Below are 52,985 nucleotides of genomic sequence, written 5' to 3' on the forward strand. Positions count from 1 at the left end.
CAGCAGCGACAGGACATTTTCATCGCCGTGCAGCGGGATGTTTTCCTGCGCCATGCGCTGCACAAATGCAGGAATAAAGCGTTCAGCCTGATCGCGGTGAATCAGCAAGGTTTCCAGTGAATTGCAGGCGCTTGGACGCTGTTTTTTCGCATTAACAATCACCTCCAGCGCGGGTTCGATTTCCATGGTTTCATCAAGATAGAGATGACACACACCGATACCTCCGGTGATCACCGGAATCGTCGAGTTTTCACGACATAGCTTGTGCAACCCTGCACCGCCGCGTGGAATCAACATATCGACGTAGCGATCAAGTTTCAGCAGTTGGTTAACCAACTCGCGATCCGGGTTTTCAATCGCCTGCACCGCACCTTTTGGCAGGCCATGCTCGCTCAGCGCGTTTTGGATTACGCGAACGGTAGCCGCGTTAGTGCGATAGGTCTCTTTACCGCCGCGCAAAATCGCCGCATTGCCGGTTTTCAGACACAGAGAAGCCACATCCACGGTGACGTTAGGACGCGCTTCATAAATCACCCCAATCACGCCCAATGGCACGCGGCGACGTTCAATACGTAAACCGCTGTCCAGCACGCCGCCATCGATCAACTGTCCGACCGGATCGGCCAAACGGCACACCTGACGCACATCGTCAGCGATACCTTTCAGACGCTGTGGATTGAGCGTCAGGCGATCCAGCAATGCCGCGCTCATGCCATTCTGCCGCGCATCGGCCAAATCCAGCTCGTTAGCCGCCAGGATGTCGGCACTTTCCGCTTCCAGGCGATCGGCAATCGTCAGCAGCACCTGATTTTTTTGTTCAGTGGAGAGTTCTGCCAGCTTGTACGACGCTGCACGCGCCGCTTTTCCCATTTCTTCTAACATCATCTGCTCCTTAACTGACGATCATGTCGTCACGATGCACCGCAACCGGGCCATATTCGTAACCGAGGATGTCGCTGATTTCCTGGCTGTGATGACCGGCAATCATGCGCATGGCGTCGCTGTTGTAGCGCGTCACGCCGTGGGCGATATCGCGGCCTTGCAGGTTACGAATGCGGATCACTTCGCCACGCGAGAAGTTGCCCTGCACTTCACGCACGCCTTTCGGCAGCAGTGAGCTGCCGCGCTCTAATACCGCAGCCAGCGCACCGTCATCAATGACAATTTCGCCAGCCGGCGGTGCGCCGAAGATCCAGCGCTTGCGGTTCTCCAGCGGTGATTGCTGTGCGTGGAAACGGGTGCCCACCGGTTTGCCATACAGCACGTCGCTGATCACATCCGGGCGGCTGCCCGCCGCAATGATCACGTCGATACCGGCGCGGCAGGCCACATCGGCCGCCTGCAGTTTGGTCGCCATGCCACCCGTGCCGAGGCCGGAAACACTGCCTCCGGCCAGGGTGCGCAACGCATCATCAATCTGGTGCACATCGCTGATCAGTTCCGCTTCCGGATTGGTGCGAGGATCGGCGGTGAACAGGCCCTGTTGATCGGTCAGCAGCAGCAGTTTATCCGCGCCGCCGAGCATCGCCGCCAGCGCAGACAGGTTGTCGTTATCGCCCACTTTGATTTCAGCGGTAGCAACAGCATCGTTCTCGTTAATCACCGGCACGATGTGGTTATCGAGCAGCGCACGCAGCATGTCACGTGCGTAGAGGAAGCGTTCACGATCTTCCATATCCGCACGCGTCAGCAGCATCTGACCGATATGAATCCCGTAAATTGAGAACAGCTGCTCCCACAGCTGAATCAAACGGCTCTGCCCCACCGCAGCCAGCAGCTGCTTTGAGGCGATGGTGGGCGGCAGTTCGGGGTAACCCAGGTGTTCGCGTCCGGCGGCAATCGCACCTGATGTGACGATAACGATACGATGACCCGCCGCGTGCAGTTGTGCACACTGACGAACCAACTCCACCATGTGCGCACGATTCAGCCGACGCGAACCGCCGGTGAGGACGCTGGTACCCAATTTGACCACAAGGGTCTGACTGCCACTCATGTTTTTCCTGCCATATAAGAAAAAAATTCTGCGAAGGGACGTTTTATCAGGAGTGAGCGAGGAAGCCAATAACAGCAAGGGGAAAAGCACAAAAATCCCCTGACAATGCAGTAGACCAAAAGTTCGCGATTAACAAGAAATCAGAAAAACTGTCATAAAACTTTCATCACCAGTCGGTAAAAAGTCCCCTGTTTTACAAACCCTTTCAAGGGTACAACAAATTTTACTCATTGGGATTGATAGCAAATGAAGAAGAGCACACTGGCATTAGTCGTATCAGCGCTGGCACTGGCTTCCACCGCACACGCCGCAGAAGTTTATAATAAAGACGGTAACAAACTGGACTTCTACGGCCGCGTTAAAGCTGAGCATTATTTTAGTGATGCCGCTTCAAACGATGGTGACAAATCTTACGTTCGTATCGGCTTCAAGGGTCAGACCCAGATCAACGATCTGATGACCGGCTACGGCCAGTGGGAATACCAGTACAACGTTAACAACTCTGAAGGTTCTGACGCTAACTCAGGTAACAAAACCCGTCTGGGCTTTGCGGGTCTGAAATTCGGTCAGTACGGTTCATTCGACTACGGTCGTAACTACGGCGTGCTGTACGACGTTGAGGCATGGACTGACGTATTCCCAGAATTCGGTGGTGACGGTACTGCGCGTACTGATAACTTCATGACTGCGCGTGCGACGGGTGTTGCGACTTATCGTAACAGCAACTTCTTCGGTCTGGTTGATGGCCTGCGCTTCGCGCTGCAATACCAGGGTAAAAACGACTCTACCAGCGCTAACGCACGTGGTAGCGCCACTGATACCTCTCGCCAGAACGGCGACGGTTACGGTGCGTCACTGGGCTACACCATCGGCAGCACCGGCATCAGCCTGATGTCTGCTATCACCTCTTCTGACCGTACTAATCAGCAGCAAGCGCGTGCTTACGGTTCTGGTGACAAAGCGGATTCATGGGGCGCGGGCATCAAGTATGACGCTAACAGCGTTTACCTGGCCGCAATCTACACCGAAACCCGCAACATGACCCCAATCAGCGGCACCAACTCAGTGACCGGTGCTTCCGTGTCAGGTGCAGCGAACAAAGCGCAGAACATTGAATTGGTTGCACAGTACCAGTTCGACTTCGGCCTGCGTCCGTCTATCGGCTATGTGCAGACCAAAGGTAAAGACATCGAAGGTATCGGCGATGCGGACCTGGTTAAATACATCGACGTTGGCGCGACTTACTACTTCAACAAGAACATGTCTACCTTCGTTGATTACAAAATCAACCAGCTGAACGACGACAACCGTCTGTCACTGAACAACGACGACATCGTTGCTGTTGGTCTGACTTACCAGTTCTAAGTCGTCTGATTTACCCTCAATGTGTCTATAAAAAAAGAGCCGGCTCATCACCGGCTCTTTCTTCTTTTTGTCTGTTTAGCGGGCTTGAAAGCCGAGTCCGACGATGGCGTGATTAAGCGCTGAGCTTCACCGGCTCTTCTTTAAAACCCGATGCAGGTTTAAGATCCAATTTAAGATCCTTCAACACCGCTTTTAGACGCTCGTGGAAATTACGCAGCGTACTCTCCACTTTCTCGTTGTTCTCTTTGCCTTTAATGGTTGCCACACCCCAATCACCCTCTTTATCAAACAAACCAAAGTGGTATTCATAGGTGAAATGGTCTTCGTGCGCTTCCAGCGTCATCCACCAGCCCCAGAACTCGCGGAGTTCAGGTGCAGGTTTGACGTTGACACACGCTGCCAGGCAATCGAAGAAGAAACGCTGCTCTTCACATTTTCCTTCACGGATGTACGGCCCCAATTCGGTGAAGCGCTTCAGCAGGCGACTACGGGGATGACCACTCGGTAACGTCATGCTAATTCTCCCTCAAATAACCGTAAAATTGTTTCTCGTTACGCGAATCACGCGCGCAACGCAAAATATCCCGGATATAAGTAGTAGCAGAACGTTGGTTTTTTGCCAGTCATACACCCAATTGTTTTGCCAGCCAGTCGCAAATTTGATTTAACGCCTTCTCAAAACTCGAGAACACCGGCGTGGCGGGAATAGCCAACACTTTGCCCTGTGCGGAGGAATTGGCAATCAGCTGCGCCTCTTCTTCCGGACTAAACAAATCACCCGGCCAGTAAGCCGCCAGCATCGGCGTCGGCGTGCGGCGCCCCAGCAGGCCCTGCACCTTCAGCGAGTAACGATTGAGCTCAATGCGCAGGTTACTGTCTGACGCGGAAGGCATCCCCAGGCGACTGGCCAGCATATCCATGTACATGTCCGGCAGTTGTTGCTGGCGTTGCTCATCGACAAACACGTTATGCACCATCGCGCCGAGCGTCGCGACCGCACGCAGGCGTGGCACTTCCAGATAAGCCAGTCGGGTGGCGACATTGGCGCCAAAGCGATAGCCAAACAGCGCAACGCGCGTGTGATCAATCCACGGCACATTGCTCAGATCACGCAGCACCTGCTGGTGAAGCTGGCTGGTGTCCTGGTTCAGCTTCCATTTGCTGCTGAAGCCCACCGAGGGCATATCCAGCGTCAACATGGCGATGCCACGCGGAGCCAGATAATCGTGGAACAGGCGATAATGATCGCTCTGCAGCGAATCCAGGCCACCGCACAGCAGTACCGTTGGGTATGGGGCTTTGGCCTCAGCAGGCATATGCAGGAAACCGGTGACCGGGCTGCCACCGCTGATCTGGAAGGTCAGCGCTTTCAGCTCACCAGGCAGACGCTGCGTGGCCTCTTCGTATGCCCGGTTTGCCAGCACCTGTGCCTGATCGGCCAGATCATCGCCTTTGATATAGGGATAGGCGGCAATACTGTAGAGATTAGATGCGCGCATCCACTGATGCCCGGCTTCCTCGTGATCTTCATTCTCCATCGCGCGCTGTTGCCATAAGGCGGCCTGCTTCGACCACTCATAGTTCCAGTTACCCCCGCGATAGCCAATCACCGTGTCGAGTTGGGTGTGATCAGTGTGCTCATACTCACTGATAGCGATGCGCGCCAGCACTTCGCTGATCTCCTGCGGAGACAGGCCGCGCCACGTCCACAGCAGCTTGTTGAGCATGCGATACCAGCAAGGTTGGGTATCCCCTTCGAGGGTGTTGTGCACCTGAACCGGATGATGGTGCTGACGATGCACCAGAGAGGAGGTTTCCGGGTGTTTAAAGCGGGGCTTAAAAAGCTCTTCGCTGAGGTTTTTATCCGACATCTTAGACGTTCTCCCGCGATAGTCGCATAGATGCCTAAGAGTGTACTGCACCCACATGTTAGGTGCGAGGCGTAGAATGCACAACGCCCGGCATAACCGGGCGTTGTTTGCGTTGCATCAATCAGCTTTTGACGATTGGCGGGATGTAAACCACGCCCATGTCCCAGGGCTGTTCGATCCAGGTGTTCTGCGGAATATCGACAATGTAGTCGTCCACCAGCGAACGACCAGCTGGCTTAGCGAAGATGGTGCAGAAACGCGCTTTTGGATACATATCGCGGATCGCTTGCGCGGTGCCACCGGTATCCACCAGGTCATCAATCACGATGAAACCTTCACCGTCGCCTTCCGCACGCTTCAGCACTTTCATTTCGCGCTGATGATCGTGGTCATAGCTTGAGATGCAGACGGTATCGACATAGCGAATACCCAATTCACGCGCCAGCAGCGATGCCGGAACCAGACCACCGCGGCTGACCGCAATGATACCTTTCCACTGTTCCACAGGAAGCAGGCGCTGGGCCAGTTTGCGGGCATGGATCTGCAACATGTCCCAGGTGACGACGTATTTTTCGCTCATAAAAGAAATCCCGACCAACAATGTTGGTTTAAAAATAGGCAAGGGGGAAAAGGTTGCGCGAGATTATAAGGATCTGACGCGTTAAAAACCAGCATCTGTCGCATTGGATGCAGGATTTTAGCGCGCCTGAGTACGCACCCGGTGAAAAACAGTGATATTCTCAGCCACATCACGTCAGATGTGCTGACGGCGATCTTTCACTGGAACCCGGCGTGCGAGCGGTATGTCCGCCGCGCTGACACAGGAGATGCATTGTGTCTGAATTGTCGCAACTTTCCCCCCAACCGCTGTGGGATATTTTCGCTAAAATCTGCTCCATTCCACACCCTTCTTACCATGAAGAAGCGCTGGCCGAACACGTGGTCAACTGGGCCAAAGAGCAAGGCTTTTGGGTTGAGCGCGATCAGGTCGGCAATATCCTGATTCGTAAACCGGCCACTGCGGGCATGGAAAAACGTACCCCTGTCGCGCTGCAGGCGCACCTCGATATGGTGCCGCAGAAGAACAACGATACGGTGCACGACTTCACTAAAGACCCGATTCAACCTTATGTTGATGGCGAGTGGGTTAAAGCGCGTGGCACCACGCTGGGTGCCGACAACGGTATTGGCATGGCTTCTGCGCTGGCGGTGCTGGCTGATAACAGCCTGACCCACGGCCCACTGGAAGTGCTGCTGACCATGACCGAAGAATCGGGCATGGATGGCGCTTTTGGTCTCCAGCCAAACTGGCTACAAGCCGATATCCTGATCAACACCGACTCTGAAGAAGAGGGTGAGATCTACATGGGTTGCGCGGGGGGTATTGATTTCATCACCACCCTGCCATTAAACCGTGAAGCCGTACCTGCGGGCTTTGAAACCCTGAAGCTAACGCTGAAAGGCCTGAAAGGCGGCCACTCCGGTGCCGATATTCATCATGGTCTGGGCAACGCCAACAAGCTGCTGGCGCGTTTCTTTGCGATCTACGCGCAGGAACTGGATGTGCGTCTGATTGAGTTCACTGGCGGCACGCTGCGTAATGCGATTCCGCGCGAAGCTTTTGCCACGCTGGCAATCGACAGCCATAAAGTGGATGCACTCAAATCGGCTGCGGCTCATTTCCAGGCCACGCTGCTGAACGAGCTGGGCATTAAAGAGAAGAACATTGCGTTAACCACCGAGCCGCTGGCACATCAGGGCCAGGCGCTGACCACCGACAGCCGCGATCGCTTCATCAACCTGCTGAACAGCACCCCGAACGGTGTGATTCGCAACTCTGACGTGGCCAAAGGCGTGGTGGAAACCTCGCTGAACGTCGGCGTGGTGACCATGGATCAGGACAATGCCGAAATCATCTGCCTGATTCGTTCACTGATCGACACCGGCAAAGATTGGGTGGTGGAAACCCTGACTTCACTGGGCCAGTTGGCTGGCGCGAAAACCGCACCAAAAGGCGGTTATCCTGGCTGGCAGCCTGATGCTGATTCACCGGTGATGGCGCTGACGCGTAAAACCTATGAAGCCCTGTTTGGCAAAACGCCAAACATTCAGGTGATTCACGCGGGTCTGGAGTGTGGTCTGTTCAAGAAGCCGTATCCGAACATGGATATGGTGTCGATTGGGCCAACCATTACCGGTCCACACTCACCGGATGAGCAGGTGCACATTGAGAGCGTCGGTCTGTACTGGAAACTGCTGACTGCGCTGCTGAACGTGGTGCCAGAGAAGGCGTAAGTCTTTGCGATGCTGTAAGGAACCAGGCTAAGGCCTGGTTTTTTTATGCCTGCAATCCTGAGGTTAAGGATTCTCTTGCTAATAAGGTCGCAATATTTGCCGGAACCCATTTTGAGACCGACAGTAACATGCAGCATATTTCACTATAAATCCTGCTTATTACCCCAGCATTCTACCACTCCACACTCCCTCTCTAGTTTTAGACGCCGTTACGCCCAGATGTCTGGATGGCTAATAAGATTTCGTGCTAGCTTATGCGCTTTCGTTTGTTGCCCAGCGTTATGGGTTCAGAAAAAATGCCACCCACTCTCTTAATGAAAGGCCTGCCCCATGAGTGCGATTAACCGCCTGGAGATGCGTAATATCTCCATCGCTTTTGGCGGTTTTGCCGCACTGACCCAGGTCGATTTTCTGACCGAGGGCGGATCGGTGCATGCGTTGACCGGAGCCAATGGCGCGGGAAAATCCACCCTGATGGCAGTGCTATCCGGCGCGCACAGTGATTACAGCGGCGAGATTCTGCTGGACGATGCGCCGGTCTCCATTCGTTCACCGCGCGATGCCAAAAAACTCGGTATTCATTTGGTGCAGCAGGAAGTGGATGTGGCGCTGGTACCGCAGTTGAGCGTGGCGGAAAACATCCTGCTCGATCAATTGGCAGAACCCGGCCATGTCTATAGCTGGCGCGAGATCCGCCGTCAGGCGCGTGCCCTGCTCAATCAGCTGGAAGTGAACATCGATGTTAATCGTCTGGTGGAACGCTGCTCGCTGGCGGAGAAACAACAAATCCTGCTGGCGCGCGCCCTCTCCCATCACTGCCGTTTTCTCATTCTGGATGAACCGACCGCGCCGCTGGATCAGCATGAAAGCGAGCGTCTGTTTACCGTGGTGCGTCGTTTACAAAGCAACGGCATTGGCGTGGTGTTTATCTCCCACCGCATTCACGAACTAAAAGCCATCTGCGATCGCTTAACCGTGTTGCGTGATGGCCGCTTGATTGAAAGCAGCCCGATGGCGGCACTGAGTGGCGAGCAGATTGTTGAGAAAATGCTGGGGCACCAGTTGACCGATGTCTATCCACCTCGCCGTGAACAGAGTGAGCAACCGCTGCTGCTGTCGGTGGAAGGTCTGCACGATGATCAACTGCTGGCGGACATTTCACTGCATCTGCGCAAAGGCGAAATCCTCGGCATTGCCGGCTTAGCGGGTGCAGGGAAAACCGAGCTGTGTAAGGCGCTGTTTGGTGCAAACAAAAGCCGCGTAGAAAAAGGCGAGCTGCACGGCAAACCGTGGCGACCGCGTTCTCCACATGATTCGGTGGAAAACCGTATGGCGCTGGTGCCGGAAGAGCGTCGTAAAGAGGGTATTTTCATTGATGAACCGGTGAGCATGAACCTGAGCGTCAGCGCGGACAACAGTTTTTCCCGCTGGAGCCTGTTCGGTCATCGTCAGGCCTGGCGCTGGGCCGAAGAGGTGATTCAGCGCCTCAACGTGCGTACCACCGGCCCGGCGCAGATTCTGCGTCGTCTGTCGGGCGGGAATCAGCAAAAAGTGGCGATTGGAAAATGGCTGCGCAACAACGCCGATGTGCTGATTCTTGATGAGCCAACTAAAGGTGTCGATATCAAAGCCAAAACCGATCTGTTCAGCCTGATTGACGGCCTGGCACGTGAAGGCAAAGGCATCATCTACGCTTCGGGCGAGTTTTCCGAACTGGTCGGCTTATGTGACCGTATTTGTGTGCTCTGGGATGGGCGCATTGTGGCAGAGATGGAAGGTCGTCAGGCCACAGAAGAGATGCTATTGCTTTATTCCACCGGAGGAACCCCTGCGTGAGCAGCAAAGAACTATCCCTGAACCCGCAGGTTTCTCTGCGTCATAAACTATTCGATTTTCTCTATAAATGGGGCATGTTGCTGACCGTGGTGATTCTGATCACTGGGTTTGGTCTGGCATCGGACAGCTTCCTCGAGCCCACCAACATCATCAACATCCTGCGTTCGATTGCTATCGTCACGGTAATTGCGATTGGTGTGTCGATTTCGCTGACCATCGGCGGCTTCGATTTGTCGGTAGGCTCAACCGCCTCACTGGCCAATGCGCTGGTGATTTCGCTGTTTGTCTGGCACGGCTTTGGCACCACCGAAGCCATTATCATCACGCTGCTGCTGTGCACTCTGGTGGGGCTGCTAAACAGCTTCCTGATCGTGATTCTGCGCATTCCCGACATGCTGGCTACACTGGCCACCCTGTTTGTCATTCAGGGCGTGGCGATGACTTACAGCTTCGGCGGTTCGATTACCGAGAATATGGTGATGCCAAGCGGCGATATGGCGGAGGGCACTATCCCCGCAGCGTTCGGTCTGTTGGGTCAGGTGCCGACCATTGTGATCGTCATGCTGGTAGTGACGATTGTGGCACAACTGGCACTGTCATTGACCAAGCATGGCCGTCGCATGTACGCGCTGGGTGGCAATCCAGAAGCCGCACGCCTTTCCGGTATTCGCACCACGCGCTACCGCGTTTTGGCCTATGTACTCGCATCGCTGCTGGCCGGATTAGGCGGCATTCTGCTGGCATCGCGTATTGGCTCCTCGCAGGTGAACGCCGGCAGTGGATATTTGATGGATGCCGTTGCCGCGGCATGGATCGGCTTCTCGCTGGCCGGTTCCGGCAAACCTAACGCGCTCGGTACGCTGGTGGGCGCGGTGATTCTGGGTGTGTTGCAGAACGGGCTGGTGATGTTGTCCGTGCCTTATTACGCCATGGACATTATCAAAGGCCTGGTGCTGGCTCTGGCCCTGGCGATTACCTACATTCAGCGCCGCTAAGGCGCGTTTACTGAGAAAGAGATTCTAATGAAAAAAATTACCCTTTCGCTGCTGGCCTTAAGCCTGCTGAACGCCAGCGCTGCCTTTGCCGATACCGTTACCCCGGTTCCCGCAGCGATTGCGAATCACGAAGGTCCGGTGCGCATCGCCATCATCCGTAACCTGGGGTCTGACGATAACACCACGCAGTTTATTGCCGGTGCCATTCAGCAAGGTCGTCAACTGGGCTTTAAAGTCAGTACTTTCCTGAGTAACGGCGATGATGCGCGTTTCCAGGACTTTGTTAATCAGGCGATCAGCCAGAAATACGATGGCATCATTCTCTCTCACGGCAAAGAACCCTACTCCACCGCTCTGGTGCAACACATTGTCGATGCAGGTATCAAACTGTCCGTCTTTGATACCCCGGTAAATACGCCGGTCAATGGCGTGACCGTCACTGCGCAGGATGATGCCTCGCTGGCGCAGGCGTCACTGGGTCAGTTGATCAGTGATTTCCATGGTAAAGCCAACATCATCAAACTGTGGGTCGCAGGCTTCCCGCCGCAGGAACGCCGCCAGGTGGTGTATGAGAAACTGCTGAAAGAGAATCCAGGCATTCATCAGCTGGAATCCATTGGCGCAGTTTCTACCGATGTACAGGGCGACACCGCCAACAAAGTGGGTGCGATCCTGGCAAAATATCCTAAAGGTAAAATAGATGCGATTTGGGCGTCGTGGGATGCGTTCAGTCAGGGTGCTTATAAAGCGCTACAAGAGAATGGTCGTACTGAAATCAAAATCTACAGTATTGACGTGTCCAACCAGGACTTGCAGTTGATGCATGAGAAGAACAGCCCATGGGTGCAGACGGTCGCGGTCGATCCAAAAACCATCGGTGCGGTCAATATGCGCTTAGTGGCCAATAAAATCGCGGGTGAAGCCACTCCGGCAAGCTACGAGTTTAAAGCGTCTTCCATTTCGCAGCAGTTGCTGAATAGCCAGCAAGGGGCGATTAACGTAGCAACCCTGAACAAGATTATTCCAGGCTGGGGTGTGAACAACGATTTTGTTGCGCCGTGGTTTGCCACGCTGGAAGCGAAGTACGCCAAGAAGTAATTCAGTGGCCGAATAGGGCATCCTGGCGGCGCTTCAAGCCGCCAGGATGATAGCCAAGGCCATACTCAAGGTTTTACCAACCCAACACTAGCTGCCGCTCCAATTGCGGATCCACCAGCGTTACATGCAATCCCACCAACCGCACGCCGCGCCCGGCACGCCTTTCATCCCATGCCTGCCGCGCCACTGCGATCATGTCATCCTTGTTCAACACCGGCCAGACATGCTCCTGCGTGGTCTGCTGGAAATCATTAAATTTGAGCTTCACGCCCTGACGCGCGATTTGCTTGTCGGGACGGATATTTGTCAGCCGTCGATCCAGCTCAGCATAGAGGTAATCAATGATTGCCAGACACTGCTCCCAGTTGTGGATGTCCTCCATCAATGTGCGTTCGACACCGAGCGATTTGCGTTCGCGCTCCACCACCACATCGCGTTCATCAATGCCGTTGCTGCGCTCCCAGAGCACGCGGCCGAATTTACCAAATCTCTTCAGCAGCAAGGCGAGATCGGCTCTCTGCACATCGGCGCAGGTGCGCAGTCCCATCTCTTCCAGTTTTTTGGTCGCCACTTTTCCTACGCCAGGAATTTTGCTCAACGGTAGCGTCAGTAAAAAATCCGGCATCACTTGCGGTGTAATGACGTATTGCCCGTTGGGCTTATTTAAATCGGAGGCGATCTTGGCGAGGAATTTGATCGGCGCAATGCCAGCCGAGGCGGTTAAACCGGTTTCGCGCAGGATATCGGCACGTATCGCCTGCGCCATTAGCGTCGCTGATCCCTGACAATGCTCGCTATCGGTGACGTCAAGATACGCTTCATCCAGTGATAAGGGCTCAATCAATGGGGTGTAGCGTGAGAAAATATCGCGTATCTGGCGTGACGCCTCTTTATAGGCATCGAAGCGTCCAGGCAGTAATTTCAGATGCGGGCAGAGCTTGAGCGCCATTGCCGTCGGCATCGCGCTGCGCACGCCATATTTGCGCGCGGGATAGTTGGCGGTGCTGATGACACCACGCTGCACCCGGCTGCCGCCAATGGCGATAGGTATATCCGTTAATGAAGGATCGTCGCGCATTTCAACGGCCGCGAAAAAGCAGTCCATATCGACATGAATGATTTTGCGCATACGCCCTCCGAATACTGGATAAGTATACAGCAGCAAAAAACTTCGGCAATATTTGTTGAGCGATGAATTAAAGTTTACAAAATTCTGGTCGTAATCCCTTTAGGATTGCACCATTTTCACGGAGACTGTCTTGATTAAACCTCAGACAATGTTAATGTTGCGCTGCGGTAGCGGATATTTCCGATAATGCAATACCAAGACGCTCAGCGTCATCGTCTCTCTTCACTTCAAGGTACACACAGAATGGGCAGAATCGCATTGTGGCTTGCGATGATTCTTATGCCAGTCCTTAGCTGGGCCATTTCACCAGAGCCAACGCAACTGTCGGCACCGGTGAGCAAAGAGTTAAAGAAACAATTACTTGGCACTCCTGTTTTTATTCAGATCTTCAAGGAAGAGCGTACGCTGGAACTGTACGGCAAAATCGGTAATGAATATCGTCTGCTGGACAGCTATCGCATTTGTAATTTCTCTGGCGGATTAGGGCCTAAGCGTCGTCAGGGCGATTTTAAAAGTCCGGAGGGGTTTTATAACGTTAAGCTGAACCAGTTAAAACCGGACAGCCGTTTCTACCGCGCGATTAATACCGGCTTCCCGAATCAATACGATCGTGATAAAGGCTATGACGGTAACTATTTGATGATTCACGGTGATTGCGTCTCAATTGGCTGCTACGCCATGACCAACGCATCAATGGACGAGATCTTTACCTACGTCAACGCTGCGCTGCGCAACGGTCAGCAGGATGTACAGATCAATATCTATCCGTTCCATATGACCGATAGCAATATGCAGCGTCATCGCTACTCAACGTACATAAACTTCTGGCGTGAACTGCAGCCGGGTTATGCGTACTTCGAGAAGTACCACATACCGCCAACGGTTAATGTGACGACGACGGGTCAATATGCGGTGAACAGCACGCCGGTGATTTCTACACCGGATGCTGCCTCGAAGTCATTCCTGGCGCTCACCCAGGCAAAATAATGCCCACTCGCCTGGCACTATTCGGTGCCAGGTTTCATTTCCTGTCAGCGGCTGTGTCGCAATCACCGTCACAACGTCCTTCGGGGTTGTCTGCTGCATAAAATCAATTTCTACATCCTGATCGAGCAACTTGGCTTTGCCAAAAGGCGCACGACGAGTGATCCAATACAGATTGGTCGAGCAGAACGCCATCAGATATCGACCGTCCGACAGCAGCATGTTAAACACGCCCTTCTCGCGCATCTCAGCCGCCAGCTCAGCAATGTAGCGAAATACCGCCGGCCAGTTACCCGGAGTGCGCGGATAACGCTCAGACAGCTTATGCAGGATCCAGCAAAACGCTTTCTCACTGTCCGTTTCGCCAACGGGTCGGAAAGTCCCGGTCTCCAGCTGTTTGTAGCCTTTCAGCTGCCCGTTGTGCGCGTAGGTCCAGTTACGTCCCCACAGCTCACGGGTAAACGGATGGGTGTTTTCCAGCGACACTTCACCACGATTCGCCTGGCGGATATGAGCGACCACGGAATGTGATTTGATCGGGTATTCCTGCACCAAACGGGCGATCGGTGAGTTAAAGCTGGGCTGAGGATCTTTGAATGTGCGGCACCCTTTTCCTTCATAGAAAGTGATGCCCCAGCCATCTTTATGTGGCCCGGTTCCGCCGCCACGCTGCACCAGACCGGTAAAACTGAAACAGATGTCCGTGGGGACATTGGCGCTCATCCCGAGCAATTCGCACATAGCAACCGCCTTAAGTCAGCACTCCCGCGTGAGCAGGAGTGACGCGTCATTACTTAACCATCTCTTTTTCGATCAGCAGCATCAGGATATGAATCACTTTAATGTGAATCTCCTGAATGCGGTCAGCGTAGCCAAAATGCGGTACGCGAATTTCGATGTCCGCTGTGCCTGCCATTTTGCCGCCATCTTTACCGGTCAGGGTAATCACTTTCATCCCTTTGGCGCGTGCCGCTTCTACCGCTTTGATGATGTTCGCCGAGTTACCTGAAGTGGACAGGCCCAGCAGTACATCGCCTTCACGGCCTACGGCTTCGATATAGCGCGAGAACACATGGTCATAGCCAAAATCGTTGCTGACGCAGGAAAGGTGGCTCACATCAGAGATGGCAATCGCCGGGTAGCCAGGACGATTTTCACGGTAGCGCCCCGTCAGTTCTTCAGCAAAGTGCATCGCATCACAGTGAGAACCACCGTTGCCACAGGAGAGCACTTTGCCCCCTGCTTTGAAGCTGTCTGCCAGCAAGACTGCCGCGCGCTGAATCGCGTGAATGTTCGCTTCGTCACTCAGGAATTTATTAAGCGTATCGGCTGCTTCATTAAGTTCTGAGCGAATAATGTCCTGATACATAGGGATGTCCTTTAAAGGAAAGATTTACTCTGCAAGTTTAACGGAATGGGACAAAGCCGCAAAGCGCCTGCATCGGGGAAAAAGGCCCGGGCTTTGCCATTCCTGCTCTGTTGGTGTCCAGAGAGTGCGATTTTGTGAGTTCTGTTGTAATTGCGATGTAAACAGATTGCTAAAAAGCGACCACTGCTCTAAACCTTACCTTATAACAGGTCAGACCTCTTACAACTTACGGAGCGGTTCATTATGTTGCTTGCCTCGATTGTCGCGACGCTGATTGTCATTAGCGCCCTCTTTTACCATCAAGTTTCGCTGCGGCTCAGCAGCGTAATCCTGTTGCTATGGACCGCCGGGCTGGCCGCTGCAGGCCTGTGGACGCCGTGGCTGCTGCTGCCACTGGCGATTATCCTGCTGCCCTTCAATCTGCCGGCCATGCGTCGCAGCATGTTCTCCAAACCTGCGCTGCACAGCTTCCAGAAAGTGATGCCGCCGATGTCGCGTACGGAAAAGGAAGCGATTGATGCCGGTACGACCTGGTGGGAAGGCGATCTGTTTCGTGGCAAGCCAGACTGGCAGAAACTGCACAACTATCCGCAGCCACGTCTGACGGAAGAGGAACAAGCCTTCCTCGAGGGGCCGGTCGAAGAAGCCTGTCGTATGGCGAATGATTTCCAGATCACTCACGAACTGGCCGATCTTCCGCCGGAACTGTGGGCGTATCTCAAGCAGCATCGCTTCTTCGCCATGATCATTAAGAAAGAGTATGGCGGCCTAGAATTCTCCGCCTATGCTCAGGCGCGCGTCTTGCAAAAACTGGCGGGCGTTTCCGGTATCCTGGCGATCACCGTGGGTGTACCTAACTCACTCGGCCCAGGCGAACTGTTGCAGCATTACGGCACCGATGAGCAGAAAGATCACTATTTACCACGTCTGGCACGCGGCGATGAAATTCCGTGCTTCGCGCTGACCAGCCCGGAAGCGGGTTCGGATGCGGGTGCCATTCCGGATACTGGCGTGGTGTGCATGGGCGAATGGCAAGGCCAGCAAGTGCTGGGCATGCGCCTGACATGGAATAAGCGTTACATTACGCTGGCACCGATTGCTACCGTGCTTGGCCTGGCCTTTAAACTCTCCGATCCCGATCATCTGCTGGGTGAGACTGAAGAGCTGGGCATTACCTGCGCCCTGATCCCGACGCAAACGCCGGGCGTAGAGATTGGCCATCGCCACTTCCCGCTTAACGTGCCGTTCCAGAACGGTCCAACACGCGGTAAAGATATTTTCGTGCCGATCGATTTCATCATTGGTGGCCCGTCGATGGCCGGTCAGGGCTGGCGTATGCTGGTTGAATGTCTGTCAGTCGGTCGCGGCATCACCTTGCCTTCCAACTCGACCGGTAGTCTGAAAAGCATTGCGCTGGCAACCGGTGCTTATGCGCATATCCGTCGTCAGTTCAAAGTCTCTATCGGTAAAATGGAAGGCATCGAGGAACCGCTGGCACGCATTGCCGGTAACGCCTACGTGATGGATGCGGCGGCTACGCTTATCACTAGCGGCATTATGCTGGGTGAAAAACCGGCGGTGCTGTCGGCGATTGTGAAATATCACTGCACCCACCGCGGCCAGCGCGCCATTATCGATGCGATGGATATCGCCGGCGGTAAAGGCATTATGCTGGGCGACAACAACTTCCTGGCGCGAGCTTATCAGGGCGCACCGATTGCGATTACCGTGGAAGGCGCCAATATCCTGACGCGCAGCATGATCATCTTTGGCCAGGGCGCGATTCGCTGCCATCCATGGGTGCTGGAAGAGATGAACGCTGCGGCGAAAAACGATCTGGTGGCCTTTGACCGTGCCTTGTTCAGCCATATTGGCCATGTCGGTAGCAACAAAGTGCGCAGTCTGTGGCTCGGTTTAACCGGAGGCCGCACCAGCGCATCGCCAACCCGCGACGTGACCCGCCGCTACTATCAGCAGCTCAACCGCCTGAGCGCCAACCTGGCACTGCTGTCAGATGTGTCGATGGCGGTGTTAGGCGGCAGCCTGAAACGTCGTGAACGTATCTCAGCACGTCTGGGGGATGTGCTGAGCCAGATGTACCTCGCTTCTGCCACCCTGAAACGCTTTGACGACGAAGGCCGCAATGAAGCCGATCTGCCGCTGGTGCACTGGGGCGTACAGGATGCGCTGCATCAGGCTGAGGTGGCGATGGATGACCTGCTGCGTAACTTCCCTAATCGCCTGGTGGCAGGCGCGCTGCGCATGGTGATTTTCGCCGGTGGCAAACACTGCCCGGCACCGTCTGACAAACTGGACCACAAGCTGGCGAAGCTGTTGCAACTGCCGTCAGCCACCCGTACGCGGCTGGGCCGTGGCATGTACCTGACGCCAAGCGAACACAATCCAGCAGGCCAACTGGAGCAGGCGCTGCAGGATGTGATGGCAGCGGAAGTGATTCATGAACGTCTTTGCCAGCAGCAGAAAAAACATCTGTCGTTTACCCGTCTGGATGCGCTGGCACAGCGTGCGTTGAAAGAGGGCTGGATTGATGAGAGCGAAGCCAAAGTACTGACGCGCGCTGAAGCCAGCCGTCTCAAAGCCATCAACGTCGATGAGTTTGTGCCGGAGGCACTGGCCTCACCGAAGCCGCAGGATAAAGGCGCCACACGCGCCAGTGAAGCGGCATAAAACGAAAAAGCCTCCTGACGGAGGCTTTTTTAATGGGGCCTGGCATAACTTATCCCGCATACATACAGCGGTTCCGCTGCCAAAGCGGGTAGTGAATGGCGCACTTATAAGATTGAAGCCTGACTTACCCCGCCTGACGAATACGCGCAATTAACGCATCGACATCCGCAATATGATCTGCCGCGAGAATCAACGTACGGCCCAGCGTGATGCAGCTACGAATACATTCGGTACGCATGGTATCATCAGCAATCTGTTTAAAATCGGCAACGTGTGACATGCCCACGGTGCGACGAATCAGTTCCGTGCCGCAATAACCAATGGTGTCGCTCCATACTTTGCGCAGGAAGGCTTCCGCATAGCCCGGATACGCCAGCGCCACATCAGAAGTGTTGGCGTGTGCCAGTTCGAGGAAGCGGCTGGAGAACTGCGTCCAGACCTCATGCGCATCGCTCAGACGACGCTCGCGCCCTTCTGCCGCTTCACGCGGGGCCAGCAGGCCCGGCAGGCAGCAGTAGTTAATCAGCAGATTGCCAATCGCGCTGCCGACATCAAAGCCTATCGGACCGAAATAGCCAAACTCCGCATCGATCACCTTAAGGCTACCATCGGCCACGAAGATTGAGCCGCTGTGCACATCGCCATGCAGTAGCGCTTCGGCATCCGCAAAGAAGCGGTGCTTCAGCCCGGCCACCGCGATTTTCAGCGCATCGTCAGTGCGCAGGCTGACCACCAGCGGCTCCAGTGCCGCCGGGTATTTATTACGCTCGTGATCGATAAAGGGATCGTTGAAGAACAGGTCTTCGGTGATTTCGCACATTTCCGGGTTGATGAAACGCGCGACTTCGGCCTTTTTCTTGTGAGGATGCAGGAAAAAATCAGAAGTATGGAACAGCGTCTGCGCCAGATATTCGCCCAGCTGACGACCCGCTTCAGGGTAGTAAGCACCTTGCACCAGCTCGCCGCGCCAGATGCGATGGCTGGAGAGATCTTCCATCACCATCACCGCCAGTTCGGCATCGTAATGGGTGACGTTAACCGTGTGCTCTGGGCAATGTTTATAGTGCTCAACCAGCGTCTGCGCTTCGAGGCGCGCGCGATCCAACGTTAACGGCCAGGACTCACCCACGCAACGCACATAAGGCAGTGCCTGTTTCACCACCACACGGCTCTGTCCCTGGTTATCGAAAATCTTGAACACCAGGTTGAGATTACCATCGCCGATCTCTTCTGCGCTGACCAGCGCTGACGGATCGTCCACACCGCCAAATTTTTTAGCATATTCCACCGCATCAGCAGCGGTGAAGGTACGGTATTGCGACATTGCCTGTTCCTCGACATTCGATAGTAATAAGCCGTTTGGACGTCTATACATCCGTCACGCATGTTGGCACAATAGCCGCTATTAACGCAACAGGGATTTCACACCATGCAAACACTTCGTACCACCAGTCTTGAGGTCCGCGATAATCAACTGTGGATCCTCGACCAGCAAGCGCTGCCACAACAACAAAACTGGCTGCCTGCGCACACTGTGACGCAGTTGGTTGATCATATCCATGCGCTACGCGTGCGCGGCGCCCCGCTGATTGGCCTTTCAGCCAGCTTGCTGCTGGCGCTGTTGGGCGAGCAAGGTGTCACCCGCGCGGCATTGGCGGAAGCGCTGGAGGTGTTGCGTGCGTCACGCCCGACTGCCGTCAACCTGATGAACAATCTGGATCGTATGAAGATTGCGCTGGCGGAGAGCGATCACGTCAACGCCCTGAGCGCCGAAGCGCTGCGCCTGGTGGCAGAAGATAAGCAGCTGTGTGACAACATTGCCCGCGCCGGCAGCGCTCTGGTCAAGCCCGGCAGCCAGCTGCTGACGCACTGTAATACCGGCGGTCTCGCCACCGCAGGCGTGGGTACCGCACTGGGCGTGATTGCGCATGCCCATCAGCAAGGTTTGGTGAAAAGCGTCTGGGTGGATGAGACGCGACCACTGTTGCAGGGCGGTCGTTTAACCGCGTGGGAGCTGGGCGAGCTGCACATTCCCTACCAGCTGATCACCGATTCGATGGCTGCAAGTTTAATGGCGCGCGGCGTGGTCGATGCGATTTGGGTCGGCGCGGATCGCATTGCCGCCAACGGCGATGTGGCGAACAAAATCGGCACCTACAGCCTGGCGGTACTGGCGCACTATCACGGCATTCCGTTCTATGTGGCGGCGCCGCACACCACGCTGGATCGTCAATGCCCGAACGGCGATGCTATCCCGATTGAGCAGCGTGCCGCCAGTGAAGTCACCGGCGTATCCGGCAGTTTTGGTGGTGTGCAGTGGGCACCGGATAATGCGGTGGTCTACAACCCGGCGTTTGATGTTACGCCAGCTGCACTGATTAGCGGTTGGGTGTTGGATACCGGCGTCGTGACGCCAGGGCAGGTTAAGGAAGGGATTTTTCAGCCTTAAAGGTGCGCCAGATGGCGTATCCTGTGCTTACGGTGCGCCAGAAATGAAAAAGTCGCCATAAATGGCGACATTATGATGACGAGCCCTATGTTGTCAGATGCACCCTGAAGAGTGCCCTTTCAATGGCTGATTCCATTTATTCGTATGCAGGTTTAAGCGCACAGCGCGTTATGCCAGACGAGGATAAGCATCCGCAATCTTGTCGCCGGTAAAGTTGGCGATCCAGCCTTCCTGATTATCGAAAATACGAATCGCGGTAAAGTGCGGCTCAGAACCCATATCAAACCAGTGTGCCGTGCCTTCAGGTACTGAAATCAGATCATTCTTCTCGCACAAAATCTGGTAAACCTCATTGCCAATATGCAGGCAAAACAGGCCAGACCCTTCGACGAAGAAACGCACTTCATCTTCGCTGTGCGTGTGTTCATTCAGGAACTTCTCGCGCAACGCCTGCTTGTTAGGATTGTCTGCACGCATGCTCAGCACATCCCAGCTCTGATAACCTTTCTCTGCCACCAGACGATCGATCGCGTGCTGATACGCTTTGATCACCGTTTCAGCGTCAGGGTCGTTACCCAGATCGCGATCCGCTTCCCAACGCTCAAAGCGAACGTTTTTGGCGTTCAGGCGCTCGCGAATCGCCTCGGCATCGGTACTGTGCCACAGTGGCTGGCTGGACTCGGTATCGCTAAAAATTGTCAGTGCACTCATGTTAAATCGACTCCGGATTAATCTGCGAAAAATCGTTTACCTGATGATGGCGACTGGCGTTATCGGCCTCGCCACGAATTAACTGCAATGTGTGCCAGCCTGCTTGTGCCGCGGCATCCAGTTCCTGATGGATATCTGACAGGAACAGCAACGAAGAGGGTGCCAGGCCAATGTGTTCGGCGATGTTGTGATACGACTGGGTTTCACGCTTGGCGCCAACCGCTGTATCAAAATAGCCGCTAAACAGCGAGGTTAAATCACCTTCATCGCTGTAGCCAAATAACAGTTTCTGCGCAGGCACCGATCCCGAGGAATAAACATACAGGGCAATCCCTTGTTGCTGCCAGCGTTCAAAGGCGGGCAGCACATCGGGATAAAGGTGGCCGGTGAACTGACCTTCAACATAACCCGCACGCCAGATCATCCCTTGCAGCGCTTTCAACCCCGGCGATTTGCGATCTTCATCAATAAAACCGATCAGCGTGGCGATGAGGTCATCCAGCGATGCTTGTGGCGCCGCTGACTCTTCACGCACTGCGTTTAGCGCCGCAACCACCTTCTCATCCGTTTGGTTATCCCGCACGAAGGCTGCCAGATGCTGACGTGCATAAGGAAACAGGACATTGTGCACAAACTGAATATCACTGGTGGTGCCTTCAATATCAGTAACAATCGCGCGAATCATTGGGTCTCCAGCAGTCGACGTTGCAGTTCACATTCAAACAGGAATTCCAGCCCTTCCAGGTGGCGGCGCGCTTCGTTGACGTCCTTGCCCCAGCAGGTCAAGCCATGGCCACGTAACAGGAAGCCGTACCGCAACGGCGTGTCCGCCGCAAAAGCTTCAATGCGCCGCGCCAGTGCCTCAATATCCTGATCGTTATCAAACAGGGGAATCGCAACGGTATTGAGATGCGTGTCCTGACCCGCGAGGGTTTTCTGCATCTCGTAGCCGCTCAGCAACAGCGCACTGCCCTTCTCTACACGCGACAGTACGGTGGAATTCACCGTATGGGTATGCAGTACAGCCCTGGCCTGTGGGAACAAACGATAAATCAGGGTATGCAGCCCGGTTTCCGCCGACGGTTTACGTCCCGAAGGGACACTATTTGTCGCGATCTCCACCTGAATAAAGTCATCACGCGTCAAACTGCCTTTATCTTTACCTGATGCGCTTAGCAGGCAATATTCGGCATCCTGGCGCACCGACATGTTTCCGCCCGTCGCGGGTGCCCAGCCTTTTGCGCCAATCCAGTGGCAGGCGGCCACTAAATGTTCCAGTGGGAGAAAATCCGTCATAGTGAAGGTGAGGCTCCGCAGTTGTTTTAGACGTCTAAGCGTCTCGATTGCCAAATATTAGCATCCTGTGTAGAGTGGCAGCAACACAGGGTTTCTCCGCATTGACATTCGCGCTTAAGGCCACTAAATAATGACGCAGCTCAACCTGACTCCCGAGAGCAAATTACCGGCGCTCGGCACCACGATTTTCACGCAAATGAGCGCCCTTGCCGCGCAGTTCAACGCCATCAATTTATCACAGGGTTTTCCGGATTTTGACGGCCCGCAATATTTACAGGATCGTCTGGCCTATCATGTGAGCCAGGGCGCAAACCAATATGCGCCGATGATCGGTGTGTTACCCCTGCGTGAAGCGATTGCCGATAAAACTGCTGAGCTTTACGGTCACACGCCCGATGTTAACAGTGATATCACTGTAACCGCCGGCGCGACCGAGGCACTGTATGCCGCGATTACGGCGCTGGTGCGTCCGGGCGATGAAGTGATCTGCTTCGATCCCAGCTACGACAGTTACGCGCCTGCTGTGCAACTGGCCGGCGGCGTGCTGAAACGCATTGCATTGCAGCCACCGGGATTCCGCGTTGACTGGAGTGAATTCCGCAGCTTGCTGAGCGCGAAAACCCGTTTAGTCATTCTGAATACGCCGCACAACCCTTCTGCGACCGTGTGGCGAAAAAGCGATCATGCCGAGTTATGGCAGGCGATCGCTGAGCAGGAAATCTATGTGTTGAGCGATGAAGTCTACGAACACATCTGTTTTGATGCAGAGGGCCACGCCAGCGTGTTAGCGCATGCCGAGTTACGCCAGCGTGCCGTTGCCGTCTCTTCGTTTGGCAAAACCTTCCATATGACCGGATGGAAAGTGGGCTACTGTGTTGCACCAGCAGCGATCAGCGCCGAAATCCGTAAAGTACACCAGTATCTGACGTTTTCGGTTAATACCCCGGCGCAGCTGGCGATTGCCGATATGCTGCGTCAGGAGCCGGAACACTATCGTGACCTGCCGGCCTTCTATCGCGAACGCCGCGATTGTCTGGTTGATGCATTGTCGGGTAGCCGCTTCAAGGTGTTGCCGTGCGAAGGCACTTACTTTGTGCTGCTGGATTACAGCGCCATTTCCGATCTGGATGACGTCAGTTTCTGCCAATGGCTAACCAAAGAAGTCGGCGTGGCAGCCATTCCGCTGTCGGTATTCTGTGCCGATCCGTTCCCGCACAAGCTGATTCGCCTGTGCTTTGCCAAACAACCCGCGACACTTATCGCCGCTGCGGAGCGCTTATGTCAGCTTTAAAAATTACCGTTCTGCAGGAAACCCTGAGCTGGATGGACGGCGAAGCCAACCTTCATCACTTCGATGGCGTATTGAAAGGCATTGAAGGTCGCGATCTGATTCTGCTGCCCGAAATGTTCACCACGGGTTTTGCCATGGAAGCAGCAGAGAGTTCGCTGCCGCAGCAACAGGTCATTGAATGGCTGCACAGCCATGCGAAAACCAGCAATGCGCTGGTCGGTGGCAGCGCAGCCATCCAGACTGAAAAAGGCGCCGTGAACCGTTTTCTGCTGGTTGAACCGAATGGCACCGTGCACCAATACGACAAACGTCATCTGTTCCGCATGGCCAATGAACATCAGCATTACGTTGCGGGTGATACGCGAGAAGTGTTCACCTGGCGCGGCTGGCGTATTCTGCCACAGATTTGCTACGACCTGCGTTTCCCGGTGTTCTCTCGCAATCACAATGATTACGATCTGGCGCTGTACGTTGCCAACTGGCCAGCACCACGTGCGCTGCACTGGCAGTCACTGCTGTTAGCGCGTGCGATTGAAAACCAGGCGTACATTGCCGGTTGCAACCGCGTCGGTAGCGATGGCAACAGCCATCAGTACAGCGGGGACAGTCGGATTATTTCGCCATTGGGCGAGATTCTGGCCGCAGGCGAGCCTTTTGCCCGCGCCCGTCTCGATGCGGAATTGTCGCTGGACGATCTGCAAGCCTATCGCGAACGCTTCCCGGCGTGGCGAGATGCCGATGGCTATACATTGAAGTCATAAAAAAACCCCGGTTTTCCGGGGTTTTATTTATCACAAGTTGATTACAGATCGAAGCGATCCAGATTCATCACTTTGGTCCAGGCTGCCACGAAGTCATTGACGAACTTCTGTTTGGCATCGCTGCTGGCATAGACTTCAGCCAGTGCGCGCAGGATAGCATTGGAACCAAACACCAGATCGGCACGGGTGGCGCTGTATTTCACTTCACCGCTGACACGATCGCGGCCTTCGAACAGCTCGGCGCTCTCATCGGTGGCGCGCCATGCGGTGCGCATATCCAGCAGGTTGACGAAGAAGTCATTGCTCAATACGCCAACACGATCGGTGAACACGCCATGCTGACCGCCGTCGAAGTTGGTGCCCAGCACACGCAAACCGCCCAGCAGCACGGTTAATTCCGGTGCGCTCAGCGTCAGCTGCTGTGCTTTATCCAGCAGCAGGGTTTCGGTGGATGAGCCACCTGCGATACGACGATAGTTACGGAAACCATCGGCCAGCGGTTGCAGCACGTCAAATGACTCCACCTCAGTTTGGTCCTGACGCGCATCGACACGGCCCGGTGTAAACGGTACTTGCACCGCCACACCCGCCGCTGCAGCAGCCATTTCAATACCCACACTGCCGGCCAGAACGATCACATCCGCCAGCGACGCTTTACCAGACTCCTGCTGAATTTTTTGCAGGGTTGGCAGCACATCGTGAATCACGCTGGCGTTCACCGCCCAACCGTTTTGCGGTGCCAGTGCCAGACGTGCACCGTTGGCCCCGCCACGTTTGTCACCGCCACGGAAAGTGGAAGCAGATGCCCAGGCAGCAGAGACCAGTTGGCTGGCGCTGAGACCGGAAGCAGCAATCTTCGCTTTCAGATCGGTGATCTCATCAACGGTTGGCTGGTGGATCGCGGCAGGCAACGGGTCCTGCCAGATCAGATCTTCTTTTGGCACTTCCGGGCCGATGTAACGCGCTTTTGGCCCCATATCGCGGTGGGTCAGTTTGAACCAGGCACGGGCAAAGGCTTCATTGAACGCCTGTGGATCGTTGAGGAAACGGCGGGAGATCTTGCCGAACTCTTCGTCAAAACGCAGCGTCAGATCGGTCACCAGCATGGTGGGCTTGCGCTTTTTCTCGGGATCGAACGGGTCTGGAATGATCGCTTCCGCATCCACCGCTTCGAACTGGATCGCGCCTGCTGGGCTGTGTGTCTGTACCCATTCGTATTTGAACAGGTTCTCGAAGAAGTAGTTGCTCCACTGGGTAGGCGTCTGCGTCCACACCACTTCCAGACCGGAGGTAATCGCATCCGCACCGGCACCGCTGCCGTAGCTGCTGCTCCAGCCGAGGCCCTGCGCTTCAATTGGCGAGGCTTCTGGATCAACACCCACGTGGCTGGCGGCAGCCGCACCGTGGGTTTTACCCAATGTATGACCACCGGCAATCAGCGCGACGATCTCTTCATCGTTCATGCCCATATTGCCGAAGGTGGCGCGAATCGCTGGTGCCGCTGATTTCGGATCGCCGCTGGCTTCCGGGCCTTCCGGGTTGACGTAGATCAGGCCCATTTCGGTGGCACCCACCGGCGCATTGGCAAGACTTTCTGGGTGGCGATGCGCCAGCCATTCAGTTTCGTTACCCCAATCCACATCCAGATCCGGTTCCCACACGTCTTCACGTCCGGCACCAAAACCAAAGGTGCGGAAGCCGGCATTTTCCAGCGAGACGTTACCCGCCAGAATATAGAGGTCGGCCCAGGAAATTTTCTGACCGTATTTCTGTTTTACCGGCCACAGCAGGCGACGTGCTTTATCGAGGCTAACGTTGTCTGGCCAGGAGTTAAGCGGCGCGAAACGCTGCTGCCCACGGCCGGAACCGCCACGACCATCCACGGTGCGGTAAGTACCGGCACTGTGCCACGCCATGCGAATGAACAGCCCAATATAGCTGCCCCAGTCGGCTGGCCACCAGGATTGAGAGTCGGTCAGAATAGCGCGGATATCCGCTTTTAACGCCGGGTAATCCAGCTTGCTGAACTCGTCGCGGTAGTTGAAGTTTTCACTGAGAGGATTGGAACGGTTGGAGTGCTGATTTAACAGGTCGACACGTAACATATTTGGCCACCAGTCGCGGTTGGTTGTTCCGCTCCCCGCGCCACGTGCCAGTACGCTTTTTTCTTCAGACGCCCCGTGATGAAAGGGGCACTTACCTGACGCTGCTGCATTATCGTTATTGTCGTGCGTGCTCATTTTTCGGCTCCGTTTGCTTCACATTGTCCGGTAAAGATAACCGTACCTTGTGAAAGAATATATTTGGATGAACCGAAGGTTTTGATAGTTTCTGTCTTTCAAGCGCAGCGTGTGACATGGCGCACATAAAGTAGGGCTTTATCGTCAGCTGCGCATAATTTCGTCACTAAAACAGGTGTCGTTTGCAGCCAGTTGTCCCTAAATGCGCACCCTGCAGTCACTGGAGTGTTGCAGGGTCGCCATTTAGGGTGGCCGTGACAAAATTAGCTGCCGCGATAGGTTGACCACGACCACGGTGAGATCAGAAACGGCAGATGATAATGGCTGCCCGCCGAACCAATCACAAAATCAATCTGTGCACTGACGTACAGCGCATCGCGTCCGTCAGCAGCGAAATAGTCACCGATCTCTGCGGTCAATCGATAATGGCCCGGTGCTAACGGCTCGGGCGTTAAATCTTTAATACGGCCATCGCTATCGGTTTCCCCCTCCGCTATCGGCAACCAGCCTTCCGGGCTGTTCTGCTCCAGGGATATGGCCACGCCGATAGCGGGTTTACCCAGCGCGGTATCCAGAATGTGAGTGGTAATGGTGCTCATACAATGCTCTCCTTAAGCCGTAACAGGGTGATTTCACGCAGTTGCGTCAGCGCTTCCTGCTGCTCTGTCTCTGCATCATTGTTGAGCCTGCGCTGCAATTCCGCCAGCATCTCCTCGCCACTCCGCCCTTTGGCACGAATCAAAAACACCCGGTTGAAGCGCTTTTCATAGGATTGATTGCCCGCCAGCATGGCAAATTGCAGCGCGCCATCGGCCTGCTGCATCGCCGACTGCTCATTGCGTGACAATACTGCCTCTTTGCCCGCGCCCGCGGCTTTTTCACCAATACGGGGGTGAGCGTGTAATGCTTGTTCCAGTTCGGCACCTTGCCAGCGCTTTGCCAGTGTTTCGGCGGTCGTATAGAGCGCTTCCACATCCGCAAAAGGCCGTGCGGCCACCAGCGCCTGCTGCCAGTCAGGAATTGCCACGCAGTGGGCTATCGCTGTGTGTGCCTCATTGGGCGTGGCATCGTTAAACACCGCTAACTCCATGCAACGGCTCCTTAAGCCTGTGCCAGATCGTTGACCGCTTGCAGATAAGCCTGCACGCCCAATGCCACATCGGCTACCTGTACGGACTCGGCTGGATGATGGCTAATACCGCGATAGTTGCGCACGAACAGCATACCCACTGGCCAGCGATCGGCGATCGCAATCGCGTCGTGCCCTGCGCCGCTTGGCAAAGAAACGCTGCGGCCCTGTACGGTTTCCACCGCGTGGCTCAGCGCCTGTTGCAAACGTGCATCACAGGCGGTTGCCGCAATACGGTAATACTCGCTAGCGGTAAAAGTCAGTCCACGCCGCAAGGCAATCGCTTCGGCTTGTGTCAGCAGCGCGGACAACAGGCGCTCCAGCGGCTCATCCTGCGGCCCACGCACATCCAGTGAAAACTGCACTTCACCGGGGATAACATTCACGGCGCCCGGCAAACAGCTCAGGGTGCCGACCGTGGCCACCAGTTGTGGATCTTGCTCGGCAGTGGTGTGCTCAACAAACACCATCCACTCGGCGGCGGCGGCCAGTGCGTCTTTACGATGGGTCATCGGCACCGTGCCAGCGTGGCCCGCTTCACCGATAAAGCTGCAATTCAAACGACGCGCGCCGTTAATCGCGGTCACCACGCCAAGCGCCAAATCTTCCTGTTCCAGACACGGCCCTTGTTCTATGTGCAGTTCAAGGTAAGCCGCAATGTCGTTGACGTCGCGTGCTGCCTGCAAAATGTTGGCAGCGTCCAGACCGAGATCCAGCATCGCTTCCGCCACAGTTATACCGTTTCCATCCGGATGCGTTACCCAACTCTCGGGCCATGTGCCGGTAATACCCCGGCTGCCCAACAGCGTGATGCCAAAGCGCGTGCCCTCTTCATCGCCGAACCCAACAATCTCAATCGCCAGCGGTAAGCGCAGCTGACGATCGTGCAGCCACTGTACGGTTTCAATAGCACTCAGCACACCCAGCATGCCGTCATAGCGCCCGGCATTGCGCACCGTGTCCAGATGAGAGCCCAACAGCAGCGCCTGCGCGCCGGGTTCAGCAGACTCATAACGACCACAGATATTGCCCACAGCATCTTGCCAGGTGGTCATGCCGGCCGCCTGCATCCATTCTGCCACGCGGGCGTTGGCGCGGACCTGTTCAGGCGAGAGATAGACACGCGTCAGACCATCCTCACTTTCACTGATTTCAGCCAGGGCATCGCAGCGTGCCATGACGCGGGCAGCGGCGGACTGCGCCTCGCTGGCGGTCATCAGGCTTTTGCTCATGCGTGGCTCCCGTAATGATCCCACGCCGCCTGCATGGCCGCGCCTTGTGTCGAACGGTAACCCACATGGTTCAATACCGCTTCCAGCGCGCTCAGGGTTTGCATCACGCAATCTTTGCGCGCGTTGTAGCCCATGGTGCCGATGCGCCACACTTTGCCGTGTAGCGGGCCAAACGAGGTGCCGATCTCAATACCAAAATCTTCCAGCACCAATTTGCGCACCTGGTCGCCATTCACGCCCTGCGGGATCACCACACCGAGCACGTTGTTCATTTTGTGTTTCAGGTCGCCAAAGGTTTCGAGGCCCATGCCCTGAATGCCTTTCAGCATCGCCTCGCCGTGCAACTTATGACGTGCAATGCCGTTATCCAGCCCTTCCTGCATCATCAAACGCGCACACTCACGTGCACCAAACAGCGCGGTGGTGGCTTCGGTATGGTGGTTCAGACGTTCCGGCCCCCAGTAATCCATGATCATGCCGAGATCGAAATAGTTGGAATAAATCATCTCCTCATCACCATCCTGATGATCCGCGGTACGGATGCCCTCTTCCACACACTTACGTTTGCGGATCACCGCTTCCATCTGCGGGCTGAGGGTGATCGGAGAAGTACCCGACGGACCGCCAAGGCACTTCTGCATACCGGCAGAGACCGCATCCAGTCCCCAGGCATCGGTTTCCAGCACGTTACCGCCCAGTGAAGCGGTGGCATCGGTATAGAACAGCACGCCATATTTCTGGCAGATGGCGCCGAGTTGTTCCAACGGCTGCAGCATGGTGGTGGAAGTATCACCCTGCACCGTCAGCAGCAGGCGCGGCTGCACTTTTTTGATCGCGTCTTCAATTTGATCGGGGGTGAACACTTCGCCCCACGGCACTTCAATAGTGTGCACTTCGGCGCGGCAGCGGCGGGCAATCTCACACAGCAGATGGCCAAAGCGGCCAAACACCGGCACCAGCACTTTGTCGCCCGGACGGATAGCCGAGAGCAGAATCGCTTCGATACCGGCGCGCGAGGTGCCGTCAATCAACATGGTCCAGCGGTTTTCGGTACGAAATACACCACGATACAGCGCCATCACTTCATTCATGTAGTGCGTCATCGCCGGATCGTACTGACCCAGCAGCTGGCTCGACATGGCGCGCAGGACACGCGGATCGGCGTTGATAGGACCAGGGCCCATCAGCAGGCGTTGTGGTGGATTTATTTGCGAAAACTGACTGATATCCATGTGCTATTCCTTTTGAAGACTTAAAGACGGACGGTGGAGATAAACTGTTTAAGCTCGGCGGTCTGCGGGTTGGCAAACAGCGTTTTGCTGTCACCCTGCTCCCAGACGCGGCCCTGATGCATAAACACCACGCGATCGCCCACATCACGGGCGAAGTTCATTTCATGGGTAACGAGGATCAAGGTCATGCCCTCGGCAGCCAGCTGTTCCAGCACCTTCAGCACTTCACCCACCAGTTCAGGATCGAGCGCTGAGGTGATCTCGTCACAGAGTAATACTTTCGGCTGCATCGCCAGCGCACGGGCAATCGCCACACGCTGTTGTTGTCCACCGGATAAATTGGCCGGGTAGTAGTTGATGCGTTCGCCAAGGCCGACCTTTTCCAGCATCTGCGTCGCCAGCTCGCGACATTCGGCTTCGCTCTTCTTCAGTACCCGGCGCGGCGCCAGCATCACGTTTTCCAGCGCGGTCATGTGCGGGAACAGGTTGAAGTTCTGGAACACCATGCCCACCGAGCGGCTGATTTCACGCGCCTGGGATTCACGGTCGGTGATCGTCATACCGCCGAGTTTGATGCTGCCTTCCTGGTAGCCTTCCAGCCCGTTCATGCAGCGCAGCAAGGTACTTTTGCCCGAGCCGCTGCGGCCGATGATCGAAATCACCTCGCCGTTGTCGATATCCAGATCGACACCTTTCAGGACGTGGTTGTCGCCGTAGTACTTCTGGACCTGATTAATGGTGATGAGCGGCATTGAATTTTTTCTCCAGGTACTGGCTGTAACGCGACAGCGGATAACACATCAGGAAGTAACCCAGCGCCACCAGGCCAAATACCTTAAAGGGCTGATACGTCACATTGTTCAAAATAGTGCCGGCTTTCGTCAGCTCGACGAAACCGATAATCGAGGCCAGCGCGGTGCCTTTAATCACCTGAACGGCAAAGCCCACGGTCGGCGCGATGGCGATGCGAATCGCCTGCGGTGCCACCACGCGAAACAGCGTTTGACCAAAAGTCAGGCCGAGGCAACGCGATGCTTCCCACTGGCCCTTCGGCAGCGCACGAATACTGCCGTGCCAGATATCCACCAAAAATGCGCTGGTGTAGAAAGTTAATGCCAGCGAAGCGGCGGTCCAGGGCGCCACATCAATGCCAAACAGCCCGACGCCAAAGAAGGCGAGGAACAGCTGCATCAACAACGGCGTGCCCTGAAACAGTTCGGTGTAGCAGCGAATCAAGCGCGTCAACCATGGGCGCTTCAGCAGTCGTAAAAACAGCAGCGGTAAGGTCACCAGCGTGCCGCCAAAGAAGGCCACCAGCGACAGTAAAATCGTCCAGCGCGCCGCCAGCAGCAGGTTGCGCAGGATGTCCCAGTCAGTAAAGGTTGTCATGCGGGCTGCGCTCCAAACCATTTACGCCCCAGCGCCAGCAGCAGCTGTCGCATGGCAATCGACAACGCCAGGTAGATCAACGTGGTCACCAGATAGACTTCAAAACTCAAGAAAGTGCGTGACTGAATCAGGTTGGCGGCGAAGGTCAACTCTTCGTACGACACCTGCGACACCACCGATGAACCCAGCATCACAATGATGCATTGGCTGACTAGCGCCGGATAAATACGTTGCAGCGACGGCGGCAGAACCACGCGGATAAAAGTCTGCGTGCGGGTCAAGCCCAGCACACGGCCCGCTTCCCACTGCCCTTTCGGCGTCACCTGAATTCCGGCGCGGATAATTTCAGTGCTGTACGCGCCAAGGTTAATCAACATCGCCAGCAGCGCTGCTTCGCCCGCCGTCAGTTTCAGACCAAGATTGGGCAAACCAAAGACGATAAAAAACAGCTGTACCACGAATGGCGTATTACGGATCAGTTCGACATAAACGCCCCAGATGCGACTCGCCCAGCTCCGTTTGCCACTGCGCAGTGCCGCGCCGAGAATCCCCAGGCTCACCCCGCCCACCGTGGCGAGAACCGTTATCTGAATCGTGACCCACAGCCCTGCCAGTAACTCTGGCCAGTGCGGCCAGAGATCTGCAAAATTGAGTTGCCCAATCATTGCGTTATGCGCCGAGGTTGGCTGGCAGTGGGGCTTTCAGCCACTCTTCTGACAGCTTGTTCAGCGTACCGTCTTTGATGCCCTGCTCAATCAACGCGTTCACTTTACCTTTCAGCGCTGGCTCATCTTTCTTCAGGCCGATAAAGCACGGTGAATCTTTCAGCATGAACTGCGGCACCGGCGCTTTTTCTGCGTTCTGGCGTGCAATGGCAGCCACCACGAGGTTACCGGTCGCGACATACTGCACCTGACCTGACAGGTAAGCTGACAGCGTGGTGTTGTTATCTTCATAACGCTTCACCTGTGCATCTTTTGGCGCCACATCGCTCAGCACCATGTCCTCCACTGCACCGCGCGTCACACCAATTGATTTACCGCTCAATGCTGCCGCATCTTTTAGTGGCTCACCTTTCGGGCCAAACACCCCAAGGAAGAACGGCGCGTAAGCACGGCTGAAATCGATCACTTTCTCGCGTTCGGCGTTTTTGCCCATGCTGGAAATCACCAGATCCACTTTATCGGTTTGCAGATAAGGCACGCGGTTGGCGCTGGAGACCGGCACCAGCTGCAACTTCAGTTTCATCTGCTTCGCCAGGTACTTCGCCATGTCGATGTCATAGCCTTGTGGCTGTAAATCAGTCCCTACCGAACCAAACGGCGGGAAGTCCTGCGGTACCGCAACACGGATGACGCCACGCTTCTGAATGTCTTGTAGCTGATCGGCCATCGCACTGCCGACCTGAGCCATCAGCAATGCTGCGCCTGCGACTGCCAGTAAAACTTTTTTCATTATGCACCCCGGTGAGTTTATCGTGAAACAAAAGATTCTTGATAAAACGATTTGCAACTAATGTGCCAACCGCAGGGTGTGGGGCGCAAAGGGAAGAAAAACGAATAAACACGGAGTTTAAGGCGATAAAAACGGGCATTACGCCCGTATTAAAACCCGATCAAAAAAGGTGCAAAGCACCAAAGTGGTGCCCACTATCGGTGTTCCAGTTCATCCAGGTGCTGATAAAGATCGGCAATTTGATGAATACGCTGACGGCCTTGCGACAGCATTTCATGCAGCAGTGCATTTGCCAGCAGGTTGATCAGACTCATCGCCGAGGCATAGCTATCAAAGGCGGAGACGCTATCGAGCGGCGCGCATAGCTGCCAGTGTGCCAGGGTGATAATGCCCTGTGCCTGCGGCTCGCACAGCGCCAGCACCGGGATGTTGCTCTGCTGTAGCTGCTGCATCAGCGGGCGGATGATACGTGGACGGCGGCGGAAGGCCATCACGACCACAATATCTTCCGCTGTGATATCCACCAGCTCCTCGCCCAGCGTCTGGCCGGGTTGTGGTAACACATGTACCTGCGGACGCGCCTGCATCAGCTGCTGACGCAGGTGCAATGCCACCGGATAGGCGTTACGCATGCCGATAATAAACACCCGCTTTGCAGCACCCAGCGCCTGAATCACTTCGCCAAACTGCTGCGGGTCGATGCTGTTCACCCACTGCGTCAGGTTGGCCATCTCCTGCTTGTAATGACGCGACAGTAAGGTATTGCCCTGCACTGCATCGCGATTGTCGGTGAGGGGCATCCCGCTCTGACGCAGCGTACGCAGCTCATCACGCATGTCCTTGTATTTCTCATAGCCCAGACGTTTAAACAGGCGGCTGACTGTCGCCTTCGATACCCCGCTCAGCCGCGCCAGCTCGGCGCTGTTGTAGCTGATCAGGTCATCAAAATGGTCAAATACAAAATCGGCAATACGCTGCTCCTGCGGCGACAGTTGCGGATAGTGACTGCGAAGGCGTTCATCAAGCTGTTTCATCATTGGTCCTGTAACTTTCGTTTCATCACAAGCTAGCACAAATCGATCCACATTGATGTCCGACCAAAACTGGAACAGCTCTTGCTTAGATCACCTCACGGATTTGTAGGGACTCCCATTACGGCGACCACTAACCCAATCCCCCTACAAAAGAATCAATGATGAAGAGTTCACTATGATACAGAGCAACATGGCCCCGCTCGGCATGGCCGTCACCCCACATCATCTCGCCAGTGAAAGCGCACTGGCGGTTTTACGCGAAGGCGGCAACGCGATTGAAGCGATGGTAGCGGCAGCGGCCACTATCGCGGTTGTCTACCCGCACATGAACGGCTTGGGTGGCGATGGCTTTTGGTTGGTCGTGCCGCCCAATGGCGATCCTATCGCTATCGATGCCAGTGGCGCAGCAGGCTCACTCGCCCACCTCGACTTCTATCACGGCGAAAGTCACATCCCGCATCGCGGCCCCAAAGCCGCGTTAACCGTGGCGGGCACGGTGAGTGGCTGGCAGGAAGCGTTAACGCTGGCTGAAGAGCTGGGTTCTGCGCCATTGCCGTTAGCCCGTTTGCTGCGTGACGCCATTCGCTATGCTGCCGATGGCATTCCTGTTACCGCATCGCAGGCTGCAGCCACTGCCGCAAAGCAACATGAATTGCTTGATCAACCCGGCTTCGCGGCGACCTTCTTGCCTGACGGCACCGTGCCTGGTGCCGGTAGCCGTTTTACCCAGCCCGCGCTTGCCAATACACTTAGCGTGTTGAGTGAACAGGGTCTGGAGAGTTTCTATCGCGGCGAACTGGCCCACCATCTGGCACGTGAAATGACCGCGCTGGGTATGCCGATCACCCTGGAAGATCTTCAGAAACAGCACGCGCGCCGCTGCACGCCGCTACATCTGGCACACAGCGAAGGCGACATCTGGAATATGACGCCTCCGACGCAAGGTTTGGTGTCGCTGGCCATTCTGGGCATCACCGATCGGTTGAACATGGCAGAGGCGGATGAGGCACAAACTGTGCACCGCATTGTTGAGGCCACCAAAAAAGCCTTTGCCTTGCGCGACGAACACATTACCGATCCGCGCCATATCGACTTCAATGTGCAAGACCTGCTCGATGCCGATCATCTTTCCACACTGGCAACGCAAATTAATGACCAACAAGCCGCGCCGTGGGGAACCGGGCGAGGTCCTGGCGATACCGTATGGATGGGGGTGATGGACAGCAGCGGGCTGGCCGTTTCCTTTATCCAGAGCATTTATCACGAATTTGGCAGCGGCGTCGTGCTACCGGGTACAGGCATTACCTGGCAAAACCGCGGTGCAGCCTTTAGCCTGCAACCGGGCCATCTGCTGGCACTAAAACCCGGTAAACAACCGTTCCATACCTTAAATCCAGCGGCTGCGCGCCTGAAAGATGGTCGCACGATGGTTTACGGATCAATGGGGGGCGATGGCCAACCACAAACGCAGGCGGCAATTTTTACCCGCCACGTGATTCAGGGACAGCCACTTCAACAGGCGGTCAGTGCACCGCGCTGGTTGTTGGGGCGAACCTGGGGACAATCCTCTGACTCTCTCAAACTCGAAGCGCGCATGTCAGCAGAAACGGTGCAGCAGTTGCGCGAACTCGGTCATGACGTTGAGCTGTTGCCTGATTTCAGCGAAGTCGTCGGCCACGCTGGCGCCATCGTCAGACACAATAACGGCATGCTGGAAGGTGCCTTCGATCCACGTAGCAACGGCAGCGCAGCCGGCTTTTAAAGGAAACCATCATGCATTCGCAACCGGACTGGGCGGCTTATATCGCTCAAATGGAACAGATTCTGGCTCTGGAGCTGGACGAAGCACGTCGCGCTGAATTGCTGGTGCAGTTCAATCGCATCGCCGCCATGGCTGAACCGCTCATGGCTTTCCCGCTGGATGACCGGCTGGAAGTGGCAGGAGTGTTTCATCCATGAAACTGGCATCGTTATCCATCAAAGCGCTCAATCATGCGCTGAATCAAGGTGATATTAGCGCCCGTGAAGTGGCGCAACAGACGTTGAACGCCATTGAACAGCACAATCCCGCACTCAATGCGTGGACCGAAGTCACCGGTCAGCGCATGTTGCGCGAGGCGGATCAGGTCGATTTGCAACGCCAGCGCGGTGAAGTATTGCCTGTGCTGGCGGGTATTCCTTATGCGGTTAAAAACCTGTTTGATGTCGCCGGTCACAGCACCCTTGCTGGTGCCAGCTTATTCAATGAACGTGCAGCGGCCCGCGAAGATGCGTGGGCGGTGAGTCGACTGCGTCAGTCCGGTGCACTGCTCTCCGGCATGCTGAATATGGATGCCTACGCTTACGGCTTTACCACCGAAAACACCCATTATGGCCCGACCCATAATCCGCGCGATTTGAGCCGCGTGGCCGGTGGTTCCTCCGGCGGCTCGGCGGCGGCCGTCGCGTCAGGCTTAGTGCACTTCTCACTGGGCACCGATACCAATGGTTCGATCCGCGTGCCGGCCTCGTTGTGCGGTATCTATGGACTCAAACCGACCTTTGGTCGCTTATCGCGCAGTGGCAGCCATCCTTTTGTCGCCAGCCTCGATCATATCGGTCCGTTTGCTCGCTCGGTGGAAGATTTGAGTCTGGTGTACGATGCGCTGCAAGGTCACGATGCCAGCGATGCTTTCCAGGCAGCGCAGGCGAAGGAACCGGCCAGTGACGGATTAGTAAAAGGCGCAGAAGGCATACGTAGCGCAGTGCTGGGTGGTTTCTTTTCGACCTGGTGCAGCGAAGAAGCGCGTGCCGCCGTGCAAGTGGTGGCACAAGCGCTGGATGCCAGCGAAGCCGTCACGTTAGCCAACGCGGAAATTGCCCGTTCAGCGGCCTTTATCCTCACCGCCTCAGAAGGCGGCAATCACTATCTGCCCGCTTTGCGCAATATTCCCGAGCAATTCGAACCGAACTCTCGCGAGCGCCTGCTGGCCGGAGCGATGCTGCCTTCCGCGTGGTATGTGCAGGCGCAGCGCTTCCGCCGTCATTTCCAACAGCAGGTGTTACCGCTGTTTGAACAATTCGATGTCCTGATTGCACCGGCGACCCCTTGCACCGCAACCACCATTGGGCAAGAGACGATTCATATTAACGGCCAGGATTTGCCGACGCGCGCCAGTATGGGCATGTTAACGCAGCCGATTTCCTTCCTCGGCTTGCCGGTCTGTACCGTGCCTTTGCAAACTGCCAGCGGATTACCGATTGGCTTACAGTTAATCGCAGCACCGTTTAAAGAACATCTTGCACTGCGCGCCGCCTGGGCACTGCAGCAGCAAGGGTTGACCCTGCCACAAACTACCCTGATGGATGCGTAACCATGACACCTGAACATATTGATCGTCCTGCTGTGCTGGCTGAGGTGACCGCTGCGTTTTACCGCTATGAAGAAGCGCTGATCAGCAACAATGTCGATGTGCTGGATGAATTGTTTTGGCACGACGATCGCACCGTGCGTTTGGGCGCAGGGGAAAATCTGTATGGCATTGATGAGATCCGTTCATTTCGCGCTGCCCGTCCATCGAAGGGATTGGCGCGCACGCTACGTAATACGGTGATCACCACCTTTGGAGATGACTACGCGGTGTGCAGCACTGAGTTTACGCGTGAAGGCGTGGAGAAGATTGGTCGCCAGCAGCAAACATGGGTGCGCATGCCTTATGGGTGGCGGATTGTCGCGGCGCAGGTGAGTTTAATGAGCTAGCGGGGTAAACCGGCGCTCGTCAGTAAGACTTAACTCGCGTGGTCAGGGCCGGTACGACAGTTCATGTCGTACCGGCCAAATGTGTCGGCGCGGAGTATCGCTGGTCGTTAAACAGCAGGAGCCGGGTGCGTCTCCATCCAGTGATCGGCGATTTGCTGGCGCGTACAAACCCACACATTCTCATGCTGCTGGATATGGTCAAGGAAACGCTGCAAGGCACGGAATTTGCCCGGGCGGCCGAGCAGTCGACAGTGCATGCCAATCGACATCATCTTCGGCGCGGTGTCGCCCTCTTCATACAACACATCAAAGGTGTCACGCAGATAGACAAAGAACTGCTCGGCGGTGTTAAAGCCCTGCGGCGAGGCAAAGCGCATGTCGTTACACTCCAGAGTGTAAGGAATGATCAGATGCGGTTTCACCGTGCCATCCTGACAGGTCACCTGCGTCCAGAACGGAAGATCGTCGCCGTAGTAATCGCTGTCATAACTGAAGCCGCCGTTCTCCACAACTAAGCGGCGCGTATTCGGGCTGTCGCGGCCGGTGTACCAGCCGGTAGGTGCTTTACCAAACAGATCGCGCAGCACATCCACCGCCTGCTGCATATGCTGGCGCTCGGTTTTAGCATCCATCGACTGATAATGGATCCAGCGCCAGCCATGGCTGACTACGTCGTAATCCGCGACTTTGATGGCGTCCACAATCTCCGGATGACGCGCCAGCGCCATCGCCACGCCGAAAACCGTTAATGGCAATCCGCGCTTCTGGAACTCGTTGTGAATGCGCCAAAAGCCTGCGCGCGAACCGTATTCATAGAGAGAATCCATCGACATATGGCGGTCGGCGTAACTGGCGGCGCCAATGATATCGGACAGGAATTGTTCAGATCCTGCATCGCCGTGCAGCACATTGTTTTCTGCCCCCTCTTCATAGTTGAGGACAAACTGCACCGCCACTTTCGCGTTGCCCGGCCACTGTGCGTGCGGCGGATGGTTAGCATAACCAATCAGGTCACGCGGGTAGTTTTTGTTGAAGCTGTACTCTTTCTTTTCAGATACATCGCTCATTCTGTAAATTCCTTAGTCAGTCCTCAACCAGCACTTAGTTTAGGTGCTGAAATGCGCCGCTGAGCGGTTTTTCGATCGGGTAATCTAAATCGCCATGTTTACTGGTACCAAAGCCCAGCGCCACCAGTGATTCCACCATTTTTACCGCAGCGCTGACGCCATCAATCACCGGCAGACCCAGCTCTTTAGTCAGCTCCTGTGCCAGTGAGGCCATACCGCCACAGCCCAGCACTATCGCGCCGCTGCCATCTTCTCGCTTCGCCTGAATGCAACGCTGGCGCACTTTTTCCTGCGCCACACCGCTGCCATCTTCCAGCGCCAGCACCGGGAGATCGATAGCGTGCAACGCCGCACAATGATGGCTAAAGCCATATTGTTGCAGCAGATGGCGGGCAATCACCAGGGTACGCGGTAGCGTGGTGACGATTGAAAAGCGTGTCGCCACCAGCGTTGCCGTGTGCATCGCGGCTTCCGCAATGCCGATCACCGGACCGCTGGCCAGTTCACGCGCGGCCAGCAATCCCGGATCGCCGAAACAGGCAATAATGTGGCCACTCACGCCCTGTGCTTTGCCGACCCTGACCTGTTCCAGTACGCCAATCGCCGCAATGGCTTCATCGAAGTGCCCTTCAATCGAAGGCACCCCCTGGCTCGGACACACCGCCAGAATTTCAGTTCCTGGTGCCGCTACCGCACGTGCGGCTGCACCGATGGTTTCTGTCATCGCCAGGCTGGTATTGGGGTTGATCACCTGAATCAGGCTCATGATGCGGCTCCATTGTGACCGGAAAATAACCGGGTGAAGTCGGGTAAGGTTTCGCCGCTGCGCTCAAAATGCAGGCTGGCCACGATGTGTTGGAAGTGATGCTGTAAGGCTGCGGTGAGCGCGGGAAGATCTTTCTGCCGCAGTAGCTCCACCAGCCGATCGTGATGATCGCAACGACACCCGCGTTGCCAGGGCGCACCATAGGCGGCAATCACTAATGATGAGCGCTGTGTCAGGCGCGTCACCATATCCGTCAGCACCTGATTACCGGAAATCGCCTGTAGCTGAATATGAAAAGCCGCAGAGAGCCGAATTGCCGCCGCACCATCGTGCTGTTCGTGAGCCTGCTGCTCTTCCTCAATGAGTGTGCTCAGGGCAGCAAGGTGTGGTGGCTGAACGTGAGCCAGCACCGCGGGCAAATTGGCGCACTCGAGTAAGCTGCGTGTGGCAAAGATATCGCGCGCCTCGTCAACGCCCGGCGTGGCCACTTGTGCACCACGCCTGGGCGACAAGGTGATCATTTGCACCGCCGCGAGGCGTTGTAGCACCTTGCGAATGCCGGTTCGGCTCACACCAAAAGCTTCTGATAGCGCCTCTTCTGGCAATTTGCTGCCCGGTGGCAGCTGATGTTCCACAATGGCGGTGAGTAATGCCTGATAGATGGGTTCGTCGCGATCATTCAGATCGGCAGCCGTTTTCTGGCCTGTTTCGCTCTTCATTACCTGCTCCGGTAAGTATCTGTGCACAGCACATCGTATACGTGAAATTAATTTTTTGTATACAAGAAATCAATTCTGGCCTGGATCCTGCAATACCGTTTCACGCTGTGATTATTTTTCCCATGTTGTTAGAGGAGCAGGTTTCATGCCAAATCATTCTGAAGTGACCTCCGGGGTGGCCTCTGGCGCCAACGCCCACTACAGTCCACGCCTGTGTAATGAAGATCTGGCGCCCACGCGCGACCAGAACTGGTCGTGGTATAACATTTTCTCTTTCTGGATGTCGGATGTGCACAGCATGGGTGGCTATGTGGTCGCCGCCAGCTTCTTTACGTTGGGACTGGCGAGCTGGCAGGTGCTGCTTTGTCTGCTGATAGGTATCTGCATCGTGCAGCTGTGTGCCAACCTCGTCGCCAAACCGAGCCAGATGGCGGGCGTGCCTTACGCGGTGATTTCACGTCAGGCATTCGGCGTGTTCGGTGCCAATATCCCCGCGGTGATTCGCGGCCTGATCGCTTTCGCCTGGTATGGCATTCAAACCTATTTAGCGGCTAATGCGCTGATGCTGGTACTGCTGAAGTTCTTCCCTTCATTAAGCGGGATGACGCAAAGCAGCTGGCTGGGGTTGTCTCAACTGGGCTGGTGCTGCTTCGGCGTGATGTGGTTCCTGCAGGCGATGGTGTTCTGGCACGGCATGAGCGCGATTAAACGCTTTATCGATGTGGCGGGTCCGGCTGTCTACGTGGTGATGGTGGCGCTAGCGGGCTGGATTGTATACAAAACCGGCTTTGACGGTATCTCCTTTACGCTGGCCAGCAAGCAGTTAAGCACTGGTGAGCAAACCTGGCAGATGATCACCGCCACCGCATTAGTGGTCTCTTACTTCTCTGGCCCATTACTCAACTTTGGTGACTTCTCTCGCTACGGTAAAAGCATGGGGGAAATCCGCCGGGGGAACCGCTGGGGCCTGCCGTTTAACTTCCTGCTGTTCTCGATTGTCACCGTGGTGATCGTGTCGGGTACCCAATCGCTGTTCGGCCGCATGATTACCGATCCCATTGAGACCGTGAGCATGGTTGGCAATGATGTCGCCGTCGCGATTGGTTTACTCACCATGATTATCGCCACTATCGGCATCAACATCGTGGCGAACTTTGTTTCCCCGGCTTTCGACTTCTCAAATTGCTCACCGCAGAAAATCAGTTTCCGTACCGGTGGAATGATTGCCGCAGTGGGTTCTGTTCTGCTGACGCCATGGAATCTGTTCCAGTCACCGGAGTTGATTCATTACACGCTGGATGTGCTGGGCTCCTTTATCGGCCCGCTGTTTGGCATTTTGGTGGCCGATTTTTATCTGATTAAGCGCAGCAAGGTTTACGTGGACGACCTGTTTGATGACACACCAAAAGGACGCTACTGGTATCGCGGGGGCTTTAACCCGAAAGCGATTGCCGCACTGCTGCCGTCGGTAGGTATTTGCCTGGTGATCAGCTTTATTCCGTCACTGCATGCCGTGGCAAACTTCAGCTGGTTTATTGGTGTGGCATTAGGTGCAGGTTGCTATCGCTGGCTGGCTCGCGCCGATCGTGAAGTCTCAGTGGGCACCTATCGTCAGGAAGTGGCGGTGCAGAAGGATTGATCTGGTGATCAGGTTGGCGCCGATGCCAGCCTGAAAAAGCAAAAAGCCGATGCATTTCTGCATCGGCTTCTTTAATGATTGGCGGAACGGACGGGGCTCGAACCCGCGACCCCCTGCGTGACAGGCAGGTATTCTAACCAACTGAACTACCGCTCCGCGCTTTGTTCCCCGTCGAGAACGAGGCGAATATTAATGGCAGCCTTATGAACCGTCAATGCTTTTTCTGAGGGAATGAATCGTTTGCCGATTTTTTCAGCTTTACGTTGCTTTTCCACGCAAAATCAGCCCATTCAGGCCCGCCACAGGCAGCTTCCGCCCTTCTTCAACACTAAATCCAGACGGCTTTCATGTGCGATAATCTCATCATCGCTGGCGTTGACCACGCGTAATCCTGAACTCGGACGCACGATGCGCTGAATGTTATCGCCGGTATTTTGGCTGCTCTGATCGCCTTCCGCCGAGAAAGCCAGCGAAGTTTGGCCGCCCGTCATCATCAGGAACACTTCAGCCAGAATTTCGGCATCGAGCAATGCGCCGTGCAGCGTACGTTTGCTGTTGTCGATTTCGTAGCGATTACACAGTGCATCAAGGCTATTGCGCTTGCCTGGATACATTTTACGCGCCATCGCCAGGCTATCTGTCACCTGACAGAAGGTGTCGGTTTTGCCGATACCGCGCTTAAGCATGCCAAACTCATAATCCATAAAGCCGATATCGAACGACGCGTTATGGATCACCAGCTCTGCACCACGGATGTATTCGAGGAATTCATCGGCGATGTCTGCAAACATCGGCTTATCGGCAAGAAACTCATCGGCAATACCGTGAACGCCGAAAGCTTCCGGATCCACCAGCCGATCGGGCTTGAGATACATATGGAAGTTGTTGCCGGTCAGGCGACGGTTAATCACCTCAACCGCACCGATTTCAATGATGCGATGTCCTTCATAGTGCACACCGATCATGTTCATGCCGGTGGTTTCGGTATCGAGGACGATCTGGCGGTTATTTGCAGTGCTCATAGGACTCGTTTTATGTCAGACTTGGCGTTTTGTCAGAAGGAAGTCTACCAGAGATGCGCAAACAGGTAGAAATATTCACCGATGGATCCTGCCTGGGCAATCCCGGCCCCGGCGGTTACGGTGCCATTTTACGTTATGGCCCACATGAAAAAGAGTTCAGCGCCGGTTATCGACTCACGACCAACAACCGCATGGAAATGATGGCGGCGATTGTGGCGTTAGAGGCGCTAACGCAGCCCTGCGAAGTGGTGCTCAGCACCGACAGTCAGTATGTGCGCCAGGGCATCACCAGTTGGATCCATAACTGGAAAAAGCGCGGCTGGAAAACGGCCGATAAAAAGCCGGTGAAAAATGTCGATCTCTGGAAGCGGCTCGATCTCGCGCTCAGCCACCATGAAATAAAGTGGAAATGGGTAAAAGGCCACGCCGGTCACCCGGAAAACGAGCGCTGCGACGAACTGGCACGCAGCGCAGCCGGTCATCCGACGCAGGATGATGTCGGCTATCAGGTCGAATCCTGATCCTTCACTGCACGAAATTGCCGGGTGGCATTCACCGTTTGTCTGACCTGCGCTTTGTTTAAGCTCTTCTTCGCTTTGGTGGGCGTTAATGGGAATGTTCGTTTGCGTGCCACCACAATGTTCAGACATCCCAGCGCGGGCAGGTGCGCACTGATTACTTTGCCGCCCTGCCGATGCCACGGCACCACTTGAAAACGGGTGCGATAGACCACTTCATAGTTGAGCAGGCTGAGCCAGTCGAGCAAGCGTACCTGGCTGAACATGCGTCCGCTCCATGGCGCACGGGCGTGCAAACCCGGGATACCTTTGCTGATCCCCAGCAGACTGAACGGGTTGAACCCGCTGATAATCATCCAACCATCGTCAATCAGGACGCGATCCACTTCTCGTAACACGCGATGGGGATCCTGACTCCATGCCAGGGTATGCGCCATCAAACAAGCATCAATCGATTTCGCTTCAAAAGGTAATTGCGTGGTATTGGCGATCACCTGCAAGTCATCGCCCTCAATGCCCACATTTACCTGATGCGATATGGCACACTGACGGGTATTGATTTCTGCGCTGAGGCTGCCAAGTTTAAGCATATGAAAGCCATACAGCTTTCCAAGGTAAGGCTGCAACTGCTGCGTGAGTGCATCGCGAAAATAATCGCCCCATGGCATATCGCGCCAGGAGCGCGGCGCAGTCAGAACCTGGCGTGTTTTCGCTGGCTTCATGCTCTACCATCATCCTTTTTCTACGACCTGAGAGGTGTTTATGAATCTTACCAGTATTCCCGCGTTGCAGGATAACTACATCTGGACACTGACGGACGATGATAAAAACTGTCTGATCGTCGATCCCGGCGAGGCTCAACCGGTGCTGGATAAAATCAGAGTCAACAAGTGGCAACCGGTGGCCATTTTACTCACGCATCATCATCACGATCATGTCGGCGGTGTCGCCGAATTATTGCAACACTATCCCGATATCGCGGTTTACGGACCAGAGGAAACCGCGGATAAGGGGGCAAAACATATCCTCTCTGAGAATGATGAATTTACCCTGCTTGGGCTAGATTTCCGTGTCATCGCAACACCCGGACACACTTTAGGACATATCTCATATTTCAGTTCACCTTATCTTTTCTGTGGTGACACGATGTTTTCTGGAGGCTGTGGAAGATTATTTGAAGGTACAGCAGAACAAATGTTTGATTCATTTCAAAAGCTTAACCAACTCCCTGCGGACACCTTGATTTGCTGCGCTCATGAGTACACTTTATCCAATATGAAGTTTGCTGCGGCTATTCTGCCTCATGACACGAAAATTTTGGCAAGGTATCAGCAAATTAAGGACTTACGTGCAGAAAATCGCATTACTTTGCCAACAAAACTGGCACTTGAGCGGGATATAAATTTATTTCTCCGTACGCAAGATGCTGATTTACAAAAGGCTTTGGGGACTAATGTTGCTTCCTCCCCGTTATGGCAAACTTTCGCTGATCTACGCGAGAAGAAAGACCGTTTTTGATATTTAAGGTTGTGTTGTGTGTACCCCTAACGTATAGTTGCTCGTCTTTTAAGCGAACTATTGACACACACATGAAGGCTAAAGCGATCTTACTCGCCTCGGTCTTGCTGGTAGGATGTCAGGCATCAAGGAATGACGCCAATATCCCCGTACAGCATGCACAGAGCCTGTCTTCAGCTGGTCAAGGTGAAAATGGAAAGTACGGAGATCAATTATTATCGCAGCGCTGGCAGGATGATGGAACAAGCCTCGCAGAAGATACCGATCTCTGGAATCACATTAGTGACGAGTTGAAGATGGGGATTCCGGAAAACCCCCGGATCCGCGAACAAAAAATAAAGTTTTTAAAAAATAAGAGCTATCTCCACGATGTAACATTACGGGCAGAGCCGTACATGTACTGGATTGTCGAGCAGATACAGAAACGTAAAATGCCGATGGAACTGGTACTGCTACCCATAGTGGAGAGCGCTTTTGACCCACATGCAACATCTTCTGCGAATGCCGCTGGCATCTGGCAGATTGTTGCACAAACGGGCAAAAACTATGGTTTGAAACAGAACCAATGGTATGACGGACGCCGCGATGTGGTGGCCTCGACCAAAGTTGCGCTGGATATGATGCAGCGTCTGAACGGTATGTTTGACGGTGACTGGTTGTTAACAGTGGCCGCCTATAACAGCGGTGAAGGACGCGTGCTGAAAGCGATAAAACAGAATAAGGCGCGCGGCAAGCCGACTGATTTCTGGCATTTATCGTTACCACGCGAAACCACGGTCTATGTACCTAAGATGTTGGCCTTGAGTGAAATCCTCAAGAACAACAAGCAGTACGGTATCAAATTGCCGACCCCGAACGAAAGCCGTGCTTTAGCACGTGTGGAAGTGGGACAGCAAATTGAACTGACGCAGGCTGCAGATATGGCCGGCATGTCGCTCAACAAGTTGAAGAGCTTCAACGCCGGTTATAAAAATGGCACCACTGCGCCAAACGGACCGCACTATATTATGGTGCCTAAGTCCAACGTTGCTAAACTGCGCAATTCACTGGCATCCGGTGACATTGCATCCGTGCAGCCTGTTGAAATGGCGAAAGTCAGTGCAGCAGGAAACAACTACACGGTACGCAAAGGCGACACCTTGTCAGCAATTGCTAACAAGCTCGGCGTCAGCGTCAGTGCACTGAAACAGCAGAACAACTTGCGTAGCGCTTCCGTTCGCATCGGTCAGAAATTGACGGTGGGCGGTAAAGCAACGCAGTTGGCGGATAACGGCAACAGCATCACCTACCGTGTACGTAAGGGTGATTCTTTTGCCAGTATTGCAAAACGTCATGGTGTGAACACCCAGGATGTTATGCGCTGGAACAGTGACGCTAAAGACATTCAGCCGGGCGATAAGCTCACGCTGTTTGTGAAGAATAGCGCAACACCTGATACCTAATGCGTCGAAAAGGCTGACTTTTGTCAGCCTTTTTCATTTTTATTACCTCAACGAGGTCGTGGCAACCTGTTATCTCTCTCCTCTCTCCTCATTCCCCTTCTGAAGACTTTTATCCCGATTAAAAACCCTTAGACGTGATGTTGGTCAAATATCCACCTGGAGCAACTTGTATGGTAGAAGCCAACCGATAGTGTTAACGAAAGGCGCCGCATTCGTAATTTAAATGTTACATGGCGCGCATTCACTCTATCGCTGAACCGTGAGTTCAGTGATTCGATAAACCATCGGTAGGATAAGGGTTGAGAATGAGCGATAGCCTTAACGAACAGCTTAAGGAAGCAGATAATGCTTCAGGGCAGCAAACGAACACGACAACACCACGCTGGTTACCACGAGCCCATCCTTTATCATGGGCCATGCTGGTCATCACGACACTTGCTATCTTGATGAACTCGATAGATCGTATCATCTTACCCACCCTATTGCCGGCAATAATGAAGGATTTCAATCTTAGTGAAGTGCAGGCTGGGTGGATTAACTCGCTAAGCTTCTTCGGTACGTTATCAGGTGCGGTGCTATTTGGCCTGCTTTCCGATTATATCGGTAGCGGTTATCGCCGCTGCTATAGCTGGTGCCTGGCAGTTTTGGTGGAGATCATATCTGGTGTTGCTACAGCATTTTGCAAATCGCTGGGGGCATTTCAGGCGCTGCGTGTTTTTATGGGGATGGGTACCGGCGGCTCAGAGCCAATTAATGTGGCATTGCTCGGCGAGTGGTGGCAAAAAGAAAATCGAGGTTTCGCCATTGGCGTACATCACACCGGTTTTCCGCTTGGGCAATTCATTGGTCCGATTTTAATTGCTGCGATTTTAATGTTTGGTGATTGGCGCCATGCATTTCTGTTTATCCCTTTGATCGGATTAATCATCGTGGTATTGCAGTTGATTATAGGAACCAAAAAAAATCATCAACGCGTCTTTAATTGGATCGACGAACACAAACTGACTCGCCCGATCGAAGCCAAACCGCAGAAATCCAGCCTGAAAAATTCCTTTAGCTGCCTTAAAAACCGTAATTGCCTGATGGCGATTGCACTGGTCTTTGGTTTTATCTGGGCTGAAATGGGGATTGCAAACTTCTTAACCCTCCAACTCACACGTGAGGTCGGTTTGGACCTATCCACCGCCGCCATCATTTCGGGTGCTTCGGGCATCACTGGCTGGATTGGTCAGATCGTTTGGGGCAGTTTTTCGGATAAATGCGGGCGTAAGACATCTCTGACGATCATTATCGCGGGCTGGATCCTTGCCTGTTCGCTCTGCATTTTTATTCATTCTGCCGCACTTGCCTGGGGGATCCTGATTTTTTGGGGGCTGTTCCGCAATTCGCCCTATCCTGTTGCGTATGCGCTGCTGATTGATTCTTCACCTCATGCAGCAGCTTCGAGCCTTGGATTGATGATTGGTTTGGCGGTGGGTATCGCTGGCATTCTGGTCGCCCCTGTTAGCGGCTGGATTATCCATACGTGGGGTTTCAGCGTGCACTATGCCGTAATCGTCGGGATGCTGCTGCTTTCTTGCATTCCCCTTGCCCTGCTCAAAGAAACGGTAAATGTGAATAAGTGAGGATGACATGACAGCTCTCTGGAAACAGATTCGCAGCAGCAAAATAGTAGAACTGAGTCATTTACATCAAACCAGCATGCCCGTATGGCCGACACACCCGAAATTTATCCGTGCGGATAATGAAACTTATTCAACCGGCGATGGAAATTATAACTGCCAGATAATCATGGGGGATCATTGCGGGACCCATGTCGATGCTCCCTCACACTTTATTGAAGGTGGCAAGACAATTGAAAACATTGATGTATGCCAGTTAATGGGCCGGGGCCTGCTGCTGGATATGCGACATATTGCGCCCAGCCACACTTTTGGTGTTAAGGATATTCAACTTTGGGAAAGGGACTTTGGCGCAATTGAGGCTGATGACATCGTCATTTTTCGCACAGGCTGGCATGAAAAATGGGCTCTTAAACCCGATCACAGCGCATTTCTGCAGGATTGGCCGGGGCTTTCTGCAGAAGGTGCTGCTTATCTGATTGCAAAAGGTGTAAAGGTATTTGGCACCGATGCCCTCTCGCTTGATGCCTTTGGCAATGCAGAAAATCCCGCGCATTTAGCTGTACTGGGTAACGATAATCTTATTATCGAAAATCTGGCCAACTTAGAGATGTTGCCTGCGCACTTTTGCTTTCTTGCACTACCACTTCGAATTGAGCGCGGGTCAGCCTCGCCGGTGCGGGCGATTGCGTTCATTGAGACTTAGCGGGCAAGCGCTGTTGGCGTGAACTCGACTAACAGTGGATTGTGATCAGAAGCGCGCGTGACCAGCACAGAAGCCTCGCTAACTTTCATATCACGGTAGAAGACAAAATCTAACGGACGGCCAAACGCTTTACGCCGATGGTCATCCGTGAAATTCACTTCGTGTAATGCCATCTCTGCGGCAAAGCGATACAGCGCGTTCATGCGCTGACGGCTCCAGGCATTGAAATCGCCGGCCATGATCACCGGTCCGCGATGATGTTGAATCTGTTCGCCAATCGGCCCAAGTTGCTTGCTGTAGACATCCACACCCAGGCTGAAATTCACCGCGTGAATATTGACCACCATCAGCATTTCGCCGGTCGGCAGTGGATAGGCCGTCACCAGCGCCGATTTTGCCAGGCGTAATAAAGGTTCGCGCTCACGCAATGGACAGCAATACACAGGATGCGCAGAAGCGAGCGTCATCACGCCGGAGGGATGTTGGGGTAAGACGAAGGCAGGTACCTGATCGGCCGCCAGATAGTTACTGGTGGCGAATTTGACCAACTCAGGGGTGGTTTGTGCTTCCTGAAGTAAAACAAGGTGAGCATCTTTGCCGAAACCCTGCAGTACGGACATCCAATCAGCCCGCTGCTGCTTGAAGATATTCCATACTAAAACCCGCAATGCAGGATCCGCAGGTAACGGTGCACCAGGCGGCAGCGCCTGTCCCAGATGCAACATCGCCCCAGGCGGAAATATCCGCTCTGCAGGCTGACCCGCTGTATAACGCATTGCATATGTTTTCTTTCGCACTTTCCCGCCTGGCTGATTTACGACTACAACTTCACCTGACAGTTATAGGGATTTTAGGGCAGGGTTTCAATTGGCGTTGTTAATTGTCGGAATTAGCTTCACAGCATATTACGGTAACAACCCGCCCTTTAGCGGGTTGTTGACCTCATTATTCCGTGGCAAATGCAGTACGGGGTTTGTCGAGCTGACCGCTCAGTCTTACCAGCAATAGCGCGATAAAAACAATGACAGCGCCAACCCAAGGGGTTTGAGCCAGACCGTAGTGTTCGACAATATGACCACCAACCAATGACCCTAGTGCAATCCCGATGTTAAACGCCGCGATATTCAGTCCTGACGCCACATCAACTGCACCAGGCGCATAGGACTCAGCCTTCTGCACCACATAGACCTGCAGGCCCGGTACGTTAGCGAAGGCAAAAATCCCCATCACTAGCACCGTTGCCAGCGCCATAAAGTGTGTATTAGCCGTAAACTGGAATATCAACAGCAATACCGCCAATGTGCTAAAGATCAGCGTTAACGCGGGTACAGCCCCGTGACGATCGGCCAACTTGCCACCCCAGATATTACCGATGGCGACGGAGATACCGTATCCCAGCAGAATGACACTGACCGCTGCCGGGGAAAAACCGGCCAATGACTGCATCATCGGCGCCAGGAAAGTGAAGGCGGTAAACACGCCGCCGTAGCCCAACGCGGTAATAGCATAGATTAATAGCAGGCGTGGGTTCACCATGACGCGCGCTTGCTGTGCCAAAGTGGTAACAGGTGGCTGCGCAACATTACGCGGTATCAGTACCATGCTGCTGACTAAAGCAATGACACCTAACAAGGAAACTGCGAGGAAACTTTCACGCCACCCAAAGTGCTGACCAATCAGTGTACCCAAGGGCACTCCGGTTACCAATGCCACCGTCAGACCGCCAAACATGATGGCGATGGCACTTGCAGCCTTCTCCTTACTCACCAGACTGGTCGCAATCGTTGAACCGACCGAGAAGAATACACCGTGCGCGAGTCCCGTTAGCAAGCGAGCAACGACCAACGTCTCATAGTTCGGTGCCAACCAGGCGACCAGGTTGCCCACCGTAAAAAGCACCATCAGCCCTATCAGCAGTGGCTTGCGCGGCACTTTGCCGGTTAAAGCAGTAAGCACTGGCGCCCCCACGGCGACACCAAGGGCGTAAATTGAGACCAACATACCTGCTGAAGGTAGCGTGATGTTAAGTTGTTCCGCAATCGTAGGGATTAAGCCTACGATCACGAACTCAGTGGTTCCGATAGCGAAGGCGCTGATAGTCAGCGCCCAGAGTGCAAGTGGCATGATTGACTCCCATGTATGTTTTGATAGGCGCCATTATCGACTCATGCTTTAATGACAAAAAGATGCAAAGTGAGAATAGACTTTTGCTTCGGAGAGCATAATGAAAGCATCGTCTGATGAGTTGAAAGTTTTTATTGCTGTGGTCGAAAGCGGTAGTTTTAGCCGTGCGGCGGAACAACTGCAGATGGCGAATTCGGCGGTGAGCCGTACAGTTAAAAAGCTGGAGAATAAACTTGGAGTGGCATTACTCACGCGCACCACGCGTCAGCTCGCGCTCACTCAGGAAGGTGAGGACTACTTTAAACGCGTTCAGAAACTTATGCAGGAGATGTCGACCGCTGAAAATGAGCTCATGGAACGTCAGCAGGCTCCGCAAGGTCTTCTGCGCATAGACGCTGCCACGCCGGTCATTCTGCATTTGATTCTGCCGATGATTAAACCCTTCCGTGAGCGCTACCCCGACGTCACCCTGTCGCTTATCTCGTCGGAGAGCTTTATCAATCTGATTGAACGTAAAGTCGATGTAGCTATTCGCGCAGGCAACCTGACGGATTCGACCTTACGAGCACGTTTGCTGTTTATCAGCTATCGCAAATTGGTAGCAACTCCGGCTTATCTGGCGAAAAGGGGTGTCCCCCTCTCTACATCAGATTTGATAAATCATGAATGCCTTGGATTTGTAGAACCGCTGCGCCTGAACCGTTGGCCTGTGTCTGAGAATGGTCATGACCTTTATGACATCGTGCCGGGAATGTCCTCAAACAGCGGTGAAACTATTAAACAACTTTGTCTCGATGATCATGGTATCGCTTGTTTGTCCGATTATATGGTAGACAGTGAAATCGCGGATGGGACATTTATTGAGGTGTTGGCACAACAGCGAGTACCCGTAGCGATGCCGTTCAACGCGGTCTATTACAGCGATCTGGGCGTTAGCCAACGAGCACGTGCTTTTATCGACTTTCTCAGTGAGTGGGTTAAGCAACAGCCCTGGCGAATGCAGGACTGAATATTTCGTCACTTAATCCCAGTCCGGAGCCAACCCTTCAGGGCTAACCAACCGCTGCTGGCGATCCAGTGATGAGATGCTTTTCATATCCTCCGCATCAAGCATTAAGTTAGCAGCATCCATATTGCTGGCCAGATTATCGCGCTTAGTTGAAGAAGGGATCACGCTGAAGCCAGATTGCATCGCCCACGCCAGAACGATTTGTGCCGGTGTCGCCTGATGTTTGTGCGCAATCGACTGGATGGTCGCATCCCTTAGTGCCTCTCCATAAGCCAGTGTCATGTAAGACGTGATATGCAATCCTTGCTGCTTAGCAAATTCAACAACTTCGCGGTTTTGCAGGAACGGATGGAGTTCAATCTGGTTAGTGGCGATGTTTTCAATGCCAACCGCAGCAATGGCCTCTTTCATCAACGCAATCGGGAAGTTTGAAATGCCGATTTGACGCGTCAGCCCTGCTTCTTTCGCAGCCATTAATGCCTGCATACTCTCTTTTACCGATACTACTGCGCCGGGTGAAGGCCAGTGGATCAATGTAAGATCAACATAATTGGTGCGCAGTTTTGACAGACTTTGCTGCAAACTCAGTATTAGCTTTTCAGCCGATAGGTTTTCGATCCAGATCTTGGTAGTAATAAAGAGTTGATGACGAGCTATGCCACTTTCAGCAATAGCCTGACCAACAGCGGCTTCATTTTCATAGATTTGGGCAGTATCGACCGCACGGTATCCGAGTTCCAGTGCCGTTTTCACGGAATGGATTACAACATCATCTTGCAGGCGAAAAGTGCCTAAACCAAAGGCTGGGATTGTCATGATTTCCTCATCGTTTGTGGATTATTGCGATGGGAAGTATTTTGGCAGCTTTATTGTTGACGAAAAATCCGCTTATAAGCAGAAGAATATTGCGTTTAAATCAATAATTAACACTGAATTTTGCACATGAAAAAGCCCTGACTTATTAAGTCAGGGCTATTCAATTAAGTGGCGGAACGGACGGGGCTCGAACCCGCGACCCCCTGCGTGACAGGCAGGTATTCTAACCAACTGAACTACCGCTCCACCGATTCTGTACCAAAATCAGAAAACCGTTCTGACTTCGGGTGTTTCGCCCTTTCAGTGTCACCTGAAAGGTCACGACTCACGAATGAGTCTTAAATTGATGCCTGGCAGTTCCCTACTCTCGCATGGGGAGACCCCACACTACCATCGGCGCTACGGCGTTTCACTTCTGAGTTCGGCATGGGGT

The 52,985-nt window shown here is 54.4% G+C and carries 51 protein-coding genes, 2 tRNA genes and 1 rRNA gene (1 of these 54 cut by a window edge); 21 read left to right on the forward strand and 33 right to left on the reverse strand.

The features are described from left to right. A protein-coding gene (gene proA / locus CRO33_RS06790) for a glutamate-5-semialdehyde dehydrogenase (RefSeq protein ID WP_097117546.1) crosses the window boundary here: on the reverse strand, positions 1-882 show its 5' portion. 372 nt of this gene lie to the left of the window's left edge; the window shows 882 of its 1,254 coding nt (coding positions 1-882); the start codon lies at positions 880-882; its stop codon lies beyond the left edge, outside the window. Between the two features lie 10 nt (positions 883-892). Then, complete coding sequence (proB, locus tag CRO33_RS06795) at positions 893-1,996, reverse strand: glutamate 5-kinase (RefSeq protein ID WP_034825331.1); 1,104 nt, start codon at positions 1,994-1,996, stop codon at positions 893-895. Between the two features lie 246 nt (positions 1,997-2,242). Between proB and ompC the strand changes: the two genes are divergently transcribed. Further along, on the forward strand, positions 2,243-3,361 hold the full coding sequence (gene ompC, locus CRO33_RS06800) for a porin OmpC (RefSeq protein ID WP_097117547.1): 1,119 nt from the start codon (positions 2,243-2,245) through the stop codon (positions 3,359-3,361). A 112-nt stretch (positions 3,362-3,473) separates the two neighbouring features. Here ompC and crl read toward each other — a convergent pair whose 3' ends face one another. From crl to gpt, 3 genes are all read right to left on the reverse strand, one after another. Then, a complete protein-coding gene (gene crl / locus CRO33_RS06805) occupies positions 3,474-3,875 on the reverse strand; it encodes a sigma factor-binding protein Crl (RefSeq protein ID WP_097117548.1) in 402 nt (133 codons plus the stop codon). A gap of 109 nt (positions 3,876-3,984) precedes the next feature. Continuing rightward, positions 3,985-5,232 (reverse strand): esterase FrsA, encoded by a 1,248-nt coding sequence (gene frsA, locus CRO33_RS06810; protein WP_097117549.1) that lies wholly within the window; start codon positions 5,230-5,232, stop codon positions 3,985-3,987. A gap of 121 nt (positions 5,233-5,353) precedes the next feature. Then, positions 5,354-5,812, reverse strand: coding sequence for a xanthine phosphoribosyltransferase (gene gpt / locus CRO33_RS06815; RefSeq protein WP_034825338.1), 459 nt, complete (start codon positions 5,810-5,812; stop codon positions 5,354-5,356). Between the two features lie 254 nt (positions 5,813-6,066). Here gpt and pepD point away from each other — a divergent pair, with 254 nt between their 5' ends. From pepD to CRO33_RS06835, 4 genes are all read left to right on the forward strand, one after another. Further along, positions 6,067-7,527: a beta-Ala-His dipeptidase gene (pepD, locus tag CRO33_RS06820; protein ID WP_097117550.1), complete on the forward strand. Its 1,461-nt coding sequence runs from the start codon at positions 6,067-6,069 to the stop codon at positions 7,525-7,527. Between the two features lie 330 nt (positions 7,528-7,857). Further along, positions 7,858-9,363: a sugar ABC transporter ATP-binding protein gene (locus CRO33_RS06825; RefSeq protein ID WP_097117551.1), complete on the forward strand. Its 1,506-nt coding sequence runs from the start codon at positions 7,858-7,860 to the stop codon at positions 9,361-9,363. Beyond that, complete coding sequence (locus CRO33_RS06830; protein ID WP_097117552.1) at positions 9,360-10,358, forward strand: ABC transporter permease; 999 nt, start codon at positions 9,360-9,362, stop codon at positions 10,356-10,358. Before CRO33_RS06825 ends, CRO33_RS06830 begins: the two co-directional genes overlap by 4 nt. Before the next feature lie 27 nt (positions 10,359-10,385). After that, positions 10,386-11,456: a sugar ABC transporter substrate-binding protein gene (locus tag CRO33_RS06835; protein ID WP_034825344.1), complete on the forward strand. Its 1,071-nt coding sequence runs from the start codon at positions 10,386-10,388 to the stop codon at positions 11,454-11,456. A 73-nt stretch (positions 11,457-11,529) separates the two neighbouring features. Here CRO33_RS06835 and dinB read toward each other — a convergent pair whose 3' ends face one another. Continuing rightward, the gene (dinB, locus tag CRO33_RS06840) at positions 11,530-12,585 is read right to left on the reverse strand and encodes a DNA polymerase IV (protein WP_097117553.1); all 1,056 of its coding nucleotides are present in this window, start codon (positions 12,583-12,585) and stop codon (positions 11,530-11,532) included. Between the two features lie 243 nt (positions 12,586-12,828). On the opposite strand from dinB, the gene dpaA reads away from it, so the two are divergent. Continuing rightward, positions 12,829-13,572, forward strand: coding sequence for a peptidoglycan meso-diaminopimelic acid protein amidase (gene dpaA / locus CRO33_RS06845; protein ID WP_058961547.1), 744 nt, complete (start codon positions 12,829-12,831; stop codon positions 13,570-13,572). On the opposite strand, the gene CRO33_RS06850 is transcribed toward dpaA, so the two are convergent. Both CRO33_RS06850 and lpcA read right to left on the reverse strand, forming a co-directional pair. Next, positions 13,543-14,310, reverse strand: coding sequence for a class II glutamine amidotransferase (locus tag CRO33_RS06850; RefSeq protein ID WP_058961548.1), 768 nt, complete (start codon positions 14,308-14,310; stop codon positions 13,543-13,545). The genes dpaA and CRO33_RS06850 overlap by 30 nt on opposite strands. Positions 14,311-14,359: 49 nt before the next feature. Further along, positions 14,360-14,938, reverse strand: a complete 579-nt coding sequence (gene lpcA / locus CRO33_RS06855; protein ID WP_034825351.1) for a D-sedoheptulose 7-phosphate isomerase — start codon at positions 14,936-14,938, stop codon at positions 14,360-14,362. 243 nt (positions 14,939-15,181) lie between these two features. Here lpcA and fadE point away from each other — a divergent pair, with 243 nt between their 5' ends. Continuing rightward, entirely contained in the window at positions 15,182-17,626 is a 2,445-nt protein-coding gene (gene fadE, locus CRO33_RS06860) for an acyl-CoA dehydrogenase FadE (protein WP_097117554.1), read from the forward strand. Between the two features lie 124 nt (positions 17,627-17,750). On the opposite strand, the gene mtnK is transcribed toward fadE, so the two are convergent. Continuing rightward, positions 17,751-18,950 carry an S-methyl-5-thioribose kinase gene (mtnK, locus tag CRO33_RS06865; RefSeq protein ID WP_097117555.1) on the reverse strand — a complete coding sequence of 400 codons (1,200 nt, stop codon included), beginning with the start codon at positions 18,948-18,950 and terminating at the stop codon, positions 17,751-17,753. Between the two features lie 105 nt (positions 18,951-19,055). Here mtnK and mtnA point away from each other — a divergent pair, with 105 nt between their 5' ends. Beyond that, positions 19,056-20,075 carry an S-methyl-5-thioribose-1-phosphate isomerase gene (gene mtnA, locus CRO33_RS06870; protein ID WP_097117556.1) on the forward strand — a complete coding sequence of 340 codons (1,020 nt, stop codon included), beginning with the start codon at positions 19,056-19,058 and terminating at the stop codon, positions 20,073-20,075. A 168-nt stretch (positions 20,076-20,243) separates the two neighbouring features. On the opposite strand, the gene CRO33_RS06875 is transcribed toward mtnA, so the two are convergent. From CRO33_RS06875 to CRO33_RS06885, 3 genes are read right to left on the reverse strand one after another with little or no spacing between them, the layout of a single operon-like run. Next, the gene (locus CRO33_RS06875) at positions 20,244-20,786 is read right to left on the reverse strand and encodes a 1,2-dihydroxy-3-keto-5-methylthiopentene dioxygenase (protein ID WP_097117557.1); all 543 of its coding nucleotides are present in this window, start codon (positions 20,784-20,786) and stop codon (positions 20,244-20,246) included. Position 20,787: 1 nt separating this feature from the next. Next, on the reverse strand, positions 20,788-21,471 hold the full coding sequence (gene mtnC, locus CRO33_RS06880) for an acireductone synthase (protein ID WP_034825368.1): 684 nt from the start codon (positions 21,469-21,471) through the stop codon (positions 20,788-20,790). After that, positions 21,468-22,082 carry a methylthioribulose 1-phosphate dehydratase gene (locus CRO33_RS06885; RefSeq protein WP_097117558.1) on the reverse strand — a complete coding sequence of 205 codons (615 nt, stop codon included), beginning with the start codon at positions 22,080-22,082 and terminating at the stop codon, positions 21,468-21,470. The genes mtnC and CRO33_RS06885 overlap by 4 nt, the downstream gene beginning before the upstream one ends. 130 nt (positions 22,083-22,212) lie before the next feature. Here CRO33_RS06885 and CRO33_RS06890 point away from each other — a divergent pair, with 130 nt between their 5' ends. Both CRO33_RS06890 and CRO33_RS06895 read left to right on the forward strand, forming a co-directional pair. Further along, the gene (locus CRO33_RS06890) at positions 22,213-23,373 is read left to right on the forward strand and encodes a pyridoxal phosphate-dependent aminotransferase (protein WP_097117559.1); all 1,161 of its coding nucleotides are present in this window, start codon (positions 22,213-22,215) and stop codon (positions 23,371-23,373) included. After that, on the forward strand, positions 23,361-24,134 hold the full coding sequence (locus CRO33_RS06895; RefSeq protein WP_097117560.1) for an amidohydrolase: 774 nt from the start codon (positions 23,361-23,363) through the stop codon (positions 24,132-24,134). The genes CRO33_RS06890 and CRO33_RS06895 overlap by 13 nt, the downstream gene beginning before the upstream one ends. 41 nt (positions 24,135-24,175) lie before the next feature. Here CRO33_RS06895 and katG read toward each other — a convergent pair whose 3' ends face one another. From katG to hpxU, 10 genes are all read right to left on the reverse strand, one after another. Continuing rightward, positions 24,176-26,374, reverse strand: a complete 2,199-nt coding sequence (katG, locus tag CRO33_RS06900; RefSeq protein WP_097117561.1) for a catalase/peroxidase HPI — start codon at positions 26,372-26,374, stop codon at positions 24,176-24,178. A gap of 263 nt (positions 26,375-26,637) precedes the next feature. After that, positions 26,638-26,973, reverse strand: coding sequence for a hydroxyisourate hydrolase (uraH, locus tag CRO33_RS06905; RefSeq protein ID WP_097117562.1), 336 nt, complete (start codon positions 26,971-26,973; stop codon positions 26,638-26,640). Further along, complete coding sequence (gene uraD / locus CRO33_RS06910) at positions 26,970-27,464, reverse strand: 2-oxo-4-hydroxy-4-carboxy-5-ureidoimidazoline decarboxylase (protein ID WP_097117563.1); 495 nt, start codon at positions 27,462-27,464, stop codon at positions 26,970-26,972. The genes uraH and uraD overlap by 4 nt, the downstream gene beginning before the upstream one ends. 11 nt (positions 27,465-27,475) lie before the next feature. Further along, a complete protein-coding gene (gene hpxK / locus CRO33_RS06915; RefSeq protein WP_097117564.1) occupies positions 27,476-28,735 on the reverse strand; it encodes an allantoate amidohydrolase in 1,260 nt (419 codons plus the stop codon). After that, positions 28,732-29,967 carry a pyridoxal-phosphate-dependent aminotransferase family protein gene (locus CRO33_RS06920; RefSeq protein WP_097117565.1) on the reverse strand — a complete coding sequence of 412 codons (1,236 nt, stop codon included), beginning with the start codon at positions 29,965-29,967 and terminating at the stop codon, positions 28,732-28,734. Before CRO33_RS06920 ends, hpxK begins: the two co-directional genes overlap by 4 nt. 20 nt (positions 29,968-29,987) lie before the next feature. Then, on the reverse strand, positions 29,988-30,719 hold the full coding sequence (locus tag CRO33_RS06925) for an amino acid ABC transporter ATP-binding protein (protein ID WP_034825388.1): 732 nt from the start codon (positions 30,717-30,719) through the stop codon (positions 29,988-29,990). Beyond that, positions 30,700-31,356 (reverse strand): amino acid ABC transporter permease, encoded by a 657-nt coding sequence (locus tag CRO33_RS06930; protein WP_058961561.1) that lies wholly within the window; start codon positions 31,354-31,356, stop codon positions 30,700-30,702. Before CRO33_RS06930 ends, CRO33_RS06925 begins: the two co-directional genes overlap by 20 nt. Further along, on the reverse strand, positions 31,353-32,021 hold the full coding sequence (locus tag CRO33_RS06935) for an amino acid ABC transporter permease (RefSeq protein WP_097117566.1): 669 nt from the start codon (positions 32,019-32,021) through the stop codon (positions 31,353-31,355). Before CRO33_RS06935 ends, CRO33_RS06930 begins: the two co-directional genes overlap by 4 nt. Before the next feature lie 4 nt (positions 32,022-32,025). Next, positions 32,026-32,811, reverse strand: a complete 786-nt coding sequence (locus CRO33_RS06940; RefSeq protein WP_097117567.1) for a transporter substrate-binding domain-containing protein — start codon at positions 32,809-32,811, stop codon at positions 32,026-32,028. A gap of 194 nt (positions 32,812-33,005) precedes the next feature. Continuing rightward, the gene (gene hpxU, locus CRO33_RS06945; RefSeq protein ID WP_097117568.1) at positions 33,006-33,845 is read right to left on the reverse strand and encodes a MurR/RpiR family transcriptional regulator HpxU; all 840 of its coding nucleotides are present in this window, start codon (positions 33,843-33,845) and stop codon (positions 33,006-33,008) included. A 175-nt stretch (positions 33,846-34,020) separates the two neighbouring features. Here hpxU and CRO33_RS06950 point away from each other — a divergent pair, with 175 nt between their 5' ends. Genes CRO33_RS06950 through hpxZ form a run of 4 tightly spaced genes read left to right on the forward strand, consistent with a single transcriptional unit; the run spans position 34,021 to position 37,584 of the window. Then, entirely contained in the window at positions 34,021-35,607 is a 1,587-nt protein-coding gene (locus tag CRO33_RS06950; RefSeq protein ID WP_097117569.1) for a gamma-glutamyltransferase family protein, read from the forward strand. Positions 35,608-35,618: 11 nt separating this feature from the next. Beyond that, positions 35,619-35,804 carry an oxalurate catabolism protein HpxX gene (gene hpxX, locus CRO33_RS06955; RefSeq protein ID WP_034825399.1) on the forward strand — a complete coding sequence of 62 codons (186 nt, stop codon included), beginning with the start codon at positions 35,619-35,621 and terminating at the stop codon, positions 35,802-35,804. After that, on the forward strand, positions 35,801-37,198 hold the full coding sequence (locus CRO33_RS06960) for an AtzE family amidohydrolase (RefSeq protein ID WP_097117570.1): 1,398 nt from the start codon (positions 35,801-35,803) through the stop codon (positions 37,196-37,198). The genes hpxX and CRO33_RS06960 overlap by 4 nt, the downstream gene beginning before the upstream one ends. Before the next feature lie 2 nt (positions 37,199-37,200). Beyond that, positions 37,201-37,584 (forward strand): oxalurate catabolism protein HpxZ, encoded by a 384-nt coding sequence (gene hpxZ / locus CRO33_RS06965; protein ID WP_097117571.1) that lies wholly within the window; start codon positions 37,201-37,203, stop codon positions 37,582-37,584. Between the two features lie 107 nt (positions 37,585-37,691). Here the strand turns inward: hpxZ and puuE are convergent, their stop codons facing one another. From puuE to CRO33_RS06980, 3 genes are read right to left on the reverse strand one after another with little or no spacing between them, the layout of a single operon-like run. Next, a complete protein-coding gene (puuE, locus tag CRO33_RS06970; protein ID WP_097117572.1) occupies positions 37,692-38,651 on the reverse strand; it encodes an allantoinase PuuE in 960 nt (319 codons plus the stop codon). A 34-nt stretch (positions 38,652-38,685) separates the two neighbouring features. Further along, positions 38,686-39,417, reverse strand: coding sequence for an allantoin racemase (gene hpxA / locus CRO33_RS06975; protein ID WP_097117573.1), 732 nt, complete (start codon positions 39,415-39,417; stop codon positions 38,686-38,688). Continuing rightward, a complete protein-coding gene (locus CRO33_RS06980) occupies positions 39,414-40,136 on the reverse strand; it encodes a GntR family transcriptional regulator (protein WP_097117574.1) in 723 nt (240 codons plus the stop codon). The genes hpxA and CRO33_RS06980 overlap by 4 nt, the downstream gene beginning before the upstream one ends. Positions 40,137-40,281: 145 nt before the next feature. On the opposite strand from CRO33_RS06980, the gene CRO33_RS06985 reads away from it, so the two are divergent. Further along, positions 40,282-41,775, forward strand: coding sequence for an NCS1 family nucleobase:cation symporter-1 (locus CRO33_RS06985; protein WP_097117575.1), 1,494 nt, complete (start codon positions 40,282-40,284; stop codon positions 41,773-41,775). A gap of 79 nt (positions 41,776-41,854) precedes the next feature. On the opposite strand, the gene CRO33_RS06990 is transcribed toward CRO33_RS06985, so the two are convergent. Next, positions 41,855-41,931: transfer RNA gene (locus CRO33_RS06990), tRNA-Asp, on the reverse strand. A 134-nt stretch (positions 41,932-42,065) separates the two neighbouring features. Then, positions 42,066-42,797 (reverse strand): DNA polymerase III subunit epsilon, encoded by a 732-nt coding sequence (dnaQ, locus tag CRO33_RS06995; protein WP_034825408.1) that lies wholly within the window; start codon positions 42,795-42,797, stop codon positions 42,066-42,068. A 53-nt stretch (positions 42,798-42,850) separates the two neighbouring features. Here dnaQ and rnhA point away from each other — a divergent pair, with 53 nt between their 5' ends. Beyond that, entirely contained in the window at positions 42,851-43,318 is a 468-nt protein-coding gene (rnhA, locus tag CRO33_RS07000) for a ribonuclease HI (RefSeq protein ID WP_097117576.1), read from the forward strand. Here the strand turns inward: rnhA and CRO33_RS07005 are convergent. Beyond that, entirely contained in the window at positions 43,303-44,037 is a 735-nt protein-coding gene (locus CRO33_RS07005) for a class I SAM-dependent methyltransferase (protein WP_097117577.1), read from the reverse strand. The genes rnhA and CRO33_RS07005 overlap by 16 nt on opposite strands. Before the next feature lie 40 nt (positions 44,038-44,077). Here CRO33_RS07005 and gloB point away from each other — a divergent pair, with 40 nt between their 5' ends. The 4 genes from gloB to CRO33_RS07025 all read left to right on the forward strand — a co-directional run bounded on the left by gloB (position 44,078) and on the right by CRO33_RS07025 (position 48,603). Then, positions 44,078-44,833 carry a hydroxyacylglutathione hydrolase gene (gloB, locus tag CRO33_RS07010; RefSeq protein WP_097117578.1) on the forward strand — a complete coding sequence of 252 codons (756 nt, stop codon included), beginning with the start codon at positions 44,078-44,080 and terminating at the stop codon, positions 44,831-44,833. 71 nt (positions 44,834-44,904) lie between these two features. Further along, a complete protein-coding gene (mltD, locus tag CRO33_RS07015) occupies positions 44,905-46,275 on the forward strand; it encodes a murein transglycosylase D (RefSeq protein WP_097117579.1) in 1,371 nt (456 codons plus the stop codon). Between the two features lie 305 nt (positions 46,276-46,580). Beyond that, the gene (locus tag CRO33_RS07020) at positions 46,581-47,900 is read left to right on the forward strand and encodes an MFS transporter (RefSeq protein WP_097117580.1); all 1,320 of its coding nucleotides are present in this window, start codon (positions 46,581-46,583) and stop codon (positions 47,898-47,900) included. A 7-nt stretch (positions 47,901-47,907) separates the two neighbouring features. Then, entirely contained in the window at positions 47,908-48,603 is a 696-nt protein-coding gene (locus CRO33_RS07025; RefSeq protein WP_097117581.1) for a cyclase family protein, read from the forward strand. Here CRO33_RS07025 and CRO33_RS07030 read toward each other — a convergent pair. Further along, entirely contained in the window at positions 48,600-49,400 is an 801-nt protein-coding gene (locus CRO33_RS07030; protein WP_058961574.1) for an endonuclease/exonuclease/phosphatase family protein, read from the reverse strand. The genes CRO33_RS07025 and CRO33_RS07030 overlap by 4 nt on opposite strands. Before the next feature lie 148 nt (positions 49,401-49,548). Continuing rightward, a complete protein-coding gene (locus tag CRO33_RS07035) occupies positions 49,549-50,727 on the reverse strand; it encodes an MFS transporter (protein WP_097117582.1) in 1,179 nt (392 codons plus the stop codon). A gap of 100 nt (positions 50,728-50,827) precedes the next feature. Here CRO33_RS07035 and yafC point away from each other — a divergent pair, with 100 nt between their 5' ends. After that, positions 50,828-51,736: a DNA-binding transcriptional regulator YafC gene (gene yafC / locus CRO33_RS07040; protein ID WP_097117583.1), complete on the forward strand. Its 909-nt coding sequence runs from the start codon at positions 50,828-50,830 to the stop codon at positions 51,734-51,736. A gap of 12 nt (positions 51,737-51,748) precedes the next feature. Here the strand turns inward: yafC and dkgB are convergent, their stop codons facing one another. From dkgB to rrf, 3 genes are all read right to left on the reverse strand, one after another. After that, positions 51,749-52,552 carry a 2,5-didehydrogluconate reductase DkgB gene (gene dkgB / locus CRO33_RS07045; protein WP_097117584.1) on the reverse strand — a complete coding sequence of 268 codons (804 nt, stop codon included), beginning with the start codon at positions 52,550-52,552 and terminating at the stop codon, positions 51,749-51,751. Between the two features lie 169 nt (positions 52,553-52,721). Beyond that, positions 52,722-52,798 (reverse strand) — tRNA-Asp (locus tag CRO33_RS07050). Between the two features lie 102 nt (positions 52,799-52,900). Beyond that, positions 52,901-52,985 (reverse strand): 5S ribosomal RNA (gene rrf / locus CRO33_RS25025); the annotation flags it as partial.

The sequence above is a fragment of the Pantoea sp. GL120224-02 genome (assembly GCF_900215395.1).
Lineage (GTDB): Bacteria > Pseudomonadota > Gammaproteobacteria > Enterobacterales > Enterobacteriaceae > Pantoea > Pantoea communis.

Excerpts from the sequence above, each read along its gene's own strand:
- CRO33_RS06950 (WP_097117569.1), top strand. The coding sequence starts at position 34,021 with ATGATACAGAGCAACATGGCCCCGCTCGGCATGGCCGTCACCCCACAT.
- dinB (WP_097117553.1), bottom strand. The coding sequence starts at position 12,585 with ATGCGCAAAATCATTCATGTCGATATGGACTGCTTTTTCGCGGCCGTT.
- gloB (WP_097117578.1), top strand. The coding sequence starts at position 44,078 with ATGAATCTTACCAGTATTCCCGCGTTGCAGGATAACTACATCTGGACA.
- frsA (WP_097117549.1), bottom strand. The coding sequence starts at position 5,232 with ATGTCGGATAAAAACCTCAGCGAAGAGCTTTTTAAGCCCCGCTTTAAA.
- CRO33_RS06980 (WP_097117574.1), bottom strand. The coding sequence starts at position 40,136 with ATGAAGAGCGAAACAGGCCAGAAAACGGCTGCCGATCTGAATGATCGC.
- CRO33_RS06835 (WP_034825344.1), top strand. The coding sequence starts at position 10,386 with ATGAAAAAAATTACCCTTTCGCTGCTGGCCTTAAGCCTGCTGAACGCC.
- katG (WP_097117561.1), bottom strand. The coding sequence starts at position 26,374 with ATGAGCACGCACGACAATAACGATAATGCAGCAGCGTCAGGTAAGTGC.
- CRO33_RS06875 (WP_097117557.1), bottom strand. The coding sequence starts at position 20,786 with ATGAGTGCACTGACAATTTTTAGCGATACCGAGTCCAGCCAGCCACTG.
- CRO33_RS06890 (WP_097117559.1), top strand. The coding sequence starts at position 22,213 with ATGACGCAGCTCAACCTGACTCCCGAGAGCAAATTACCGGCGCTCGGC.
- mtnK (WP_097117555.1), bottom strand. The coding sequence starts at position 18,950 with ATGTCGCAATACCGTACCTTCACCGCTGCTGATGCGGTGGAATATGCT.
- CRO33_RS07020 (WP_097117580.1), top strand. The coding sequence starts at position 46,581 with ATGAGCGATAGCCTTAACGAACAGCTTAAGGAAGCAGATAATGCTTCA.
- ompC (WP_097117547.1), top strand. The coding sequence starts at position 2,243 with ATGAAGAAGAGCACACTGGCATTAGTCGTATCAGCGCTGGCACTGGCT.
- CRO33_RS06960 (WP_097117570.1), top strand. The coding sequence starts at position 35,801 with ATGAAACTGGCATCGTTATCCATCAAAGCGCTCAATCATGCGCTGAAT.
- mltD (WP_097117579.1), top strand. The coding sequence starts at position 44,905 with ATGAAGGCTAAAGCGATCTTACTCGCCTCGGTCTTGCTGGTAGGATGT.
- proB (WP_034825331.1), bottom strand. The coding sequence starts at position 1,996 with ATGAGTGGCAGTCAGACCCTTGTGGTCAAATTGGGTACCAGCGTCCTC.
- hpxZ (WP_097117571.1), top strand. The coding sequence starts at position 37,201 with ATGACACCTGAACATATTGATCGTCCTGCTGTGCTGGCTGAGGTGACC.
- rnhA (WP_097117576.1), top strand. The coding sequence starts at position 42,851 with ATGCGCAAACAGGTAGAAATATTCACCGATGGATCCTGCCTGGGCAAT.
- CRO33_RS06930 (WP_058961561.1), bottom strand. The coding sequence starts at position 31,356 with ATGACAACCTTTACTGACTGGGACATCCTGCGCAACCTGCTGCTGGCG.
- CRO33_RS07005 (WP_097117577.1), bottom strand. The coding sequence starts at position 44,037 with ATGAAGCCAGCGAAAACACGCCAGGTTCTGACTGCGCCGCGCTCCTGG.
- CRO33_RS06925 (WP_034825388.1), bottom strand. The coding sequence starts at position 30,719 with ATGCCGCTCATCACCATTAATCAGGTCCAGAAGTACTACGGCGACAAC.
- CRO33_RS07025 (WP_097117581.1), top strand. The coding sequence starts at position 47,908 with ATGACAGCTCTCTGGAAACAGATTCGCAGCAGCAAAATAGTAGAACTG.
- CRO33_RS06985 (WP_097117575.1), top strand. The coding sequence starts at position 40,282 with ATGCCAAATCATTCTGAAGTGACCTCCGGGGTGGCCTCTGGCGCCAAC.
- dkgB (WP_097117584.1), bottom strand. The coding sequence starts at position 52,552 with ATGACAATCCCAGCCTTTGGTTTAGGCACTTTTCGCCTGCAAGATGAT.
- lpcA (WP_034825351.1), bottom strand. The coding sequence starts at position 14,938 with ATGTATCAGGACATTATTCGCTCAGAACTTAATGAAGCAGCCGATACG.
- uraH (WP_097117562.1), bottom strand. The coding sequence starts at position 26,973 with ATGAGCACCATTACCACTCACATTCTGGATACCGCGCTGGGTAAACCC.
- CRO33_RS06885 (WP_097117558.1), bottom strand. The coding sequence starts at position 22,082 with ATGACGGATTTTCTCCCACTGGAACATTTAGTGGCCGCCTGCCACTGG.
- yafC (WP_097117583.1), top strand. The coding sequence starts at position 50,828 with ATGAAAGCATCGTCTGATGAGTTGAAAGTTTTTATTGCTGTGGTCGAA.
- gpt (WP_034825338.1), bottom strand. The coding sequence starts at position 5,812 with ATGAGCGAAAAATACGTCGTCACCTGGGACATGTTGCAGATCCATGCC.
- CRO33_RS06895 (WP_097117560.1), top strand. The coding sequence starts at position 23,361 with ATGTCAGCTTTAAAAATTACCGTTCTGCAGGAAACCCTGAGCTGGATG.
- uraD (WP_097117563.1), bottom strand. The coding sequence starts at position 27,464 with ATGGAGTTAGCGGTGTTTAACGATGCCACGCCCAATGAGGCACACACA.
- dnaQ (WP_034825408.1), bottom strand. The coding sequence starts at position 42,797 with ATGAGCACTGCAAATAACCGCCAGATCGTCCTCGATACCGAAACCACC.
- CRO33_RS06935 (WP_097117566.1), bottom strand. The coding sequence starts at position 32,021 with ATGATTGGGCAACTCAATTTTGCAGATCTCTGGCCGCACTGGCCAGAG.
- hpxK (WP_097117564.1), bottom strand. The coding sequence starts at position 28,735 with ATGAGCAAAAGCCTGATGACCGCCAGCGAGGCGCAGTCCGCCGCTGCC.
- hpxU (WP_097117568.1), bottom strand. The coding sequence starts at position 33,845 with ATGAAACAGCTTGATGAACGCCTTCGCAGTCACTATCCGCAACTGTCG.
- CRO33_RS06850 (WP_058961548.1), bottom strand. The coding sequence starts at position 14,310 with ATGTGCGAATTGCTCGGGATGAGCGCCAATGTCCCCACGGACATCTGT.
- CRO33_RS06920 (WP_097117565.1), bottom strand. The coding sequence starts at position 29,967 with ATGGATATCAGTCAGTTTTCGCAAATAAATCCACCACAACGCCTGCTG.
- mtnA (WP_097117556.1), top strand. The coding sequence starts at position 19,056 with ATGCAAACACTTCGTACCACCAGTCTTGAGGTCCGCGATAATCAACTG.
- dpaA (WP_058961547.1), top strand. The coding sequence starts at position 12,829 with ATGGGCAGAATCGCATTGTGGCTTGCGATGATTCTTATGCCAGTCCTT.
- hpxA (WP_097117573.1), bottom strand. The coding sequence starts at position 39,417 with ATGAGCCTGATTCAGGTGATCAACCCCAATACCAGCCTGGCGATGACA.
- puuE (WP_097117572.1), bottom strand. The coding sequence starts at position 38,651 with ATGAGCGATGTATCTGAAAAGAAAGAGTACAGCTTCAACAAAAACTAC.
- fadE (WP_097117554.1), top strand. The coding sequence starts at position 15,182 with ATGTTGCTTGCCTCGATTGTCGCGACGCTGATTGTCATTAGCGCCCTC.
- crl (WP_097117548.1), bottom strand. The coding sequence starts at position 3,875 with ATGACGTTACCGAGTGGTCATCCCCGTAGTCGCCTGCTGAAGCGCTTC.
- mtnC (WP_034825368.1), bottom strand. The coding sequence starts at position 21,471 with ATGATTCGCGCGATTGTTACTGATATTGAAGGCACCACCAGTGATATT.
- hpxX (WP_034825399.1), top strand. The coding sequence starts at position 35,619 with ATGCATTCGCAACCGGACTGGGCGGCTTATATCGCTCAAATGGAACAG.
- CRO33_RS06825 (WP_097117551.1), top strand. The coding sequence starts at position 7,858 with ATGAGTGCGATTAACCGCCTGGAGATGCGTAATATCTCCATCGCTTTT.
- CRO33_RS06940 (WP_097117567.1), bottom strand. The coding sequence starts at position 32,811 with ATGAAAAAAGTTTTACTGGCAGTCGCAGGCGCAGCATTGCTGATGGCT.
- CRO33_RS07035 (WP_097117582.1), bottom strand. The coding sequence starts at position 50,727 with ATGCCACTTGCACTCTGGGCGCTGACTATCAGCGCCTTCGCTATCGGA.